The 41,887-nt window shown below is 52.6% G+C and carries 40 protein-coding genes and 3 pseudogenes (1 of these 43 running past the window's edge); 17 read left to right on the top strand and 26 right to left on the bottom strand.

The window, feature by feature from the left end; all coding sequences use genetic code 11:
* From DEP07_RS12220 to DEP07_RS12195, 6 genes are all read right to left on the bottom strand, one after another.
* Positions 1-208: hypothetical protein (locus DEP07_RS12220; RefSeq protein WP_287102533.1), on the bottom strand; the 208-nt coding region annotated here is incomplete at its 3' end.
* A gap of 315 nt (positions 209-523) precedes the next feature.
* Entirely contained in the window at positions 524-2,263 is a 1,740-nt protein-coding gene (locus tag DEP07_RS12215; RefSeq protein WP_242772262.1) for an ABC transporter ATP-binding protein, read from the bottom strand.
* Positions 2,263-4,074 (bottom strand): ABC transporter ATP-binding protein, encoded by a 1,812-nt coding sequence (locus DEP07_RS12210; RefSeq protein ID WP_287102532.1) that lies wholly within the window; start codon positions 4,072-4,074, stop codon positions 2,263-2,265. Before DEP07_RS12210 ends, DEP07_RS12215 begins: the two co-directional genes overlap by 1 nt.
* Positions 4,064-5,533 carry an ABC transporter ATP-binding protein gene (locus DEP07_RS12205; RefSeq protein WP_173598414.1) on the bottom strand — a complete coding sequence of 490 codons (1,470 nt, stop codon included), beginning with the start codon at positions 5,531-5,533 and terminating at the stop codon, positions 4,064-4,066. The genes DEP07_RS12210 and DEP07_RS12205 overlap by 11 nt, the downstream gene beginning before the upstream one ends.
* The gene (locus tag DEP07_RS12200; RefSeq protein WP_173598415.1) at positions 5,530-6,207 is read right to left on the bottom strand and encodes an energy-coupling factor transporter transmembrane component T family protein; all 678 of its coding nucleotides are present in this window, start codon (positions 6,205-6,207) and stop codon (positions 5,530-5,532) included. The genes DEP07_RS12205 and DEP07_RS12200 overlap by 4 nt, the downstream gene beginning before the upstream one ends.
* The gene (locus DEP07_RS12195; protein WP_122962978.1) at positions 6,204-6,806 is read right to left on the bottom strand and encodes an MptD family putative ECF transporter S component; all 603 of its coding nucleotides are present in this window, start codon (positions 6,804-6,806) and stop codon (positions 6,204-6,206) included. Before DEP07_RS12195 ends, DEP07_RS12200 begins: the two co-directional genes overlap by 4 nt.
* Before the next feature lie 180 nt (positions 6,807-6,986).
* Here DEP07_RS12195 and DEP07_RS12190 point away from each other — a divergent pair, with 180 nt between their 5' ends.
* Entirely contained in the window at positions 6,987-7,979 is a 993-nt protein-coding gene (locus DEP07_RS12190) for a helix-turn-helix domain-containing protein (protein ID WP_122962977.1), read from the top strand.
* A 37-nt stretch (positions 7,980-8,016) separates the two neighbouring features.
* Here the strand turns inward: DEP07_RS12190 and DEP07_RS12185 are convergent, their stop codons facing one another.
* The 4 genes from DEP07_RS12185 to DEP07_RS12170 all read right to left on the bottom strand — a co-directional run bounded on the left by DEP07_RS12185 (position 8,017) and on the right by DEP07_RS12170 (position 11,771).
* Positions 8,017-8,451 carry an SRPBCC family protein gene (locus DEP07_RS12185; RefSeq protein WP_173598416.1) on the bottom strand — a complete coding sequence of 145 codons (435 nt, stop codon included), beginning with the start codon at positions 8,449-8,451 and terminating at the stop codon, positions 8,017-8,019.
* An 88-nt stretch (positions 8,452-8,539) separates the two neighbouring features.
* Complete coding sequence (locus DEP07_RS12180) at positions 8,540-8,932, bottom strand: DoxX family protein (RefSeq protein WP_287102531.1); 393 nt, start codon at positions 8,930-8,932, stop codon at positions 8,540-8,542.
* A gap of 245 nt (positions 8,933-9,177) precedes the next feature.
* Positions 9,178-10,566: a TraB/GumN family protein gene (locus DEP07_RS12175; protein WP_173598417.1), complete on the bottom strand. Its 1,389-nt coding sequence runs from the start codon at positions 10,564-10,566 to the stop codon at positions 9,178-9,180.
* A 167-nt stretch (positions 10,567-10,733) separates the two neighbouring features.
* The gene (locus DEP07_RS12170) at positions 10,734-11,771 is read right to left on the bottom strand and encodes a Gfo/Idh/MocA family protein (protein WP_229049846.1); all 1,038 of its coding nucleotides are present in this window, start codon (positions 11,769-11,771) and stop codon (positions 10,734-10,736) included.
* Between the two features lie 124 nt (positions 11,772-11,895).
* Between DEP07_RS12170 and DEP07_RS12165 the strand changes: the two genes are divergently transcribed.
* Positions 11,896-12,744, top strand: coding sequence for a LysR family transcriptional regulator (locus tag DEP07_RS12165; protein WP_173596113.1), 849 nt, complete (start codon positions 11,896-11,898; stop codon positions 12,742-12,744).
* A gap of 114 nt (positions 12,745-12,858) precedes the next feature.
* On the opposite strand, the gene DEP07_RS12160 is transcribed toward DEP07_RS12165, so the two are convergent.
* The 4 genes from DEP07_RS12160 to DEP07_RS12145 form a co-directional block, all read right to left on the bottom strand.
* A complete protein-coding gene (locus DEP07_RS12160) occupies positions 12,859-13,101 on the bottom strand; it encodes a DUF2798 domain-containing protein (protein ID WP_217365623.1) in 243 nt (80 codons plus the stop codon).
* A gap of 174 nt (positions 13,102-13,275) precedes the next feature.
* Complete coding sequence (locus DEP07_RS12155) at positions 13,276-13,716, bottom strand: CoxG family protein (protein ID WP_122962971.1); 441 nt, start codon at positions 13,714-13,716, stop codon at positions 13,276-13,278.
* A 111-nt stretch (positions 13,717-13,827) separates the two neighbouring features.
* The gene (locus DEP07_RS12150; protein WP_287102530.1) at positions 13,828-15,393 is read right to left on the bottom strand and encodes an AMP-binding protein; all 1,566 of its coding nucleotides are present in this window, start codon (positions 15,391-15,393) and stop codon (positions 13,828-13,830) included.
* A 2-nt stretch (positions 15,394-15,395) separates the two neighbouring features.
* Positions 15,396-16,241 (bottom strand): SDR family NAD(P)-dependent oxidoreductase, encoded by an 846-nt coding sequence (locus DEP07_RS12145; RefSeq protein ID WP_287102529.1) that lies wholly within the window; start codon positions 16,239-16,241, stop codon positions 15,396-15,398.
* Positions 16,242-16,632: 391 nt separating this feature from the next.
* On the opposite strand from DEP07_RS12145, the gene DEP07_RS12140 reads away from it, so the two are divergent.
* From DEP07_RS12140 to DEP07_RS12105, 8 genes are all read left to right on the top strand, one after another.
* Positions 16,633-17,418 carry a Crp/Fnr family transcriptional regulator gene (locus DEP07_RS12140; protein ID WP_280648129.1) on the top strand — a complete coding sequence of 262 codons (786 nt, stop codon included), beginning with the start codon at positions 16,633-16,635 and terminating at the stop codon, positions 17,416-17,418.
* Positions 17,419-17,447: 29 nt separating this feature from the next.
* Complete coding sequence (locus tag DEP07_RS12135) at positions 17,448-18,227, top strand: class I SAM-dependent methyltransferase (protein ID WP_280648128.1); 780 nt, start codon at positions 17,448-17,450, stop codon at positions 18,225-18,227.
* Between the two features lie 20 nt (positions 18,228-18,247).
* A complete protein-coding gene (locus tag DEP07_RS12130; protein WP_217021897.1) occupies positions 18,248-18,970 on the top strand; it encodes an ABC transporter ATP-binding protein in 723 nt (240 codons plus the stop codon).
* A gap of 4 nt (positions 18,971-18,974) precedes the next feature.
* A complete protein-coding gene (locus DEP07_RS12125; RefSeq protein ID WP_281869015.1) occupies positions 18,975-20,063 on the top strand; it encodes an ABC transporter substrate-binding protein in 1,089 nt (362 codons plus the stop codon).
* A complete protein-coding gene (locus DEP07_RS12120; protein ID WP_281869014.1) occupies positions 20,038-20,808 on the top strand; it encodes an ABC transporter permease in 771 nt (256 codons plus the stop codon). The genes DEP07_RS12125 and DEP07_RS12120 overlap by 26 nt, the downstream gene beginning before the upstream one ends.
* Before the next feature lie 6 nt (positions 20,809-20,814).
* The gene (locus tag DEP07_RS12115; protein WP_122962964.1) at positions 20,815-21,120 is read left to right on the top strand and encodes an AraC family ligand binding domain-containing protein; all 306 of its coding nucleotides are present in this window, start codon (positions 20,815-20,817) and stop codon (positions 21,118-21,120) included.
* 181 nt (positions 21,121-21,301) lie between these two features.
* Entirely contained in the window at positions 21,302-24,427 is a 3,126-nt protein-coding gene (locus DEP07_RS12110; RefSeq protein ID WP_281869013.1) for a GNAT family N-acetyltransferase, read from the top strand.
* Positions 24,414-25,271 carry an amidohydrolase family protein gene (locus DEP07_RS12105; protein WP_122962962.1) on the top strand — a complete coding sequence of 286 codons (858 nt, stop codon included), beginning with the start codon at positions 24,414-24,416 and terminating at the stop codon, positions 25,269-25,271. Before DEP07_RS12110 ends, DEP07_RS12105 begins: the two co-directional genes overlap by 14 nt.
* 205 nt (positions 25,272-25,476) lie before the next feature.
* Here DEP07_RS12105 and DEP07_RS12100 read toward each other — a convergent pair whose 3' ends face one another.
* The 10 genes and pseudogenes from DEP07_RS12100 to DEP07_RS12055 form a co-directional block, all read right to left on the bottom strand.
* Entirely contained in the window at positions 25,477-26,454 is a 978-nt protein-coding gene (locus DEP07_RS12100; RefSeq protein ID WP_122962961.1) for an iron-hydroxamate ABC transporter substrate-binding protein, read from the bottom strand.
* A 260-nt stretch (positions 26,455-26,714) separates the two neighbouring features.
* Entirely contained in the window at positions 26,715-27,653 is a 939-nt protein-coding gene (locus DEP07_RS12095) for an NAD(P)-dependent alcohol dehydrogenase (RefSeq protein ID WP_287102528.1), read from the bottom strand.
* Between the two features lie 111 nt (positions 27,654-27,764).
* On the bottom strand, positions 27,765-30,410 hold the full coding sequence (locus DEP07_RS12090; protein ID WP_287102534.1) for a LuxR C-terminal-related transcriptional regulator: 2,646 nt from the start codon (positions 30,408-30,410) through the stop codon (positions 27,765-27,767).
* On the bottom strand, positions 30,401-31,171 hold the full coding sequence (locus DEP07_RS12085; RefSeq protein ID WP_173596105.1) for a DUF4253 domain-containing protein: 771 nt from the start codon (positions 31,169-31,171) through the stop codon (positions 30,401-30,403). Before DEP07_RS12085 ends, DEP07_RS12090 begins: the two co-directional genes overlap by 10 nt.
* A 195-nt stretch (positions 31,172-31,366) precedes the next feature.
* On the bottom strand, positions 31,367-32,626 hold the full coding sequence (gene tyrS / locus DEP07_RS12080) for a tyrosine--tRNA ligase (protein WP_122963254.1): 1,260 nt from the start codon (positions 32,624-32,626) through the stop codon (positions 31,367-31,369).
* A 382-nt stretch (positions 32,627-33,008) separates the two neighbouring features.
* A pseudogene (locus DEP07_RS12075) lies at positions 33,009-33,113 on the bottom strand (formylglycine-generating enzyme family protein); the annotation flags it as partial.
* A 38-nt stretch (positions 33,114-33,151) separates the two neighbouring features.
* Complete coding sequence (locus DEP07_RS12070; RefSeq protein ID WP_122962957.1) at positions 33,152-33,520, bottom strand: DUF4180 domain-containing protein; 369 nt, start codon at positions 33,518-33,520, stop codon at positions 33,152-33,154.
* A gap of 27 nt (positions 33,521-33,547) precedes the next feature.
* A pseudogene (locus DEP07_RS12065) lies at positions 33,548-33,709 on the bottom strand (TetR/AcrR family transcriptional regulator); the annotation flags it as partial.
* 87 nt (positions 33,710-33,796) lie between these two features.
* Positions 33,797-35,104 (bottom strand): NtaA/DmoA family FMN-dependent monooxygenase, encoded by a 1,308-nt coding sequence (locus tag DEP07_RS12060; protein ID WP_122962956.1) that lies wholly within the window; start codon positions 35,102-35,104, stop codon positions 33,797-33,799.
* A gap of 288 nt (positions 35,105-35,392) precedes the next feature.
* Positions 35,393-36,235, bottom strand: coding sequence for an AraC family transcriptional regulator (locus DEP07_RS12055; protein WP_122962955.1), 843 nt, complete (start codon positions 36,233-36,235; stop codon positions 35,393-35,395).
* Positions 36,236-36,445: 210 nt separating this feature from the next.
* Here DEP07_RS12055 and DEP07_RS12050 point away from each other — a divergent pair, with 210 nt between their 5' ends.
* From DEP07_RS12050 to DEP07_RS12035, 4 genes and pseudogenes are all read left to right on the top strand, one after another.
* Complete coding sequence (locus tag DEP07_RS12050; protein WP_063229229.1) at positions 36,446-36,976, top strand: ECF transporter S component; 531 nt, start codon at positions 36,446-36,448, stop codon at positions 36,974-36,976.
* A gap of 251 nt (positions 36,977-37,227) precedes the next feature.
* A pseudogene (locus DEP07_RS12045) lies at positions 37,228-37,546 on the top strand (hypothetical protein); the annotation flags it as partial.
* 115 nt (positions 37,547-37,661) lie between these two features.
* A complete protein-coding gene (locus DEP07_RS12040; protein ID WP_287102527.1) occupies positions 37,662-38,219 on the top strand; it encodes a hypothetical protein in 558 nt (185 codons plus the stop codon).
* Between the two features lie 125 nt (positions 38,220-38,344).
* Complete coding sequence (locus DEP07_RS12035) at positions 38,345-38,761, top strand: hypothetical protein (RefSeq protein ID WP_063229227.1); 417 nt, start codon at positions 38,345-38,347, stop codon at positions 38,759-38,761.
* A gap of 271 nt (positions 38,762-39,032) precedes the next feature.
* Here DEP07_RS12035 and DEP07_RS12030 read toward each other — a convergent pair whose 3' ends face one another.
* Entirely contained in the window at positions 39,033-39,308 is a 276-nt protein-coding gene (locus tag DEP07_RS12030) for a hypothetical protein (RefSeq protein WP_122962953.1), read from the bottom strand.
* Positions 39,309-39,430: 122 nt separating this feature from the next.
* Here DEP07_RS12030 and DEP07_RS12025 point away from each other — a divergent pair, with 122 nt between their 5' ends.
* From DEP07_RS12025 to DEP07_RS12015, 3 genes are all read left to right on the top strand, one after another.
* The gene (locus DEP07_RS12025) at positions 39,431-39,883 is read left to right on the top strand and encodes an Lrp/AsnC family transcriptional regulator (protein ID WP_122962952.1); all 453 of its coding nucleotides are present in this window, start codon (positions 39,431-39,433) and stop codon (positions 39,881-39,883) included.
* A gap of 22 nt (positions 39,884-39,905) precedes the next feature.
* Complete coding sequence (locus DEP07_RS12020; protein WP_229049844.1) at positions 39,906-40,811, top strand: EamA family transporter; 906 nt, start codon at positions 39,906-39,908, stop codon at positions 40,809-40,811.
* Between the two features lie 180 nt (positions 40,812-40,991).
* Positions 40,992-41,519: a hypothetical protein gene (locus DEP07_RS12015; RefSeq protein ID WP_122962951.1), complete on the top strand. Its 528-nt coding sequence runs from the start codon at positions 40,992-40,994 to the stop codon at positions 41,517-41,519.
* Between the two features lie 76 nt (positions 41,520-41,595).
* On the opposite strand, the gene DEP07_RS12010 is transcribed toward DEP07_RS12015, so the two are convergent.
* Positions 41,596-41,887 carry the end of an AraC family transcriptional regulator gene (locus DEP07_RS12010; protein ID WP_122962950.1) on the bottom strand. Its footprint extends 1,847 nt past the window's final position, so only the last 292 of its 2,139 coding nucleotides appear in the window; its start codon lies off the right edge, out of view — the gene reads right to left on this strand; the stop codon is at positions 41,596-41,598.

The raw sequence follows: 41,887 nt of genomic DNA, 5'->3' as shown, positions 1-41,887 counted from the left end.
ATGCTGGGCGCACCAAAAAAACACAGGCTGGTTGCCTGTGCTTGTGTAATCGAAACATACAAAGAAAAAGAACCGCGCAAAAAACACCCTGATTTCCGCGCACGATGACAACAGCCACGAAAAATGGCCGTTCCGTTCTCTTTTCCATTGTTTGTTGTTTTCCAGGGCAAACAAGTGCCGCATTCACCTGCTTTTCACGCGTTTTCACACGTTTACGCACTTGCGCCCTGCAAACAGGTTACCTGAATGGCAAACCATTTTTCGATTACCGTATGCACACAACATAGCCTTTTTGTGCTATTCAAAATCATTGTGCCAGGAATCCAATCGAAAAATTAATTTGCCACACGTAACCCTCCGTTCCATTCAAGTGCCTACAGCTTATCATGCGCTGCTTTTGACTGTCAATAACTGGTGCTCGCCCAGCGATTGGCTTCCTTAGCTCGTTCCTTTTCAGCTACGCAAGTAACTCTCCAATCGCTTCGTTCTTTGTTGCCCATCCAACAGCCCATTCCTTCGCGTGCTACGCGGTAATTCTCCAGCCGCTCGTTCTTTGCTGCAGCTCCCACAGCCGCGCGTAAAGCCCGCCTTTTTCCAGCAGCTCCTGGTGACGCCCCTGCTCCACGACTTTGCCCTCTTCCAGCACGATGATATTGTCCGCATTCACGACTGTTTTCAGCCGATGAGCGATCATGATGACCGTGCGCCCTTTGACCAGACGGCCGATCGCCTGCTGCATGACCGCTTCATTTTCCGGATCGAGAGAAGAAGTCGCTTCGTCCAGCAACAGCACAGGCGCATTTTTCAAAATCGCCCGCGCAATCGAGATGCGCTGCTTCTCCCCGCCAGACAGGGTAGAACCTCCCTCTCCGACCATCGTGTCGTAGCCGTCCGGCAGCTTCATGATGAAATCGTGACAGCACGCTTCCTTGGCGGCTGCCTCAATCTCCTCTTGCGTCGCATCTTCTCGGCCATAACGTATATTGTTGCGGATCGTGTCCTGAAACAAATATACATCCTGAAAAACCATGGAGATTTTTTTCAACAGCTTCTCCGGGTCCAGCTCGCGCTCATCTTTGCCGCCGAACAGCACTCGTCCGCCGAGCGGGTCGTAAAACCGCGCCGCCAGCCGCAGCATGGTACTTTTCCCGCTGCCGGATGGCCCGACAATCGCCGTCAACGTGCCTTCTCTCATTTCGACAGAAACTTTGTCGAGCACAAGCGTATCGTCATAGCCGAAGCTGACCTCCTCGAACCAGATGTCGTGCCCGTGCGGCGCATCCTGTTCTCCTTGCATGATCGGCTGGGCAAGCAGGTTGACGATGCGCTCGCCTGCCATCGCATCGTATTTGAATGAAGGCAAGCGCATAATCGCGACGGAAAGCGGGTCGAAAATACGCGCTCCCACGAGCAGAAACATCGCGAACAAAGGAACGGTCATTTCCCCGCCGAGTACGCGATACACACCAACAATCGTCACGAGCGACACACCCGACTGCATGAACGCCATCGCCACGAGAAAAAACGGGCCGAGCACCCCTTCGATGCGGATGCTTTCCTTCATGAACTGATAAAACGATCGCTCCAGCCGGGTAAAGTTGTCCATGCGCAAATTGTACGCTTTGATGACTTTCATCCCGTACAAGTATTCTTGCAGACAGTTGGCGAGTGTGACTTTTGCCTGGGAATGGCTCGTGCCAAGCTGTCGCTCCACCCTGGAGACTCCCCACAAAATCAGGATCGTGACAGGAAAGCCGGCCAACATCGCCAACGCCATGCGCCAATCCCAAAACAGCAAGCCAAAAAACGCGAGGAACGGAATCAGTATCCCGCTGACCAGTTGCGGCAACACCGAAGTGCTCGCATTTTCAATTTGAGTAAAATCGTTCATGATGGTGTGGCCCAGCTCGCCAGCATCCTTGCGCATGAGAAAGCCAAGCGGCAGCTTGCGCAAATGCTCGGCCAAGTTCGTCCGTCCGGCGGCAGACGCTTCATAGGCGCCGCGATAAATGGCGCGATACGCCTTCTGCTCGCAGAAATACACCACGCCGAGAAACACAACCATACCAGCCGCTGCGAGCCACAAACCTGTCGTGTCAAGCACGGCCTGCTCCCCCGCGTAATAGGCGTACACGAGACTGACAGCCCAAGCCAGACAGCCAAAAGGCAGCATGTTCGCCAGATTGGCAAGCACAGCCCAGATAATCGGCTTCGCCATTTTTTCCGGGTGGCCGGCCGTAATGTTATACAACATGTTGCGCATCAGCCGAACACCTCCTTCTCTTGCCTGAGATCGACTGTCCAATCCGTCGAACTCGTGTAGGCCACCCACATGTTTTTGTACAGCCCGCCTCTGGCCAAAAGCTCTCTGTGCGTACCTCTGTCCGCGATCGTTCCGTCCCGCAGCACGATGATCTGATCCGCCTCGCAGATGGTCGTCAACCGATGGGCGATAATCAGTACAGTCTTGCCCTTGATCAGTTCCCCCAAGGCGAGCTGCATCTCGTACTCGTTCTCAGGATCAGCGTAAGCCGTCGCTTCATCGAGAATTAAAATCTGCGCGTTTTTCAAAATCGCCCGGGCAACCGACACACGCTGCGCCTCTCCACCCGACAGATGCACGCCGCCCTCGCCGATCAGCGTGTCGTAGCCTTTTGGCAACCGCTCGATAAACGTGTGGCATTGCGCAGCCTTGGCCGCCCGGTATACGTCCTCTCGCGTCGCAGACGGCCTTCCCGCCAAAATGTTGTTGTACAGCGTATCGGAAAACAGGAACGTATCCTGGAATACAAAAGACATCGCATCCATCAGCTCGCCAGTTTTCATCGCACGGATGTCTACCCCGCCAACGGAAATCGTCCCCTTTTGCACATCCCAAAACCGCGGAATCAACTGCGCAATCGTCGATTTTCCAGAGCCGGACGGGCCGACCAGCGCCGTAATTTTTCCTTGCTGTGCCACGAAGCTGATGTCTCTCAGCACTTCGTTGCCCCCCTGCTCGTTATAGGAGAAGGAGACATGTTGAAACGCAATGTCATAGCCCGTCGGCTTGTGTCCGTTGTCCGGTTCCGGGATTGGCTGCTCTTTCAGCATGTCGTCAATACGGTTGACTCCCTCCGCGATCGTCGTCATGGCCGAAGCGAAGCTGTTCAGCTTGAAAATCGGCGTAGAAATCCCTGGCGCCAGCACGAGAAACAGCATCAGTGTGGCGGCGAAAGCGACATGATCCGGGTCTTTGCTGAGAAAATACACCCCGACCGGAAAGAAAAAAGTCGCAAGAGATAGCAAGACGACCTTGAAGGAGACGTAGCCCCGTTCAAAATTGTCCGTATAGCGCAAACTGAAATCGCGATAATGCAGCATGTCTTGATAAAACTTGCGAAACGAATGCACGGTCTGCCCAAACACTTTGATCGCCGGCATCCCGCGGACGTACTGCACAGAAGAGGTGCTGATCGATTCCAGCGCGTCAAAATACTCCTTCAGCCCCGCCTTTGCCTTTTTGCCAGCCATCATCGAAAACTGGGCGGCAAATCCGAGCACCATCGGGATGATGCAGGCCAGAGCCAGCCAAACGTCGAGCGAGAACATCGCCACGATGATCACGACTAGCATGACTGCCGTATTGATCAAATCGGGAAGCTGATGGGCAATAAACAGCTCAATTCGCTCCACGTCCAGCTCCACCACTTTTTTAATTTTTCCCGTCGCATTTTTATTGAAGTATCCGAGCGGCAAAGAGCCGATATGATCAGCCAGCTTGACCCGGATGCCGTACAAAATACGAAAAGCGGCAATGTGCGAGCACATCCCGCCAACGTACATGAACAAATAGCCGAGGAGCAGTCCAACCACGCCCCATACCGCCCATGTGATGACATACGCGGCGTCGACAGCGGCAATGTCATCCGCATGGCGCAAAAGCTCAGCCAAAACGCAGTAAATCGACAAGTACGGGACGAGCAGCAAAAAGACGCTCACGGTAGACAAAACGGCCGAGCAAACCATCAGCGTCTTTTTCTCGCCTGCCAGTTCCATAAGCCGGGCCAGTCCTTTTTTGGGCTTACGTTTCAACGGTTCTCACTCCTTGTTCTGTGAAAATCGTCTCCTCATCATGAGCCGCTTTCAACTCCACAACCTGGTCGCTTGCCAGTCCAGACAAAATCTTGTCGTGTGTAATAATCACAACAGTCTTTCCTGCCCGGGCCAGCTGCTTGACCCACGCCGCGACTTTCAGGACACCGTCACCGTCCAGCCCGCTCGTCGGTTCGTCCAAAATAATCCACTCGGCATCCGAGCAGTAGGCGGCAGCCATCGTCACCCGCTGCTTTTCTCCCCCTGACAAGGAAGCAGGGTGACGGTCGCGCAGTCCTTCAATGCCGAACGCTGCCATCGCTTCATAGGCCCGCTTGCGCAAGTTCTCGTCCAGCGCTCTGCCCATGACAATCTCGTTGCCCACACTGTCCGAATACAGCTGGTAGTCTGCGTCTTGCATGACCAAGTAGCTGGCCGAGCGCCGCTTGCTGGCGGAATAACGGGCAGAACCGTAGAAGACCGCTCCGCTTCGCTCGCGCAACAGCCCGCACAACACTTTGCAAAGGGTCGTCTTCCCCGATCCGTTTTCACCCGTCAAGGCCGTCACTGTGCCCTTCGGAAGCGTGACGTTCAGATTCGAGATCCCATCTCCTTTTTTCCGGTAGGAATACGACAGCTCCCGGGCTTCCAGCGCCATTTCCGCCGTGCGTACGGTCTCCCTGTGCTCCTGCTCCCCCATCCGAATCATATCGGGATGGCGCAAACCGTACGGGCGAACCGCTTCCATCGGCAGTTCGGCAAACTCGTCCCGCGACCACGTCCGGGCGATTTGGCCTTGATTCATGCAGATAAACGAGTCCGCGACAGGCAAAAACGGATTCAGCCGATGCTCGCAAATGAGCAAAGTCGTGCCGTTGTCCTTGAGTCTCCCCAAAATCTCGATCAGATTTCGCGTAGAGGATTGATCCAGATTGGCTGTAGGCTCGTCTAGCAAAAGCAGCGGCGGGTTCAGGACAGATGCCGCCGCGATCGCGACACGCTGCTTTTGCCCGCTGGACAGCTTGTGCAGCGAGCAGTCGAGCAAATGATCTACCCCCAGTTGTTTCGCCACACTTTCAATCCGTTCGATAATTTCTGCCGGGTCCATCCCGATGTTCTCCGCCGAAAATGCCAGCTCATCCCGCACCTTTTCCATAAAAAACTGGCTGCGCGGGTCCTGAAATACGACACCCATCAGCATCGTTCTCTCCTGCGGCAAAAGCTCGGCCGGACTTTTCCCGCCCACACTCACCGTACCGCTGAGCGTCCCTGGATAAAAGCCGGGAGCCAGCCCGTTGACCAGCCGCATCATCGTGCTCTTGCCGCTGCCGGAGCGCCCGCACAACACGACGCACTGTCCGGCTTTGACAGACAAATTGATCTGCTTGACTCCCGACTCGCTGCCGGGCTCTCCGTCATCACTTGCATAATGGAAGGTGACATCGCGCAATTCGATCATCGAATAATCCCTCCCCCGTAAATCGCTGTTCCTGCGATGATATAAATGAGCAAAGCCACTGCGTCCACCGATTTGAAATGATACGGATAGATAGATGTCCTGCTGCACTTGCTCTCGATCCCGCGCAGCTCAGCCGATGAAGCCAGCTCGGCTGACAGTTTCAGGCAACGCACGACCAGCGGCATGAAATAGCACTCGTAAGCCATAGCCGGATGAAGCAGCGCGCTGTACCAGTGCGGGAAAATGCCCCGAGCGCGAATCCCGTCCCGAATCGCCTGCATTTCCATGATGACAACCGGGAAAAAGCGGAGCAAAACGCAAATCATTACCGTGATCGGCCGGGGCACAGCCATTCTCTCCAGCACGCACATCAGACTGCCAGGAGGCGAGTACATCAGCGTCGCCCCGATCATGACCAGCGGCATCATTCTGGCAAAAGAATAGAAAACGAGCTTCATCGTGCCCAGCATCTGCGGCATGATATACGCAATAACCAGCGACATCACATAGACGAGAATAAATGGCACGACCTTTCTGGACAGGTGATTTAAGACCAAGTACACTACACTTAAAGCAACCATCATATGTACTTGCCATTCTTCCTTGATCAAAATGGTCAGGATCGTTGCCAGCAAAAGCACCAACAAGTGTGTCTTTGGACCCGGTTTTCTCATGCCAGCTTCGCCTTTTTCACATGCTTCTTGAACAACACGTTTCCGATCAGGCATCCAAGCAGCCCGCCTGCTGCTGAAATCGCTAACATCGTAATCGCCATGCTCGGCGTACTGTAGTAATAGAGCATCTTATCCATGGCGGCTTTGGAATAGCTCTTGGACAAAGTGGCAATATACGCATCGCGGAAGAAAATGAGCGGAACGATGGCGCAGAGCGAATAGCCTACGTAAAACAGGGCGTAGGCAATGGCGTTGCGAACAGGATTTTTATAGCCGTCCTTGCCCCACAAAACCAGTTCGCCCACGATTCCCATGCAGGCCAATACGAGCAAAAAATACGCGTAGCCATAGGCGATAAAATACAAGCCTGTAATGACGGAAGTGAAGAACAGGACACCTCTTTTGTTGATTTTGTTGGACATGACAACGTAAAGCGGCGCATTGAGCAAAGCCGTAATCCCGCCAACCACCAGATACGAGGCGAAGGTAAAGATCGGGCAAATCGTCATAATAATGAGCATGACTACGTTAAAAATAGCGAGTGTGATAAAGTCCCGCAAAGTCCATCTGTTTTGCAGGGGTGAGACGGCGGCTTCCATGATAAATCCTCCTTTTGTTCATACTCTGAGATGATAGGGCTGTAAATGAGATCAATTTTCATTTGCAGTAACTTGGTTCCATTTTATTTTTTTCCAACTCGGGGGGTCAATGAGCTAACGGCAGGTGTGTCTTTTCATGGCATCATTTCGTCTGATCAAAGCATTGGGAGGTGAGTAGAAATGAAGGATCTTGTAGCTGACATGCACGTGCCTTGCCTGGCAAAATGCGGTTTTTTCCGCGATGACAGCCCATCTCCTTACAGTCAGGCAGGAACGTGCTTCTCCATCTCGCCGGAAAAAGGCTCCGGGCATTACTGGACGTATTCCCGCGAGAATCTGTTTTCCATCTCCATCCTCGACTTCGTTTTTTACGAGGATTTGTACCTGGAATTTGAGCAGCCGAAATATATGAGCCTGAACTACTACGACTCCGTGGCGGGAGAAGAGCTGCATCCGCCGAAGCGTCTCTCCTCCGGATACATCCGGGTGCATTTTGGCTGCAATAACGTGTATCGGGCGCGATATGAGAAAAATGTGCCGATTCGTTCCACTGGGTTTGAGATTACGCCGGAGTATTACGAAGATTATTTGCAGACCAAATACCCCGATGAGTACACAGACCTTCGTTCCGCTTTTGTCAGCGTGGACGGCCTGACTCATTTCCCCGAGCTTGTCTTTTTGCTCAGGCAAATCAGACAATTTCGCGGTACGGGAATCGCCGCGCGACTGTACTACGAGAGCAAGGTTGCCGAAGCGGTTTCCCTGATCGTCGAACGGGCCAAACAGCAAAAAAAGGCTCATCCGAGCAAGTTTGTGTCCAGAGAGGATTTGGATAGTCTTCAAGCTGTGACTGCGTATATGGATGAACATTTTGCCGGAGAACTTCACCTGGAGCATCTCGCCCGCATTGCCTGCATGGGTACGACAAAGCTCAAGTACACGTTCAAGCTCGTCTATAAGTGCACGATTACCGAATACATTCAAAACAAGCGAATGAGCCATGCGGAACAGCTGCTCAGCACGACTGACTTGCCGATCAGCCAGATCGCCCAGATCGTCGGCTATCACAATTCGAGCCGTTTTTCCGAGCTGTTCCGCAAGATGACTGGTCTTTTGCCCAACGAATACAGAAGACATTGCGCCACCCCTCTGCTCGGCGTAGCAAAAAAATAAGCTGTGGCCGCTTCTGTGACGGCTACAGCTTATTTTTTCAGCAAACGTGCGTCTTTAGTTGCTCGATCACGCTTTCCCAATGTTCCTTCATCTGCTCGCGCATGTCGGCATCCGCCAAGTTTTCCTGATGAAAGCTGACGGTAGTTTTCCCGTTTTTGGCGGAAATCAAGCGGATTTGCAGCGTCGAGAACTTTTCCCAATCGCTTTTTTTCCACCTTAGGCGAAGCTGCTGATAAGGCTTGACGATTTTGAACTGTCCGGATATTCCTTGCTGCGATTCAAAAGCTGCTTCTGCTGCAAGCGACAGCGGCGGCAGGTCGCCCAGCCAAAGCTTCGTTCCCTCCGGGGAGGTCAGAAAAAGCCAGATTGGCTCCGCCTCTACGGGAAGCGTTCTCCTCACGCCGATCTGAAACCCGGCAGCAGCGGTTTGCCCCACCACCTTAGGAGTGGCAGCGGACTGCTTTTTGTTCATCTGTACTTCCCCCTATCCGTTCGAAATGTGCGTGCTAATGCTCACAAACTTGTCTTTCTAGCATACTTTCATTTTTTGGAAATATCAATCAATCCACAGAGGAAAACAAGTTGCGTACCCGCTCATCCCGCAGCCAAAGCCCGCCCCAGGCCAAAATGGCCAGGTAGACAGCAAACAGCGTGTGCGTCAAAAGCGGCGCATCTACGCGAACTTGTGTAGCGATGACGCCACCGAAGTAGCCTGTCAGCAAAATCGCTCCCAACACTGCCGTTCGCGGCAAAGCGTACAAAAAAGTAGAGATAATCGCCAAAATGCCCAAGAGCGCAATATGGTGCTGCGCAAATCCGAGTACCAGTGTGCCTTCGACGACAGGAGCGGGTTGGATCAGCTTGAACACACCGTCAAACAGCATGAAGAGGATGACCAGCCAGCTCATGATCCGCGCTACCCACAGTCGCGTTCGGGAAATTGTTTTCGCCATGTTTTCTAACCGCCTTTCTTTATTTGCCAAAATCCTTTTGTTAAAAGAAGCGTATCATAAACCGCTCAACAACGTTTCTTCTCGTTTGCTATGTTCAGCGTCACGGCTTGTGGACCGCATGCCGCTCCGCTCACTCTCCTGCCAAAACATCGAGACATTTTTCACAAGAAAAAAGCAGTCCGTGCAAAAGGCTGCTGCCTCGCTGCTCGAACTGCCTGCGTTCTTCTGTTAGTTTGCTGTGTCGCTTACTTCAGCCGCTCCACCTGATAGCCTTTTTCCTTCAGTTGGTCAAGCACCATGCCTTTCAGCGCGTAGTGGGCAGAGCCTACGACGACAAAGGAAGTGTGCTCGCCTTCCTGTTCCAGCAACTGGGCCAGCTTGTTCGCCATGTTTTTGTCCCGTTCACCAACGAGGCGCTGGTTCAATCCTCCGGCATCGAATTGTCCTTCCACGCTCAAAACGCGAGTCATGCCTTCCAGATCGCCTTGCACCCACTTCGTCTGCATGTCTTGCAACACCTGATAGCTTGCTGCCGGCTCTTTTCCGGAAAGCAAGCTGTCCAGAATGACGTTCAATTCCTTTTCCTGCTGCTCTGCGGGTACGCCCGAGAGCAAATCGGCTTGCAGCTTGATGCCTTCCAGCTCGTGGACCGGCTTTTGCTCAAGCATCGCTTTGGCCAGGAAATAGCGGTCGATCCCTGTCAGCATCGCCAGTTCGCCTTCCTCCGGGCTTCCGGTATAGCCTACCGTTACCAGGGAAAGACCAACGGCAAAAGGCTTGTAGCCATCGAACGCATTTTCAGGCAATTTCATGCTTGCCAGCGCCTTTTGCAGCTTGCTGTATGTGGCGGCTGACACGTGATCCTGGAGTGTCGTTCCGTCGCTGTAAATCATTTTCTCCAGCATGTAATTCATGTCGCCAGCAAGGATATCCGCCTCGACCCACAGATCGTCTGACGCTTCATAAGCGTCGCGGATTGTTTTTTGCATCGGGTACATGTCGGTTGTGCCCATATGAATCGAGCCGAGCAAATAGAGCGTATTTTGGCCTTTGGTCACTTTCCACAACAAGCCTTTGGCTCCGCCGCCCGCCAAATCATTGGCGAACTCGACCACCCGGCTGGCCATGACCGCAGCCTGCTCTACTGTTGCTGACTGATCCAGCTCCAAACCTGTGCTCGTCCCTTTGACAAGTCCATGTTTGCGCATGTACTCCAACGGAGCGAGTGCAGTCACATCGGCTCCCTTTCCGGCTGGCCACTCATAGTTTGCCAGCAGCTTGTGCAAGGAAACGGCTACTGCTTCGCGCGTCGCCACACGGTTGTCTGACCAGGACAAAGCTGCTTTTTTCTTCAAGCCAAGCTGATCGAGCTTCTTCTCTGTCGCTTTCAGCAAATCCGCAAACTTATCGGCAGGAATCGGTTGAAGGAACGATTCGTCTTTGTACCAGGCTAACGGAAAAATTCCGTATTTCTCGCCTTCATTCAATGTCGAAATGGACCATTCACTGAGAAAAGGCACCTGAACAGGCTCTGCGGCTTTCAGCGGGTATACGTGGCCGAGCAAAATCGTCAGGCCAAGCACTCCCGCCCCTGCCCATCTGCCAAGCTTCTTCCAGTGGTTGTTTCTTTGCATTTTCAAGATCTCCTCTCATGCTGTCTGCAACTTGCCTGCATGTTTCTAGTAAACAATGGTAGATTATACCACAGTTGAAAATGGTAGGTAAACGTCAAAAAGTCTGCCTGCTCCCTGTGGCAGCCGCCAGTCTGATCGCATCCAGAAGCCGATGCAGGTGGAGTGCCTCAAAAAAAATCGGGAACGGTGAACGTCCCTGTCTGAATGTCCTTGGCAAAAGCTTCATGAGCACTAGCCACATATTGCCTGACTGCTTCGCCTTCTGCCGCATCTTTTGCAACCGAGACGAAGTGGTCCGGATTGCTTGCTGCAACACGGCTTGCAGAAGAGTAGGCTGTCATGTGCGCTTCCAGGTTGCCGAACTGTACATGTCCCGCCGAATTGTGCTGCACGATGCGAATGACTCCCAGCTCTCCCTGAATTTCCAGCTCAAAGGCGGGATACGTGCCTGCCTGGATATGAACGAATGCCGAAGCCCCGCTTTTCAGCACTCCTTGCACCATGATCTGATCTGCTGTGTCTTTTGCAATGATTTCATTCGTCGCAAGCACAGTCGCAGTAGAAAAATTCCGGTTCATCATCGCGGACAGCTCACGAAAATCGCCAAGCAAGTAGCACAGGGCATCCAGGGAATGGCCGCCGTTGATCGCAAGCAGTGTCGCACCGTGTTTTTCGCTCAGCAAATACGCCCCCTGCCGATCGGTGACTCCGCCTTTTCCTTGCGTGGAAACGCGCATGTGACAAGACAAGATACGGCCAATCTCGCCTCGCTCCAGACGCTGCTTCACTTGCCGCAGCACAGGTGACTGTCTCGCCTGAAGCCCTGCTGCGTGATGAACGCCTGCCTGTTTTGCCAGACCAGCCAACTGTTCTGCCTCGCTTGTCGTGACAGCTAGAGGCCACTCGCAGTACACATGCTTCCCGGCAAGGATGGCGCTGCGGACTGCATCGTAATGATCAGGAACCTTGACGCTTACAACTACCAGCTCCACAGCTGACGAGCCGCTTACGGCGCGGTGGTCTGTCGCAGCGAGCGTAGCCCCGGTCACTTCCGCACTCTTTCGCGCACTCGCTTCGTTTGTCGTGGCGATTGCGGTGATGCGGTGTCGCTCACTTTGCAAAAGCACAGGAATATGCGTCTTGCTTGCCCACTGATTGTTCAACGACCCGCCGATAATCCCGGTGCGAATTTGCTTTGTATCCATGTCTTTCCCTCCTGCTTCACGCGTGCAATTCTTTTTTGTGAAAAGTATACTAATCCAAAGACATCTCGAATAATGTTAACTTTTGATTGCTCTATCACTTTTTTTGATGGAAGGAGTTGAAAACATGGATATGGATACGATCCGGGCGTTCGTGACAGTTGCCGAGTTGAAGAGCCTGTCCGCCGCTGCCTTTCGCATGAACCATCTGCAATCCAACATGACGGCGAAAATCAAAAAAATCGAAGCTCATTACGCACAGCAACTGTTCATTCGCAGTTCCAAAGGCATGGAGCTGACGGTGGAAGGCAAGCGGCTTTACACGCACTACAAGAAGCTCTTGAGCTTGTGGGAAGAAGCCGAACAAGAGATGAAACAGCTTGAACCGAAGCTTCGGCTGGGCACGATGCAATCGGTGATTGGCTCGGAAATTACCGCTACGCTTGCCGGCTTGTATGAAAAATACCCGCAGCTGTCCGTTACTTTACAGACTGGCTCAACTGCCGAAATGGAACAAGCGCTGATGAATGGCACGATCGACCTGGCTTTCACGATTGGCGCATCCAGCAAGACGGAACAGCTGCACTATAAAAAAATCGGCTTGGAGGAAGTCGTCCTGGTTGGAAAAGGAGCCGTGCCAGGCATGTCGCTCAAAAGCATTTTGCCAGGAGCAACGGTACTGATTTTGTCCGAACAATGCCTGTATACATCGCGCATGGCACAACTTTTTTCCGATTTCGGTCTGCCAAAAGCACCCGTGACACAGGTTGCTGTAGTGGAAACTCTGCTACAATTCGCCGCGCTGGGAATGGGCATTACTCTCATGTCCAAACGCATTGTCGAACGGCTCGGTGTGACGAACTATTTGGAGCTGCCTGCCGAGCAGCGTTTTCTCGATAAATATGTGGTTACCAGGCAAGGCTATGAGCTTTCTCCGCTGGAAAAGCAATTTATAGAAGCCAGCCACTTTTTATAGTCCGACCTGGTTTTCTCCGCTTTTTTCCTGCTTCTTGTCCCGGTTCGAGGTACTGGGACAGCGCTGAAAAAAAACACACAGCTTTGCCCCTGCTGTGCGTTCCCGATCCGCTCTTTATTTTCCCTCGACAAATGTAATCTTCTTCATGAGCAGCCTGATGCCTTTTGGCAAAAAATAAGCGACTGGAAAAGCCAGTGAAAACGCCATCGGCCACGCCTTGAGCCAGCGTGCGAGCAGCATGGAGTCGAAGCCGAAATTAACCAGCATCATGAAAAACGACAAAAGACAGGACATGCCCAAAGCCATCAGAAAAGTAAAAAGAATGTGTTCGTATTTTTTGTTGATTTTCACAAGCATCACCCTCGTTGTAATTTCCTGTTATTTCCTATTATAAGGTACCTATTTTGCGCAATAGTTACCTCGTTAACTATGGTAGATTAAAGCATAATGGCAAAGTCGTCAATCGCGTAAGTGTCGGCTGAAAAAAAAGAAAAAACCCTTGGCAATCAAGGGTTTTTAGACATGTCTTCGCTATTGTTCTTTCATCCGGCTGGCTACCGCTTCCGCCAGTTCGGTTGTCAACTGGGGAACGTGCGATTTCAGGATGGAATTTACCATCGGCGCCTTCAAACCTTTGGCTGTAATATCGAGAAAGCCGGTCATTTTTGTACACTTCTCGCCCAATTCCTGTGCCTTGAAGTAGCCTTCGCCCGTGAAATTCTCGTTGATTCCGGTCAGCATGAATTTGACTTCGGTCGGCTCGTTCCATTCCGTAATATCTACCTGCAAGCTGATCTCCTTTTTCAAGATGCCGATGTCTCCGGTAAAGCTCCAGGTCACGCGGCGCTCGTTAATGACTTCGTGGCTGATGTAGCCCGGAACCAGCACTACCCAATGATCCAATACACGGACAAACTCCCAAACCGTTCGGATTGGCAGCGGCACTTCGATATCGTGGATGCCTTGAGGCATGGCTTTTCATCCCTTTCCCCGTATGATTTCTCTGTCTCGTAATATGTATGGTTTGTTTTGACAGGATATATCGGGAAAATGTGGCGAAGCGTTTGCCCATGCCAGGCCATTTTACATGAGCTGCTTCCGGTCCGGCTTGCCCAACTCGGTGTACGGCAGCTGCTCGACAAAAACGATTTCTTTGGGCATCTGATATCTGGCTACTTTTTGCCGCAGCCATTGCTGCAATTGTGTCTCAGTCAGTCCGGCATGACTCGCGAGCTGGACGAACGCCTTCAACCTTTGCCCAAACGCTTCATCCGGGATGCCGATCACAGTCGCGTCTTCGATGGCCGGATGCTCCACAAGCACTCGCGCAAGCTCGACTGGATACACATTTTCGCCAGCGGACACCACCATGTCGTCTGTTCGCCCGCACAAGTAGTAATAGCCCGCTGCATCCCGATAACCGACGTCGCCTGTCTCGATCCAAGCCTGTCGCTTGAAAAACAGCGAGCCGCCCGCCTTCACGCACAGCTGGCCGATTTCGCCTGCCTTGCATGGACGCTGATCGGAGTTTCGCACATTTCGCACATGCAAACGGACACCCGGGATTTTTTGCCCGATCGTGTGCGCACGATGCCGGAGGTCGCCGGGCGTGGCGATCACACATAGCCCCGCTTCCGTTGTCCCGTATAAATTGTACAGACAGTCGCCCAATTCGGCGGACACCTCGGCTGCGAGTCCGGTGGCAAGCGGCGCTCCGCCTGATGCGATGCAAACAAGAGACTGCAACGCTGTCGGATCGTGATGCAGCATTTTTCTGAGCATCAATGGGACAACGGATACGACCTCTACTTTGTGTCTGGCAATCAGCTCACACGCTTTGGCGGCAGCGAAGCCGGGAGTGATCACTGTTTTTTTGCCCAAAGCGACAAACAACAGCAAGATAGCCAAACCGTATCCATGGTAGATCGGCGTCGCAATATAGGCTGTATTCAGCCGAAGCAGCCCAAGCTGGCTGAGCAGAGCCAAAAACGGCGGCAAATAATGAAACAGCGACGGCTTGTGCGGCACTTTTTTCGCACGCCCCGTCGTTCCGCCTGTCAGGAGCATGATCTTGCCCGCAGAACTGCGCGCTGGTACTGGCACTGACGCCATCCTTTCGTCCGACCAGTCCGAGCATTCTCCCAGCAACTGGTTGATCGCGGGAAGATGCTCGTGATAGCTGTACAGACTCGCTCCCGCGTATCCCGCCTGCTCGATGGTCGCCGTCTGCTTTTCGTCGTGGATAAGCAGGTCCAGCTCCACTTCGTCGAACAACTGCCTGAGCTGTCCCGCACTCATTTCGGGATTGAGCAAATATACATCGCAGCCCGTACCGGACGCCGCGAAAATGGCTCGCACCAACGCGATGTGGTTTTGGCATAAAAAGCCGACCTGTTTGCTTTTCGCAAGACCGTATTTTTCCTTGAACACCCAAGAGAGCCGCAGAGAGTCTGTCCAAAGCTGCTGAAAGCAAACCGTTTCCCGCTCGTCGACCAATGCGACCTTTTGACCGTGGGTGCTTTGCGCGATCTTCAGCAGCGTCATCAGGTTCGTTCCGCATCGGAACAAGGCGGCGAGCAGCCTGCCGATGCCTGCTGGCGTCAAAAGCTTCATTTTGGCAAGCACAGCGAGCAAATACATCAGGCGCATCGTCATTTCCCCCTTTTGCGTAGCCAGCGAGGAAGCAATCGCTCCCATAGCCCTCTGCCAAACAAGGAAGCCAGCTCGCCCCCCAAAAGCCACCACGGGCGGATCGTGGTCCGTTTCGTGTACAGCGATTTGGCGATGAGCCTCGCAGCGTGCTCTGCGCTCATGGCTGGCATGCTCCGATAGGCAGCCGTGGGCAAAATCATCGGCGTTCTCACCAGCGGCAAGTAAATCGATGTCGTGGCAATCCCCTTCGCGCTCCACTCCGGCGCAGCCGAGCGAAACCAGGTGTCGAACGCGGCTTTCGAAGCTTGATACGCCGCCCAGTAAGGCAACGGGAGCAACGATGTGTTGATCGTGGAGACGTTTACGATCTGCCCTTTGTTTCGGGCGAGCTGCTCAGTAAGCGACAACAAGATTTTAACCGGAGCAAAATAATTGATCGCCATCGTCCGGGTAAAATCGTGATAGCGCTCCAGAGAGTCCATGATCGGTCGCCGGATGGACAAGCCTGCATTGCTGATCACGATGTCGATCCCGCCAGGCTGCTCGTGCAAAAACGCAAGAAATGCCTCCAACTGAGCCGGATCGCGCAGATCGGCCCCGCACACACTGACTCTCGCCCCGTCTCGCTCGATTTCAGCTTTGATCTGGCGCAGCTTTTCCTCTCTTCTCGCCACCAGCAGCAAGTGCACTTGGCAACGCCCCAGCACATATGCCAGCTGCTCCCCGATTCCCGAGCTGGCCCCGGTAATGAGAATCGTCTTGCCCGCAACAGCCGCCGCGAGCTTGCCCTCATCCAGAGCCGTTGGCCAAAACAGCATGTTTTCCCACAACGTATAGGCAGGCATCCGCATCGTCCTTTTTTCTGTGAAAAACGTCTCGCCGTTTTTCATGAAATGGGATGTGACCGCTTGCGGTCAACAAAACGGTCATGACCGTTTTGGTTAGTCGTCCATTCTCCTTTATTTTCCTCGACCTAGCCCGCAGAAACAAGAATGAGATAAATTCTCAACTGTGATATTGGTCACAAGGCATCGCTCTGCACATGTTTTATACTGGGCTCGTAATCAATCAACTACCTGCTCCCATTAAAACGCGTGAAAGGTTGTGAAAGTGCGCCTCAGTGCGATTGCTCTGGCCTTTGCTTCCTTTTCTCATTTTTTTCCGTTCACACAATGCTATAATTGAGAATGATTATTATACTCAATTATAACAATGCGAGAAAAGGAGTGCATTCCTATGCTGTCTACTGGCCCGATCTCCTCCGTTTTGCGTTGCTTTCATTTGTTTCGCAATTTGTCCGAGCATGAGCTGGAAGCTGTTGCGGCTACGTGCAAATCCGGTGAATTTGCAAGAGGCGACTACCTTTTCTATCAATCGGAAGAAATCTTGCAAGTGTACTTCGTCATTTCCGGCCGAGTCCGTCTGTTCAGCACGAGTGAAGATGGAAAAGAACAAACTTTCCTGCTTGCCGATCAGGGCGACATGTTCCCTCACCTCGGATTTTTTCGCACAGACAGCTATCCGCACCACGCCGTCGCGCTGGATGACGTCCATTGCCTCGTCATTCCCGTGCGCACTTTCGAACAGCTGCTGCTCGCTCATCCCGCCATCAGCTTCAAAATCATGCAAGTGCTGGCGGACAAAATTATCGATCTGCAGCAGCGTCTGGAAGACAAGACGTTTTATCCGGTGGAAAGCCAGCTCGTGTCTTTGTTGCTGCGCCTGAGCGAGACACACGCAGCCAGGCTCGACGCAGAATGGCTCCGCTTTTCCACGACTTTTACCAACAGCGAGCTGGCCGGGATGCTCGGCACGACGCGCGAGACGGTCAACCGCACGATCCAGAAGCTGAAAAAGCAGCAAGCGGTCGTGATGGCCCCGGGCGGCAGCATGCACATTCACCTGGAAAAGCTGAGAAGCTTGCTTCCTGACACGCCTGTTGTGCCGATCGATCCCCAAAAAGACCATTTTATCCGCACTCACGCCCAGACATGTTGCGTCAGAGGCTGCCATGAGGTGTGAACGTGCGATCATGAGAAAGGATGTTTGACATGACCGAAAAAGCAAGCCGCAAGCCTACTCACCTGTTTCTCGCTTCCCTTGGGAAAACCCGGCTGCGTCCGGGCGGAAAAGAAGCGACCGAGCGCATTTTGCAAGCATGCCGCCTCACCGCCGATACGAACGTGCTGGAAGTAGCGCCAAACATGGGCACGACCGCCATTCAGATCGCCAAGGAGTACGGTTGCCAGGTGACCGGAATTGATATTCACCAGCCGAGCGTCGAGCGGGCGCAGGAAAATATTCGCCAGCACGGACTGGAAGACCGCGTCCAGATTGCATATGGCAATGCATTGGAGCTGCCTTTTGCCGCTGAAACGTTTGACGTGGTGATCAATGAAGCGATGCTCAGCATGCTGCCGCTGGAACAGAAAAAGCAGGCGATCGCGGAATATTTTCGCGTCTTGAAGCCGGGCGGCAGACTGGCGACCCACGATTTGCTGCTGCGCAAGGACCCGGAAACGCCGGAAGTGCAGGAGCGCCTGGCTGCTTTGCGCCAACTGCTCGCGGTCAATGCCCAGCCGATGACCGAAGCGAACTGGCGCGGTTTGTTCGAACAGGCTGCCTTCCGCCAAGTCGATTGCCAGACAGGAAAAATGTCGCTTCTGTCGCTGAAAGGTTTGCTCACAGACGAAGGCTGGGAAGGAACGATCCAACTTTTGACCAATGCGTGCAAAAACCCAGCGGATCAAGCCCATTTGTTTGAACTGATTCGTACATTCGATGCCAACGACGACCTGTACGGACACATCACCTTTACGGTCGTGAAATAACAAAGTCAGGAGGCGAGCCGATGGAAGCCTTGCTGGAATTTGCCTCCGTCACGAAGTCGTTCAACGGGACGACTGTACTCGCTGGCTTTTCCTTCTCTCTCGCGGCGGGAGAGGTCGTCGCCATCCTCGGCCCTTCCGGCTGCGGCAAAACAACGATTCTCAACATGGCAGCCGGATTGATCAGGCAGACTTCCGGAACGGTGACCGTCCGCACGGAACAGCTCGGCTATGTCTTTCAGGAGCCGCGGCTGATTCCGTGGAAAACGGTCACGGACAACATTCGTTTTGTGCTCGGCCGCATGGACCAAGACACGATGAACGAAAAAGTGACGACGGTGTTGCAAAAAGTCGGGCTGTTCCATGCCCGCGACTACTATCCGAAGCAGCTCTCCGGCGGGATGAAGCAACGCGTATCCATCGCACGCGCGCTGGTCACAGACCCGAAAATGATGCTGATGGACGAGCCTTTTTCCGCGCTCGATCTCGCCCTCAAGCGCGAGCTGCAACAAGATGTCATCCGTTTGATCGAGGAACGCCGCATCGGAATGGTCTATGTGACACACGATCCGGGAGAAGCAGCCCGCCTGGCTGACCGCGTCCTGTTGTTCAGCAAAAGCAACAACCTTGCAATGGCGGCAACAGTCATCCGGGAATACCCCCTCCCCGGACAAAGAGCAGGCAGGAGCGAGGATCAGATTCAACAAATCAAAGCCGTGCTGCACCAGCACCTGACAGGAGGATAGACAAGTGTCACGCACATCCAAAACCAGCTACATCATGATGTCCCTGATTGTCGCCATCACCAGCGCCCTGATCGGCTGCTCCGCTCAAACGAATCAGGCTGCCACCTCAAGCCAACAATCAGCCGCTGAGCAACAGCAACCAGCCGCGACTGCGCAAGCGACGAGCACGCAAGAGGTGAAAAAACGCGAGCATTTGACCATTCAGGCACCAGTGGGAATCTCGCTGTCTTCTCCTATCTATAAAATGATCGAGGACAAATCGCTCAGCCCGTTCGCCGAAAACGTTGAGTACAAGCCGTGGAAAACACCGGATGAGCTGCGCGCCCGAATCAGCAGCGGCCAGGCCGAAGTATCCGCCGTACCTACTTATGTCGGCGCCAATCTGTACAACCGGGGAATGGATGTCAAGCTGATCAATACGCTGATCTGGGGCATCCTCTATATGATCGGCCCCGACGGTGAGTCAGTCAGTTGGGACAGCCTGCGCGGGCAGACCGTTCACGTTCCGTTTAAAGGCGATATGCCCGATCTCGTCTTCCGCTACTTGCTGAAAAAAAACAATCTCGACCCGACCAAAGATGTCAAAATCGAATACGTCAGCGCGCCGCAGGAGCTGGTCGGCTTGCTCGTCGCAGGCAAGGCGAAGTACGCCATCTTGCCGGAGCATATGGCGACCATGTCTGTGATGCAAGGCAACAAGGCAGGCAAAAAACTGGGCAAAGTCATGAGCTTGCAAGCCGAATGGGCGAAAGCGACAGGCAAATCGCCGCGCATCCCGCAAGCTGGTATCCTCGTCTCAGGCGAACTGATCGCCAAGCATCCTGAACTGGTGGCGGAACTGCAAAAACAGTTTGAGCAATCCGTCCAGTTCCTGAACGAGCAGCCAAAAGACGCTGCCGCGATGATCGCGAAATACCAGGACGGGCTGACCCCGCCAATCATTGAAAGTGTCATTCCTTCCTTGAACTTGCAGTTCGTCTCGGCCAAGGACGCCAAGGAAGAACTGGAATTTTTCTTCACCGAGCTCTCCACTCTGTCCCCGGAGATTATTGGGGGGAAATTGCCGGATGCAGGATTCTACTACGCTCCGTAATCGCCGCCTGCTCGTACAGGGCGTGACAATCCTGATCCTGCTCGCCATTTGGCAAGGCTTATCGATGTCCTTGCCCTCTATCCTGTTCGCTTCACCACTGGACACCGCAGCCGCTTTCGTTCGGATGGTCGAGAGCGGGGAGTTCACCGAGCAGTTGCTCCAGTCCGCATCCCGCATGTTTATCGGACTTTTTAGCGGAATGATAGTCGCGATTTGCTGCGGGCTTGTCGCAGGACGTTCTCCCGTCCTGTACGATGCGATGCGTCCGGTTCAGTCGATGCTCATGGGGATTCCGCCGATCATCGTCGTCGTCCTGGCGATGGTCTGGTTCGGCACAGGCTCGATGGTTCCCGTGTTTGTCGTCGCTGTGCTCGTTTTCCCCGGCATTTACTTGAATACGGCGGACGGCTGGCGCAATATCGACCGCCAGCTGCTGGAAATGGCGGCGATCTACAAAAGCACTCCGTGGCACACGTTGAGACACATCATTTTGCCCGGACTTGCCGTGCCGATTTTCACTGCGATCTCGCTTGCGACTGGCTCTGCCGTACGCATCACGATCATGGCAGAGCTGCTCGGCACAGATGCGGGAATCGGCTATTCGCTCGCCTTTGCCAGAGTCAACATCGATACGGCAAAAGTGTTCGCCTGGACGCTCGTCAGTATTTTCATCATCATCCTGCTGGACCATCTTGTCATATCTCCGCTGCGGAAATTTATTCTGCGCTGGAACCGTGAGGAGTGATCATTAATGCAAACGTTCGACCTGAAAAACTATTTGGAGTCCGCGCCCAAGCATATTGGCGCGTTGATGGGCTTTGAACGCACCAAAGTGCTGCAACTGCAATTACGCGCTGGCAGCTTTATCCCGGAACACGACACAGACGCCGACGTGTTGATTCTCGTGCAAAAAGGCAAAGCGGTCTTTGACTTTTCCGGGAAGCAGATCGAGCTTGATCCACAGTCGCTTTTGTACATGCTGCCAGCGGAGAAGCACAGTGTGCGCGCTTTGGATGAAGACGTGGAAATGGTCGTCATCCGCATCGAGCGTGCGTAAGTGCACACATTCGGTTGCCACAAGTGAACAGTGAAAAAGCCGGTATCGTTTGAGTTTGACCGGGCGATACTGGCTTTTCGCGTTGACAAGAAAAAACTGCCAGAACGAGAAACCGATGCTATCTTCAAACGTATCTCTATTAATAGGCAAAAACTGACATGAGATCGAGGTGCAAGCAAACATGGAATCTATCTCTATCGTTCTCTACCGACCGGAGCTGGCTGCGGCTGTCGCTGATATGTGGAACGCCAGCCGAGACAGCTGGGGAGGCGGCAATTCGATTACGACAGCGGAACAAATCAGACAGGAAGAAGCTCGCTCCGACGCGCTTGCTGTGTACCTCGCAATGGACGGCGAATCGGTAGTCGGCTATTGCAGCCTGGCGGAATACAGGGAAGATACGGGCGCCCTCTACATCCCCCTGCTCAACGTTCGTCCTGACTATCACGGAAAAAAAGTAGGCCGCATGTTGCTTGCCCGCGCCCTGGACCAGACTGTCCAGCTTGGTTGGCCGCGGCTTGACCTGTACACATGGGCTGGCAACACGAAGGCGGTTCCTTTGTATAAAAAATTCGGTTTTTTCTGGGAAGACCGGGATGACTCGACGCACTTGATGAACATGATGCCCACTGTCCTGCGCACAGAAGCTATCGCGCATTATTTCGATACGCTGGACTGGTACCAGGATTCCACAAGACAAATTGTGGTCGAGCCGGATGGACGAAAAGAAAACGGCTTTGATTACTTCACCTACTCCTGGAAAAAAGCCGACCTGAGCTTGCGCGTGGAGTTTGAACGGCGCGGCCGCGGGCTGCGCCTGATCGAAACGGAAGACTACTTGCTGTCCGCCGAGGTCGAGCAGCTGGAGCTGGTCTTCGGCCGCGACTACCAGATTCACTACCGGATCGTCAATAAATCGGGCAAGCCGTTGCAGCTTTCCTTGACGGGAGAGTCGAATGAAAACATTCAGTTTGACTACCAGCAGGAGCTGTCCGTCACGGACGAAACGAGCTTGTCTGCAAGCTTTACGGTCGGAGCAATCACGGAAGAGCAAAGCATTTGGCGCACGCATCCAAGAGTTTGCACACACATTCAAATCAACGGCAAAAAGGCGCTGTTCCAGGTCGGCATCTTGCCCAAATTCCCTGCTTCGCTCACCATGCACGTTCCTGGTCTGACTTATCCGGGTCAAACTGCACACTATTATTTGGACATGGAAAACAACTTTTCCGAAGAAGCACAGTTTTCTTTTGAACTGGCTGACTCGCCATTCTTGCGCTTCCACGAACACAGCCATTCGCTGCGGTTGTCCGGCAAAGAACGCGTCTCGCTTCCGCTTCGCGCCGATCTGATCGACCACGGATTTTACAGCGCCGATGTGCAAATCGTGGGGCAGCTTGCAGACGGCAAGCAAGTCTCCTTCGTGAAAAAGCTTGGCGCTGCCTTTACCGGATTGGGAGCGCTCCTGGCAGGCGAAACAGAATTGACGTGGCAAGTGCATCACGGCCGCCATACGCTCACCTTGAACAAGGACGACAACGAACTCACCATTTCCGGCGGAAACGGCGGAGCGCCGACGTACATCGCCTATCCGAAGCTTGGCAAGCCGTATTCCAGCGAGTTTTCCAAAAAGCGCGCGGAGCACGTCGACTTCTTTTCCGAAAAAGGCGCCATCGGTATTCGCGCCGCTTACCGTTCCGATGCCTACCCTGCTCTTTCGCTGATCAGCAAAACGCTGCTGCACGGCGATGGCACCGTTGAACACACGCTGGATATAACCAACACTTCCACGGAAAAACTGGCTGCTGAGCTATGGCTGACACAAAGCCTCATCCACTCGATCCAGCACCCGATCTTGCCCTATCAAGGCCGCTATGTAGACGTTCCCACTTCTTACGGCAGCGACCTGGAATATTGGGACGGCAAGCTGCTCAGTGAAAACTGGCTGTTTTCCCGGGAAGATGCAGCCCCGTGGGGATTGTGCTGGCCGCCATCTTGCCAGATGGATATTCAAGGCTGGCAAATCGCCCTGGAATCGTGCATCGGAGAGCTGGAGCCGCAGAGCAGCGCGACGTTCGGCCCGATATGCGTGGCGCATGGAGCGTATACGGACTGGAAAGAATTTCGCGCTTTTGCCCGAAAAGAAGCTTTGGCCAAAGACTTGTCGCTGACCCCTCAACTGGAGCTGATTGCCAACGCTCACAATCCATTTTTGGCAAACGGCGAAGTGAAAGTTGAGGTAAAAGAATACAAACAGCAGTACCTGGACGGGGAACTGACGGCCTCGCTTGCGGACGGAGAAGCTCTGGGACAGACGCAACGCTTCACGGAAGAAGCCGAGGAACAGGAAGCGCACTTCGCTTTGCCTGCTTCGGCCAAAGCGTATGAGCTGGTTCGTGTGGACGGTCAGTTCGCTACCCACGACATTTGCTTGCAAAGCGCCCTTTTCCCGGTTCAACCAGGCTCCATCTCCATGGAAGTGACCGAAGAGCAAGGCCAGCAAGTCTACAGCGCAGACAACGGCTCCATCCGCATCAAAGCAGCACCGGATTTTTACCCGTCGCTGTTCTCGCTCGTTTCGGGCGGACAGGAATGGCTGGCCAGCTCTTTCCCGCAGCGGCAACCGAAATCGTGGTGGAATCCGTGGACAGGCGGCATCGGCAACCATATCGAAGAACTGAGCGCTTTTTCACTGGTTAAAGAAGAAAGAAGCGCCGCCTTCGTCCAGCTGACCGACAATCGCCAGAACGTCTGGCAAGGCATCAAGCTCAGCTATCACGTCAAAAAACAGGAGAAGTATCGCGGCCTCACCTGCCACCAATATTTTCTTTTGCTGCCGGGCGTCCCGCTCCTTTGCCATACGGTCGAAATCGTGCAAAAAACCGGAACGTACTTTGCCCACAAAAGCTTTGCGACCGAAGTCTTTTTGCAGACAGAAGCGGCTGACGAAACGGTTTGGCTGAAAACAGCGGGGAAACACGGGGAGCCGCTGACCTACAAGCTGGCGCAGGGAGATTTGACTGTAACGGAACAATCCGACTATACGTTTGGCGCAGCTTCCCGCGCCGAGCAGCTCACGATCTTCACCGATCTGGGCACCGCAGATGTCGAAGTGTACGCCAACAAGGAAATCGCGATGACCACCATCCTGCGCGAACTGAACTTGCCGGACAACAGCACGAGCTTTACACCGCCTGTCTTTTTCCTGTTTGCCGACAAAGAGCTGCCTGCCGATTCCTTGGCGGCTTTGCGGGCGATCCGGTTTACCAGCGAAGGCGAAGGGGGAAATTCAGATGAAGATCATTGATGCGCACATGCATTTATCGCATATCGAAGAATTTAAGCGGACCGCCGCGGAGAAGTCGTTTGTCGACTACTCTGTCCAAGGCATTTTGCAGGAATATAAGGACAACGGAGTCGTCCTCGGAATCGGCATGGGCTTGACGGAAACAAAGCAGGACGGCTTTCCCGATTACGAAGCGATCACGCCGATGGGTCTGGACTTGACCGCTGAACTGCCACCGCAGCTCGTCTACTGCCTGGGGATCAATCCGTACACGCTGGACGATGCGGCGGTTGCTCGCCTGGAGCAAGACTTGCAACACCCCCAGGCGGTCGGCTTGAAAATTTATCTCGGCTACTATCCGTTCTACGCCTACGACAGCGTCTACGATCCGGTCTATGCGCTCGCCGCCAAATACGGGGTGCCGGTTGTTTTCCATACGGGTGACACTTACTCGGAGCGAGGTCTGCTCAAGTATTCGCATCCGCTCACTCTCGACGAGGTAGCGGTGAAGCATCGGGACGTGAACTTCATGATGGCCCATTTCGGTGACCCGTGGGTGCTGGATGGCGCAGAAGTCGTGTACAAAAACCGCAACATGTTTGCCGACCTGTCCGGCTTGATGGTCGGTGACGCAGACAACTGCCGCAGACTGGCCGAATCGCCGCTGTTCTTCGCTCATCTGCGCCATGCGATTACGTACTGCGATCATTATGACAAATTTTTGTTCGGTACCGACTGGCCGCTCGCCCCTGTGAAGTCGTACATCCAGTTTGTGCAGGAGCTGATTCCGGCTGAGTATCATGCGGATGTGTTTTACAAGACGGCGTTGAAGGTGTTTCCGAAGGTGCGGGCTTTTGTCGAGTAGTAAACTGCAATGAATTTCCTTTCACGTCCATCAAAAAAATCCCACATGTCTGCGCTCATTCGCGTGAAGACACATGGGATTTTTCTTTTGCCAGAAGGCGTTTGCCGTGTTCTTTGACGGTATTGCGTCCCCAGCATGCTCCCACAAAAAAAACGCCTGGTTCCCCAGACGTTCTCGTTATTTTTTCGTATGCAGCTGCCTCTCGTTACGACTGGGAGAGAAAGCCTTCCTTGAAGATTTTCAGCAAATATTCCAGCGTAATCGGGTCGCTGTACGTCGATGCTTCCATGTCGATCACGATCACATGGTTATTTTTCACAGCGGGAATCTTTTTCCACGTCTCCGAGGTCAGGAACGGATTTTCTCCGCCCTTGCGCTGGCTGAGCACGATGTAGTCTCCAGCGTACTCCGGAATCACTTCCAAAGAAAGCGTGTAGTAGCCAGGGCCAAGTGCGTCTTTCTTGACTTTTTCCGGCATGGCGAGGCCCATTGCCTGATACAAGATTTCCGTTCCGCGAGCCCAGTTGTTGCCGAAGACGTAAAAGTCTTTCGTATCATGCTCGAACACGGAGACGGTCGTATCCTTGCCGATTTTCGCCTTGATTTCTTCGCCAGCAGCTTGCGCGCGCTTCGTGAAATCGTCGATCCACGCTTGCGCCTCTTTTTCCTTGTTCAAAAGCTTGCCAATCTCGCGTTGCTGCGCCAGGTAGTCCAGCTTGCCCCACGTGTAGACGACTGTCGGTGCGATTTCCTTCATCTTGTCGAGGTTTTTCATCCACGATCCGGCAATAATCAGGTCGGGCTGGAGAGCCAAAATCTTCTCCATCGTCTCGTCCGATACGACTTCGACATCTTTGACTTTGTCGGTGAACAGTGGATTTTTCTTCGTCCACTCGTCGATCCCGACCAGTGTGCCGCCAAGCGCAACTACGTTAGGTGCGTTGGTCAGGCCCACGATTCTTTTTGGCTGGGCAGGAACCTCAACCGGACCGTTCTCCGACTGGTACGTGATCATTTCAGGTTTGGCCTCAGCATTCGCATTCGGCTTTTCTTCGGTTTTTGTTGCCTGCTGTTGATTTGTCTCACTGCCGCCCGCATTGTTTGGTGTCGGCGTCGATGCATTGCCGCAAGCGCTGACCATCAGCGAAAGCGACATCAGGAAAGGAATGAGCCACTTTTTCATGTTGCAGTCTCCTTTTTGGCAAATAAAAACTTGTAGATGATAATGATAATCATTTCTGACAATTACATACTATAAACAGTTCTCACCTGCCTGTCAATACGGTCACTCTCTTTCCCCTGACATGCTGTTGGAACCGCTTCCACCCATGTGTTGCGGCAAACAATAACGTCATGTCTGCTTGGCTGACCAGAAGCGGTCACATGCCTTTTCGTGAAAAACAACGAGACGTTTTTCCATACAAATACAAAAAAACGGCCTTTTCAGCCGTTGTGTCCGTTCGCGGAGTCATCTGCTACCGTAATGACTACATTTCCTTTTTTGTGCCCCTGCTCTACGTACTCATGTGCCTGCGGAATCTGTTCCAGCGGATAGCGTCTGTCGATGACCGCCCGAAGCTGGCCCGCCTCCATCAGCTCGGTGAGAAGCTGCATGTCTTCCACGCGCACTTTTGCCACTCCTTGCCCTTCCACGGTGAGGTATTTGCCATGGGGAGCCAGCACCTGCTTGCAGCGGGATTTCGCGCATTTTCCTACAGCGTCAAAGACGATGTCGTACTGCTTGCCGGATTGGGCAAAGTTTTCTTTTGTATAGTCGATCACCTCATCCGCACCAAGCTGCCTGACCAGTTCTACATTGGCGGTACTGCACACTCCGGTCACCTCGGCTCCGAAGTATTTGGCGAGCTGCACCGCCGATGTGCCGACCGATCCCGAGGCGCCGTAGATCAAGACTCGTTGCCCGCGCTGCAACTGTCCTTTGCGGAAAAAGTGCAAGGCGGTAGTTCCGCCAAACGGCATCACTGCGGCTTCTTCATAAGTGGCATTAGTCGGCATGAGGGTGACGTTGGCGTCCTCGTGCAAGCATTTGTATTCGGCATACGTGCCAAAGTCCATCTCGGTGATCGCATACACCTTGTCTTTTGGCTTGAAGCGCTTGACTTGCTTGCCGACCGCTTCCACCTCTCCAGCCAGCTCGACGCCCAAAATCGGGTTTCGCGGCTTGTTCCATCCGATCAGCAACCGCATAGGCAGCCAATACAGCAACGGACAGCGAAAAGCGCGCACCCGGCAATCCCCGGAAGTGACCGTGGTCGCATATATTTTCACGAGAATCTCATGCTCTTTCGGAACGGGCTTGGCTACCTCCTGGAGCGAGAGGACATCCGGTGCTCCATAGCTGGTGCAGACGACAGCTCTCATGGGCTTCCTCCTTTTTCCTGTTTGCCATGAGTATAGCCGCTATGAACTGTCTCGCTACAGCTACTAAAGTATGGTTTTGCAAAAACAATCACGGCTGAAAAACAGCACCGCCTACAACAGTCCAAGCTCGCGTGCCCGCGCGACTGCCTCCGTGCGCCGCTTCACTTGCAGCTTTTCAAAAATGACCCGGTTGTGCCCTTTTACAGTCGGCAACGCAATAAACAGCCTTTCACTGATCTGCTGGTTGGAAAAGCCTTGGGCAATCAGGCGGAGCACTTCCAGCTCGCGATTGCTCAACGGCTCGATCAGAGACTCGGCTTGCTGCGCTTGCGCTGGCTGACCCGTCCCGTGTGCTGGCGCCAACTGGTTCATGGCAGCGAGAAGCTTGCCACAATACTCAGACGCCGCTTCGGCTGCTGTCCACTCACGCAACAGCGGCAGGAGCAAAGCAGCTTCATCGACAAACGTCCGCACCAGCCCGCCCGGCTCAGCCAGTGCCAAAGCTTCGCGAAGCAGTTGTACCGCCTGGCGCTTTTCTCCATGCCCAAAAAGCGCGACAGCCAAAAGCAGCTTGGCCTCGATCCGCTCCCGTTCTTGGCGGGTCTGCTCCAGCTCTGCATGCCACGGTTTGAGAATCGCCACGGCTTGGGCGGAATTGCCCTTGGCCAAATACACCCGGGCGCGAGTGCTTGCGAGCTGTCCATTCGCCGTCGCCAGGCGCTCGGCAGCAGCCAGATTGCCTTTATGCAGTTGCACCATGGTCTGGACCGCCAAAAGCTGAGGAAGCTGGACTGCGAAGTTTTGCCGCTGGACCGTGTGATCGCTTTCTGCCAGCATGCGTGCTGCCCCGCTGGCATCGCCTTGGGCAAGCTTTAGCCTGGCTAAAAAAATCTCGCTCTCGACCACGCAATCCGTCTGTTCCAGCTGTTTTGCCCACTTCACGCTCTGACGAGTATGCTCCAACGCTTTTTCCCGTTCATCCCACTCGTAATACAGGCGAGCCAAACCAAGATGCGCCTTGCAAGCTGCCGGCAGCGGCGGATCGCCTGCGAGCTTCAGCACCCGCAGATAGCTTCGCTCCGCCAGGTACAGCCGGGATTCCATCTCCTGAATCATCCCCAGGCCAAGTGTTGCCAGCATGGTAATCAGGACATGGCCGACCCTTTCACTGTTCGCCAAAGCTTGCGTATAAGCCACACTCGCCTCTGCCCATTCGCCCCGAAGCTGGCAGCCGTACCCGCGTGCCCATAGTGTCGCTGTGCGTACAGGCACGTTTTCCGGATGCAAAAGTTCCAGAGCACGGTGCGACTCCGCTACGATCCGCTCCGCGTCGTGCTTGCTCACCGCCAGCGAAGCGCGGATCGCCGCGATATGACCGAGCAAATCGCGGGTCATGTCGCTTTGCTCCACCGCCTGCAACACTTTTTCGGCAGCTTGCAGCTTTGGTTCCACGCCTGTTGTTTTTCCAGTCATCAACAGCGCAGACGCTTGCATCACCCACAAACCGGGCAGCTCGTTCTTTTCCTGCTCGCCCAATGACTCCAGCCATTGCAGAACAGGGGTCACTGCCCCGCGAAAAATCAGGGGCAAGCCAGCACCTTCCGCCAGCCGCGCCGCCCTTTTTGTATCATGAGCGCAAACAGCATGGTGAAACGCCTCAAACGCAAAGCCGTTCGCTTCATACCAGCTGCTTGCGCGAATATGCAAGCTTGCAGCGACGGTTGGATCAAGCCGTTTGCGCAAAAGCTCGGCAAAAAGATGATGGTAGCGATACCAGCGCCGTTCGCTGTCCAAGGCGACAAGAAACAGATTGGCGCGATCAAGCAAGGCCAGCGTCGCTTCGCCAAAGCCAGCCAGGACTGTGTGCTCCCCGTTGCTTAGAACAGCATCGCACAGCGGCCCGCTCATCCGTTCAAGAACAGACGTCTGGAGCAAAAACGACTGGATGCTCTCCGTTTCCTGATTCAACACTTCCTCGACCAAATAGTCCCACACATAAGGATGATTAGGCGGAAAAGACTGAATCAACCGATCCGGCTCGTCTTCCCTGCGCAAAGCAAGCGCCACCAGCTGCAATCCGGCAATCCAGCCTTCTGTGCGTTCTGCCAAAATCCCGACGCTTGTCTCGGAAAGAACCAGCCCCATCCCCTGGCACAAAAATTCGCCGGCTTCCCGCTGGGCAAAGCGCAGATCGCCAGCATGAACTTCCGTCAGCTGATCCTTCGCGCGCATCCTCGCCAAAGGCAACGGCGGCTGCGCGCGGGTCGTGATGACGAGATGAAGTTGCGGCGGCATGCGTTCCAACAGAAAAGCAACCGCCTCATGAATACTCGGAGAGCGGAGAAGATGATAGTCATCCAGAACGAGAACCATCGCCGGGGATAAAGAGTGGAGATCGTGCAACAAAGACAGCAGCATCGCCTCGCTTGGCGAACTTTCCGCAGCCTTGAGCATGGGCAGCAGCCCTTTTCCGACAGACGGCTCAATCGTCTGCATAGCTGCGATCACGCAGCGCAGGAAACGCCCCAGGTCGTCGTCTCCCCCATCGAGCGACAGCCAGGCGACAGAGACGGGAGCATCTGCCAGCCATTCACTGACAAGCGCCGTCTTGCCGTAGCCTGCTGGAGCAGAAATCAGCGTCAGCTTGCGATGCATCCCTTCGCTCAATTTTTCCACGAGCCGCGGGCGTCGGACCGCTTTTGGCCGCGGTTTAGGGATGTACAGCTTTGTCAAAAGAATGTCCTTTTCTAATCCCACCAAAAATACCACACGTCCTGCTTCAGCAAGTAATCGGCGTAATGACCGAGCGTCTGCTGATCGTCCAAAACGTACTGGCAAAAAATAAAATGCTCTTTTGCCAATTGCAGCGCTTCTTCAGCCGTTTGCGGACGCCGCTTCGCTTGCAGCACCCATGTATCGCCTGTCACAGCGAGGATGCTTGCGCCATACTGTTCCTGAAAATGCTTGAAGATGACCGACTGGTACACAGGCAAAGGACATTCGTTGTATCCGCCCATCGGAATCCACAGCGGAGCCTCATGCCCGCGCTCCTGCGGCAAGTTCAGCACGACGAGCGAATCTCCATCCTCGATCCGGTCCTGTGCCCATTCCCGATCGAGCTGAAACGGTTCTGTCGATGCTTCTGTTGCGACCAACTGCTCGTGAACCAGCTCGCTGCCTTCCCACATCGCTGCGTACGCCTGATAACATTCGGAAAAGTTTTTGCCTTGCAGCTGCTTCTCCTCAGCTGGCAAATCAGTGTAGACCAGCCGGGACTCCACGATTTTGCGGAAGGCATCCTCTACGCTCAGGCTGCGGGCTTCTTCCAGCTGCTGCGCGACAAAAGCGGACAACGTTTCTGCTTCCTCGCACACTTCTTCCATCATTTCCAGCAGGTTGTAGCCCGGCAACACCAAAATGCGGTGCTTCCCTTCTGCTTGCAGCGGCAACGCCAATTGTTCTACTGCGACGACTTCTGTTTCGCATTCATCCAAATACTCGACCAATTCTTCAACCATGACCGACACCTCTTTTTCTTCACGCATTCATTCGCTTTATCGATTTATGCAAATGGCTTGTTCGCATTTTTGGAAAAATAAGCCACACCTGTTCATCGTACACCATCTATCCAGAAGAATGTAGAGCTAACCTAAAAAAAGCTTCCCTCGCCAGTCGGGAGGGAAGCTTTCCTTTTTTCGTGCGATTTGCTTGTGTTACGACAGCTTAACCAGGCTGTAGTTTTTCTTGCCTTTGCGGATGATGATGAAGCGTCCGCCGATGGCGAGGTCAGCCGTTACTTCCAGCTCCAGATCGCTCACCTTTTCGCCGTTCATGGAAATCGCGCCTTTGGTAATGTCCTCGCGCGCCTGGCGCTTGGATGGCTCGATGCCCAGCTCTACCAGCCAATCCACGATGTTTTTCGCTTCTTTCGTCGCTTCATAGGTCGGCATTTCTTTGAAGCCTTGCTCGATTTCATCTGCCGTCAACGACTTGATGTCTCCCGTGAACAAGGCAGCTGTAATGCGTTTGGCCTGCTCCAGCAGCTCTTCCCCGTGCACGAATCGGGTCATTTCTTCTGCGAGCATTTTTTGCGCTTCGCGTTTATGCGGTTCGGTCTGGACTTTTTCAGCCAGCTCCTCAATTTGCTCTTTGGACAAGAACGTGAAGTAGTTCAAGTATTTCACAACATCACGGTCATCGGTATTCGCCCAGAACTGGTAAAACTCGAATGGCGTCGTTTTGTTCGGATCGAGCCAGACAGCGCCGCCAGCCGTTTTCCCGAACTTCGTGCCGTCTGCTTTCAGCATCAGCGGAATGGTCAAGCCAAACGCTTTCGCTTCTGGCCCTTCTTTTTTGCGGATCAGATCGAGGCCGCTCGTAATGTTGCCCCATTGGTCCGAACCGCCGATTTGCAGCTGCACGTCTTCGTGTTTGTACAGGTGCAAGTAATCGAGCGATTGCAGGATTTGGTAGGAGAACTCGGTAAAAGAAATACCGCTGTCCAGTCGGCTTGCCACCACGTCTTTGGCGAGCATCGCGTTGATGCTGAAATTTTTCCCGTAGTCGCGCAAAAATTCGATGACGTTGATTTTATGCGTCCAGTCGTAGTTGTTCACCAGGCGGATTTGATTGTCGCCTTCTGTGATGAACAGCTTTTTCATTTGCGCAGTCAGCGCATCCACATTCGCCTGCACTTGCTCCAATGTTTGCAGCGAGCGCTCCGATTGCCGGCCGCTCGGATCGCCGATCGTTCCTGTCGCGCCGCCGATCAAAATAACCGGGCGGTGACCAGCCAACTGGAAGCGTTTCAGCATGATGAATGGGATCAAGTGACCGATATGCATGCTGTCGCCTGTCGGGTCCACGCCACAGTAGAGCGAGATCGATTTTTGCTCGGTCAATTCGCGAAGTCCCTCGGCATCTGTTTGTTGATTGATGGCGCCGCGCCATTCGAGTTCATCAATAATGTTCACAGCCAATTCACTCCCTCAGGTTCGTAGTTCTCCTATACCGGATCAACGTTGTGCGTGACAACAAAAAATCGCCCCTTGTCATATAGACATAGGGACGATTGAATAACCGTGTTACCACCCAGATTGCACCAATGCCGCACACGCCTTCCTTTTGCGCGCCATTCATGCCACTCTCGGCGAGATATCGTTCGCCGCTTCCGCTCAGCATTACCCGAGATACTCCAGAGTTGTAATTCGCTTGCTTGGTGTGTGCCGGGTTTCATCATCCCCCGGCTTTCTGGGACAGGGACCAATCTGCTACTGGGCTCTTTCAACGTATGTCGCATATAAGATTACAGACAGTATAGTGAATTGGAAGATCGGTGTCAACTGGCGTTTGCCCTCACACCGCCCGGGCAAGCCGAAAGCCGAGATCATCGATGCGAAACGTCGGATGACTGCGCCTGCGGCATGTCGCGCCGACACCTCTAGCCGCTTCCGCCCAAGCCTGCCTGCCTGTCATCTGGTTCCCTCCGCTTTCCACTTTTATTTAGCCAAGCTCAGCTTTTCGATCGCCTGCTGCTCAGTCGGCAGGAAAAAGATGTCGTTGCCGTTGTTCGACTCATAGATGAAGTCTTTCAAGCTTTTGCTTGCATACACGGAAAAATCGCCCACGATCGCCAGCTTTGCCTTGTAATTGATGAACTTTTGCAAAATGTCGCCCGCCAGTCGCGTCTTCAGATCGAAAAAACTCTCCGCAAGCATCGTTTTATGAATGACGATGCGGTCGCATTCGGCTTCGTACCATGCCGTCGCGATCAGATCCAGTGCCGCCTGGACATCGGCGATGACGTGTTCCTCGCTTGTTACGACAGCAATATTGACTCCGTTAACGGTGTGCTTGGCAATGTTCATCGTCTACCTCCCTGTTTGATCAGCCACTCATTTGGCATGGGCCTGGAAAAGTCTTTGGACATACTGCTCGCCTATATAGCGATTGTCTTCGCCCTGCGGCGGCACAATCCCCGCCACCCAAAAAAAGCTCAGCCCGACTACCATCGCCATCAGCCCATAAGCGGCCCCCTGAGCATCTTCTTCCGCCAGCTGGCAAAGACTGATTTTTTAGGGAAAAAGAAGGACAGGAGGCGGGGCAGGGTGGCTAAAGCAGTTCATTCCCGGCAACGCACGATTTTATTGGATTCCCAGATGCTCGCGCAAGGTGGCGCCTGCGTATTCCCGCTTGAACAAGCCTTTTTCCACCAGCTTGGGCATCAGTTGTTCGAAAAAGATGTTCATCGATTTTTCCGATCCGCCCGGCAGAGCGATGAACCCGTCAATCGCTCCCGCCTCGTAACGCTCGATAATATCAGCCAGTACATCGTCGACAGTTCCGACAGACACCCAATGCGCCGATCCGACTACCTCAGGGCGTGCCAGCACTTCTTGCAAAGTCGGCTCGTACTTCGTGATAAATCGGCGCAACAGCTCGGCATGTGTCCGGCTGCGGACGGGCAGGTTCGGATCAGGGAGCATGTCAGCTGTTATGCGTTGATCCAGAGCCAGATGGCTTGCTTCCATTCCGAGTACGAATTTCAGCGAAGCCAGCCTGCGCTCCGTGCTCAAATTGGCATGCGCCACTTTATGCAATTCCTCTGCCTCCTCGCGCGTCTCCCCCAAGAAAAAGTACAGGCCCGGCAGCACTTTGACTGCATCCGGATTACGTCCATGCTCCTCCGCCCTTTTGCGCAAGTCGCTTCGCAGTTCGACTCCTGATTCAATATCCGGCATGGCTGCAAAAATCGCATCCGCGACGGAAGAAGCAAAATCACGTCCCGTATCCGACGCACCCGCCTGGAAAAACGGAATCGAGCCGGAGGCATGGGCTGGCATCGTCAGCGGCCCTTTGACACTGAAAAATTCGCCCGAATGGTTGATCGGCGTTACCTTGTCCCGATCGGTAAAAATGCCTGTCTCCCGATCCATGACAATCGCTTCGCGCGGGTAGCTATCCCACAGCTTGCGTACGACCTCGATAAACTCTTTTGCTTTCGCATAGCGCTCTTGCGGTGATGGCATCGGAGCATCGCCGAAGTTCTCGGCCCCTTCAATCGATGTGACGATATTCCAGCCAGCTCGCCCGTTGCTCAGCCAGTGCAACGACTGAAGCTGTCTCGCCACGATGAACGGCGGATTGAATGTGGTGGAGATCGTCGTCACCAACCCGATTCGCTCGGTTTCCCGGGCAATAGCGGAGAACATCAGTGTCGGATCAACGCTGCCAAAGCTGACGGCGTCTCCCAGCATCTGCGGACCGACGTATAAATAATCGGCTTTGAACAAAAAATCGAGCTTGGCTTGCTCGGCCATTTTCGCCAAATCAATATAGTAGTCGATCGTGTCCAGTTTCTCGATATCACTGTCAGGACGCCGCCAGCCTGCCCCTTTCATCCACGTAGTATTAATCGCCAGTCCGATGCACAATTGTCTATTTTCAGCCATACGTATCCACCTCTCCTGGATTGAGATTCGTTTCGCGATTAGGACTTGCCCCGCTCTTCCGTCATGTTGGCAAAAGCGCAAATACGCGCCTTTTTCCAACAATGATAATCATTATCGTTAAATAGTGTAGCAAGGGCAGAAGTAAAAGCAAATGCACAAATCACGAAAACGATATGCAAGATTGTCTAATCCAGTGCTTTTCTTTGAAAAACGTCCCGGCGTTTTCAGCGCAGTTGGTGGGCGGTTTGCAGCTCGCAGCTTGCGGTTTCTTGCAGTCAGCAATCACAGTCATGACTGTCCGACGTCCTTATGACTCTCTTCTTGCTCTCTGTACGCGGAAGGCGACACGCCGAATTTCTTTTTAAACATCCTGCTGAAATAGAGCGGATTGGCATACCCGACACTGACGGCGATATCGCTGATCGGATAGCTGCCTGCTTTCAGTAGCTCGCGCGCTCTCTCCATCCGGTAATGAATCACGTAGTCGATAGGGCGGTATCCTGTGTATTTATGGAAAAAGTAAGAAAATTGCTTGGGGCTCATACCGTGCAACTCAGCCAATTCGCCGAGCGTCAGCGGCTCCATGTAGTGCCCGCTAATGTACGCAATCGCTTCTTCGATTATTTTTTGGCCTGGAGAACGTCCTTCCTCCCGACTCTTGCAGCCCACCAGCACTTGATGCATGATGCCTAAAAACAGCTCTTTGACATGCAGCTTCCCGATCCCGCCTGTAGCGCGGGCTTTTTGCTGGATCATGATGAGCGCTTCAAGCAGCCGGGGATTCGCGCCGGATTCGAGCTTGAAGTGAGTATCCAGTTCAACAGCCGCTGTGTCATTTGCGTGTTTGTTCCACCTGTAAAAGACAATGAAATACTCCAATTCTGACTGACCAATGACCCGCGAGTCCATTTGCATGCCTGGAGCAGCATGAACGACCGTTCCCGGCAACAAATCGTAAGCGGTTCCGTTCACATGCATCTTCGCCTCTCCACGCACAATAAACAGAAATCCGTATTGGACAGTCTTGAAACCGCGCAAAATACTTTTCGGCTGAATGACCAAGCGCTGCACATTGGCTATCTCATAGGAACCGCCGGCGAATATTTCCGCTATCTTGTCCAAATCCATCATGAAAGGAAACCTGCTTTCTGTCCATATCGTGTACCCCTGCTTATTTTATCATAGGATCGGGCCTGATTTTGCCGTAGGAACATCGCATGCGCTCCATCCCCGGGTTTGCCGTACCATCTGGCGCTCCCTGCCCAAATAAATCGCGGGAAGCATATTTATTTAGGAACCGTTTGCGGGTATGATAATAGAAAAAAAGAAAGAGGCTGTTATATGGATTCAACTTACTCACCAAGATCTACTTCGAAAACAAAAATGCTTGTGATTCATGCCCTTTTTATCGCTTTTACCCTCGCAGCTACCATGTTCATCAACATCCGCCTACCGATCATGGGCAACGGCGGCCTGATTCACCTCGGTAACGTGCCTCTTTTTATTGCTGCCTTTGTGTACGGCAGAAAAACGGGAGCGATTGCCGGAGCTTTCGGCATGGGTCTCTTCGACCTGATCTCCGGCTGGACAGCCTGGGCGCCTTTTACGTTCATCATCGTCGGTGCCATGGGTTATGTCGCTGGCCTCATCGGGGAAAAAATGCCTGGCAAACGCACACTGGCTTACTGTGTGGCGATCGCCGTCGCGCTGATTATTAAAATCGTCGGCTACTACTTCGTGGAAGTGATTTTGTATGGCAACTGGATTCAGCCGTTCGGCTCCATCCCTGGGAACTTCCTCCAGGTTATCGTTGCCGGAATTATCGTGCTGCCACTCGTAGGGCGGTTGAAAAAGATTGTGGGACAGGTGTAAGTAGAAAATCACTTTCTCGTAAAACTTGCAAAAGAGCGATTCATGTGATGCCCCAATAGAGCTGTAACTATAAAAATCGCCCAGGAGATTCTGATTCCTAGGCGATTTTTTTTCAAGGATGTGTCTGAAATTCTCGAACGATTCGGTCAGACAAAGGCGATAAATTTGTGCTCGTATGTGTAACGATGGAGCCGGATGGGCTGAGCTGGAGCCGGAGACATCGATGGTACGGCAAAGGGAATACGGCTGTCTTGCGTCATAAGAGCAAACGCCGAGATCCTGTTGAAACACGTGGCCGATTCAACGTAGGGAAGTCCATCCAGCAGCGCCCTAAAGAAGTGAGAAAACGTCTTAGTTTTGGTCACTGGGAACTGGATACGGTTGTTTCCAGTCGGGGAAAAAGTAAAGCATGCGTCGCTAGGTTCGCTGAGCGTAAGACTCGCCTTTGCCAAGGTCTCTGAAGAAGAACTTGCTCAAGCCTTGTATCTCATTAACAACCGACCAAGAAAATGTCCGGGCTGGAAGACGGCTCACGAATCATTCATGGAAGCTCTGTCGCACTTGGCTTGACAATCCGTCCTTTTATAAAGAACACGGATATTTTCCTGAAAAGAAAGTCCTTACTAATAGATTAGCTTCGTCTGCCTCTTATGATGTAGCCTTAAATCTATTAAAAGGTTACGGCGTGAATTGGACTAAAGATCAACTAATTGCTAGACTCGCAACTTTAGGTGCTATCGCATCTCTTGATGGTCCTATTCCTATTGGAGATTTTGTTGCTCTCCTTGCAGGGGCTGTGATCCTTAACCCGAATCTTGACAACTACATTGCAAATTTAGATGAAATTACAAACTATTTAAAATCAGTTTCCCTAAGAAACGCTATTAGTAAAGTCACCGGAGCTGTTTCATTAAGCATTGCAACCAGAAAAGAAATTAAGAAAGGAAAAAAACACTTCGAAGCTTGGCTATCCACTGGTGGATGGGGCGGTATTTTTATTGGACGGTCGATTAGTTTATCTGAAGCGCAAAGTCGGGCTCGAAATGGTTTGGATACATTTAGTGTAAGTAAAGAGAGTGCAAAAAAAGTAGTAAAGCAAACAAACTATTGGTATTATGATGAAGGCGGTCACATTACATTGGGATATCTCGCCAATTTACCTCATTATCATATGACCACTGATGAAGCTCGTCGAAATAAATTGCCTGGTCACCATTTCTTCCCCTACGATCCACTTGATTAATAATTAGTCTGGGACTGGAAACGACATATAAGCTATAAATGTATATGTCGTTTCCGATATTTCACTAAAAAACAGTTGCTTCATTTTTTAACCTCCTATTTCGAACATAGCTAGGTGATAATTTCATGAATCAGGATGACCTTCATTCGAATCAGAATTCCATCCATCTCGAAAAGCTCTACAAAGACATTGACGAACAGTCAGCCAAGTTCTTTCACCATAACTATCAACATTACCTGGATGAAAATGTGTTTCCCGAAGACGCATGCTCCATTCCTCAAGATATCGATCTGTCCGCAGCTACTATTGTGTTAGGTGAACTCAAATGGGAGTGGACGGAAATTGAATTGTTATCCAGATTGAGTCTGTTAGGTGCAGAAATTGGAATCAATCGCCCGATCCCCGTCTTGGATTTCTTTACATTGCTAGAAGGGAAATCCGTAGTCTGGTCCAAATACTGCGATCATTATATAGAGAACTTTGAATCGCTTATCAACTGCTTAAAGCGATTTATCCCCGATCAAGATGAATCGAGTGAATAATTTTTAAAGTGCTCCCTTTTAAGTACCATCTTCGGACGAAGGAGGGGGCACTTTCGATCATGTGCCTCCTTCGTCCGAAGGGCTAGCAATTGGTTGCATAGGTCATGTCAGTTTCACATGCTGCTATTAGCTATAACACGTTGTTTTTTGATGACTTTTAAATTCCTCCACAGACCAGGTTTGAACTGCACCACATTTGTTGGGCCCTCCAACAGTTGGAAGTGCAGTTTTTCTATGACGAAATTTAGTGAAGATTTTAAACGTCTCCACTTCAAAGATACTTAGGAGGGATGGAGAGCAGCGTTCCCTTCCCTTCATGAAAAACGCCAAACCGTTCCGTTTGATACTGTGCATCATCCAAATACACTTGTGATCGCTCCGCGAACATAAACATGTTGGCAAGCATCTGATAGTGGCGAATTGACTCGTCCGGTCGCAGCAGCCGATGCGGGATATCGGCAATCATAATGGTCGCATTTTCCCACATCCACAACGCATTGTGGAGCGCCCCTCGAAGCATTCTCTGCCCACCATACAGCTTGTCCATGCGTTCACGCCCCTTTTATCCAACCAAACAATCATAGCTGATAATCATTACTACAATGCGATTATAGAAAAGAGTCGCGATTATGCGTAAAACATTCGAAAAGATTCTGCAGGAGGTACGCCATGGACGATATCGATATCAAAATTTTGCAACTCCTTGAGGAAAAAGGGAGACTCTCGCACGAAGAACTAAGCAAACTTTTGCACATATCCCGCCCTGCCGTTCATCAGCGGGTGGCAAAGCTGGAAAAGAGCAACATCATCAAAGGTTACCGCTGCATTGTCGATTGGAGCAAGCTGGAGCAAAAACTGAAAGTGCTGATCTTTATCAAAATGAAATGCCAAAACTTCAAAGAAATCGCAGGCAAGATTGTCGATTTGCACGTTCCGGGCGCAACGATTCTCGAATGCCAACGCCTGGCTGGGGAATGGTGCATGATGCTCAAAGTGCGGGTATCCTCCCCTGAGGATATTACGAATCTGATCGATGAAATGGTCAAATTCCCTGACGTTCAGGAGACTTCGACGACGTTTGTTTTATCTACCCTTTACGAAAACGGGATGAAGGAGAATTGAGAAAGAAGAGAGGCGACCCTGGATGATGCAAGGGAAAAAAGCAATGCAAATCGGCGAGTCAGAAAATTCAAATATCACTCTCGTTGTAATCGCTTTACTCTCCGTGTACATTTTTTGGGGAGGAACGTATCTCGGGATGAAGGTTGCGATTGAAACCATCCCGCCTTTTATCATGGCAGGCATTCGGTTTTTTGTGGCTGGAACTGTCCTCTATGTGCTTGCGCGGTTAAAGGGTGAGCAGCATCCGAGCGTTGCCGAATGGAAAGGCGCAAGAATCGTGGGCGCTCTCTTGCTCTTGGGCGGGAACGGGCTGGTCGCCTGGGCGGAACAAAAAGTCCCGTCAGCCATCGCCTCCCTGCTGGTAGCAACTGTTCCTTTATGGATTCTTGCTTTCAACTGGCTTGGCGGCAACAAAAAAAGACCTGCGCTCGGCGTCCTCGCTGGCGTACTGCTCGGCTTTTCCGGCATTGCCGTGCTCGTCCTGAACACAGGCGGAGCGAACAGCCAAAGCATGGACACAATCGGCATGATCGCCCTCTTGATCGCTTCGGTTTCTTGGTCAATCGGATCTTTGTATTCTCGCAGGGCAAAACTCCCCGCGTCTCCCCTGCAATCGACAGCGGCGCAAATGATGGTAGGCGGCGCTTTGCTGATCTTTGTTTCATTTTTCCTCGACGATTGGACGAAGCTGCACCTGTCTGAGCTATCTGTCCGCTCCGCTCTCGCCTTGGGCTATCTGATCGTGTTCGGCTCGATCATCAGCTACACAGCGTACATTTGGCTGTTGAAAAATGCTGACCCCGCCTGGGTATCGACATATGCTTTCGTCAATCCGATCGTCGCCGTATTTTTGGGTGGTTTCTCGCAAACGAGCGACTCTCTCCCCACGCCTGGGCCGCCGCTATCATTATCGTTGTCGCGGTCATGATGATTACGGTTTTTGGCGGGCAGAGGAAAGCCATCGAGCGGAAAGAAGTGGTGAGAGGGGAAGGGGAGGGCGTGTAACTATTAGTTTGAGAAAAAGGTGAAATTACCCTCATAATCCAATTTTTATAATAAAGCAAAAACAAGTCATGTTTGCTTAGAAAAAAGCAGAGGGGCGAATCATTTGGACAAAGAGAACCAGGGACTTCAAACTAAAATTTTCGACCTTATTGAACAAGAGGGACTGGAGGAACAACTGGAGTCATTGACCAGAAATGTATTTGAAGATTGCATCTCCAGAAATACAATCGAGTTAAGCCGCATAAATCCAAGCTTCATCCGTCTCATAGCGATGTTGCTTAAAAAGAGTTCTTTCCATGTCATTGGCCGAATTGAAGATAGCTTTATCAAGGACAAAAAGACAGCTACAGGGTCGCCGCCAGCGGCAGGGTATCGGTTTCAAGAGGGGTTTGGGAAGTGGTATGATCTCAGAGTGGAAGATGCCCTCTTGCTTGTAAAATACGGTAATGTCACCAACCTTGAAATTAATCCCAACGAAAATTACTTCATTGGGAAAGGAATCGATCTAAGGAAACTGCCAAGAGTAGCTACAGCCCCCGGCACTATTTTCACTGATGAAGAGATGCAGAACTACTTAGTATGGTTTAAAGGGATTCAAGTTCAGATGGGTATCCAGCCTACCATCATTTAAAAAGTAGCAAAAGCAGCCCTCTGCCAGTCGAATACAAGGAGGGCTGCTTTTGGTTTCGCGTATCTCTCAACTTTTACTACTTACTGATCGTTTCCTCACCAAGCAATTTCCCCGCAATATAATCAAACTGCTTTTCCAACGACAGCGGATCATTGAAATAAAATGTATTCGAATCAATCGTATACACGCGCTTGTTTTTGACGGCATCAAGCTGTTGCCACAACTCGTTCTTGCTTATCTCCTTCTCCAGCGAATCCTCGATAAACAAAAAATCTCCCGCATATTCCGGCAGTTTTTCATGCGAAAGCGCAACGTAGCCTTTGCCGATGTCCATCGTTGCTTTCTGGATGATCTCCGGCGCTTTCAAC

Source organism: Brevibacillus sp. (assembly GCF_003521185.1).
Lineage (GTDB): Bacteria > Bacillota > Bacilli > Brevibacillales > Brevibacillaceae > Brevibacillus > Brevibacillus parabrevis.
The sequence above is the reverse complement of the archived record's forward strand: the minus strand, read 5'-3'. Positions and strand labels throughout refer to the sequence as shown.

Bases quoted from the DNA above. Each gene is read 5' to 3' on its own strand.
- DEP07_RS12215 (WP_242772262.1), bottom strand. From the start codon at position 2,263: ATGCGCAACATGTTGTATAACATTACGGCCGGCCACCCGGAAAAAATG.
- DEP07_RS12205 (WP_173598414.1), bottom strand. From the start codon at position 5,533: ATGATCGAATTGCGCGATGTCACCTTCCATTATGCAAGTGATGACGGA.
- DEP07_RS12200 (WP_173598415.1), bottom strand. From the start codon at position 6,207: ATGAGAAAACCGGGTCCAAAGACACACTTGTTGGTGCTTTTGCTGGCA.
- DEP07_RS12195 (WP_122962978.1), bottom strand. From the start codon at position 6,806: ATGGAAGCCGCCGTCTCACCCCTGCAAAACAGATGGACTTTGCGGGAC.
- DEP07_RS12190 (WP_122962977.1), top strand. From the start codon at position 6,987: ATGAAGGATCTTGTAGCTGACATGCACGTGCCTTGCCTGGCAAAATGC.
- DEP07_RS12185 (WP_173598416.1), bottom strand. From the start codon at position 8,451: ATGAACAAAAAGCAGTCCGCTGCCACTCCTAAGGTGGTGGGGCAAACC.
- DEP07_RS12180 (WP_287102531.1), bottom strand. From the start codon at position 8,932: ATGGCGAAAACAATTTCCCGAACGCGACTGTGGGTAGCGCGGATCATG.
- DEP07_RS12175 (WP_173598417.1), bottom strand. From the start codon at position 10,566: ATGCAAAGAAACAACCACTGGAAGAAGCTTGGCAGATGGGCAGGGGCG.
- DEP07_RS12170 (WP_229049846.1), bottom strand. From the start codon at position 11,771: ATGGATACAAAGCAAATTCGCACCGGGATTATCGGCGGGTCGTTGAAC.
- DEP07_RS12165 (WP_173596113.1), top strand. From the start codon at position 11,896: ATGGATATGGATACGATCCGGGCGTTCGTGACAGTTGCCGAGTTGAAG.
- DEP07_RS12160 (WP_217365623.1), bottom strand. From the start codon at position 13,101: ATGCTTGTGAAAATCAACAAAAAATACGAACACATTCTTTTTACTTTT.
- DEP07_RS12155 (WP_122962971.1), bottom strand. From the start codon at position 13,716: ATGCCTCAAGGCATCCACGATATCGAAGTGCCGCTGCCAATCCGAACG.
- DEP07_RS12150 (WP_287102530.1), bottom strand. From the start codon at position 15,393: ATGCGCCTGATGTATTTGCTCGCTGTGCTTGCCAAAATGAAGCTTTTG.
- DEP07_RS12145 (WP_287102529.1), bottom strand. From the start codon at position 16,241: ATGCCTGCCTATACGTTGTGGGAAAACATGCTGTTTTGGCCAACGGCT.
- DEP07_RS12140 (WP_280648129.1), top strand. From the start codon at position 16,633: ATGCTGTCTACTGGCCCGATCTCCTCCGTTTTGCGTTGCTTTCATTTG.
- DEP07_RS12135 (WP_280648128.1), top strand. From the start codon at position 17,448: ATGACCGAAAAAGCAAGCCGCAAGCCTACTCACCTGTTTCTCGCTTCC.
- DEP07_RS12130 (WP_217021897.1), top strand. From the start codon at position 18,248: ATGGAAGCCTTGCTGGAATTTGCCTCCGTCACGAAGTCGTTCAACGGG.
- DEP07_RS12120 (WP_281869014.1), top strand. From the start codon at position 20,038: ATGCAGGATTCTACTACGCTCCGTAATCGCCGCCTGCTCGTACAGGGC.
- DEP07_RS12115 (WP_122962964.1), top strand. From the start codon at position 20,815: ATGCAAACGTTCGACCTGAAAAACTATTTGGAGTCCGCGCCCAAGCAT.
- DEP07_RS12110 (WP_281869013.1), top strand. From the start codon at position 21,302: ATGGAATCTATCTCTATCGTTCTCTACCGACCGGAGCTGGCTGCGGCT.
- DEP07_RS12105 (WP_122962962.1), top strand. From the start codon at position 24,414: ATGAAGATCATTGATGCGCACATGCATTTATCGCATATCGAAGAATTT.
- DEP07_RS12100 (WP_122962961.1), bottom strand. From the start codon at position 26,454: ATGAAAAAGTGGCTCATTCCTTTCCTGATGTCGCTTTCGCTGATGGTC.
- DEP07_RS12095 (WP_287102528.1), bottom strand. From the start codon at position 27,653: ATGAGAGCTGTCGTCTGCACCAGCTATGGAGCACCGGATGTCCTCTCG.
- DEP07_RS12085 (WP_173596105.1), bottom strand. From the start codon at position 31,171: ATGGTTGAAGAATTGGTCGAGTATTTGGATGAATGCGAAACAGAAGTC.
- DEP07_RS12070 (WP_122962957.1), bottom strand. From the start codon at position 33,520: ATGAACATTGCCAAGCACACCGTTAACGGAGTCAATATTGCTGTCGTA.
- DEP07_RS12060 (WP_122962956.1), bottom strand. From the start codon at position 35,104: ATGGCTGAAAATAGACAATTGTGCATCGGACTGGCGATTAATACTACG.
- DEP07_RS12055 (WP_122962955.1), bottom strand. From the start codon at position 36,235: ATGATGGATTTGGACAAGATAGCGGAAATATTCGCCGGCGGTTCCTAT.
- DEP07_RS12050 (WP_063229229.1), top strand. From the start codon at position 36,446: ATGGATTCAACTTACTCACCAAGATCTACTTCGAAAACAAAAATGCTT.
- DEP07_RS12035 (WP_063229227.1), top strand. From the start codon at position 38,345: ATGAATCAGGATGACCTTCATTCGAATCAGAATTCCATCCATCTCGAA.
- DEP07_RS12030 (WP_122962953.1), bottom strand. From the start codon at position 39,308: ATGGACAAGCTGTATGGTGGGCAGAGAATGCTTCGAGGGGCGCTCCAC.
- DEP07_RS12025 (WP_122962952.1), top strand. From the start codon at position 39,431: ATGGACGATATCGATATCAAAATTTTGCAACTCCTTGAGGAAAAAGGG.
- DEP07_RS12020 (WP_229049844.1), top strand. From the start codon at position 39,906: ATGATGCAAGGGAAAAAAGCAATGCAAATCGGCGAGTCAGAAAATTCA.